A 57,671-nucleotide genomic window follows, 5' to 3' on the forward strand; every position below is an offset into this window, starting at 1 on the left:
TGGAGGGCAAGATCGAGATCGACCCGATGATCACCCACACCATGGGCCTTGAGGACATCAACAAGGGCTTCGATCTCATGCACGAAGGCAAATCAATCCGTTCCGTCGTGCTGTACTGAGGGGCGATACGACCCAGACCATTGACGGGGCGCGCAATCTGCGGGCCCCGTTTTCTTTGACAGGCTGGCAATTGCCCCGCCCCACGATCCGCAGTTGAGGGGCACCCCCGCCTGCGTTAGGCAGGGATATGAGCACTCAGTCCGATACCCCGCTTCTTGCCGTGTTGATTGACGCGGACAACACGTCACCCAAATACACCAAGGCCCTGTTTGATGAGATCGCCTCGCTTGGCGAGGCGTCGGTGCGGCGCTGTTACGGCGATTTTTCCAGCCAGCAAATGGCGGGATGGTCCAAGGTCCAGGCCGAATTCGGACTGGTGCCGCATCACCAACCGGCCAACACCGTCGGCAAGAACGCAAGCGATATCGCGCTGGTGATCGATGCGATGGACCTGATGCATTCGGGACGTTTCGATGGGTTTGTCCTGGTTTCGTCAGACAGCGATTTCACGCGACTGGCCAGCCGCATTCGCGAACAGGGGCTGGACGTGTTCGGCATGGGCATGCGCAAAACACCAAGCGCCTTCGTGAAGGCCTGCAAAAGGTTCATCTATCTTGAGAACCTTGAAAGCGAACCGTCGCAGGGCACCCCTGACGCCAAGACGAAACCGGCCGGGAAATCCCTGAACGACGCCCGCGATCTGATCCTGAAAGCGATGGATGCCATCGATCAGGAGGACGACTGGTACATGCTGGGCCTGATCGGACAATTCATCACAACGGCGAACCCTGATTTCGACACACGCAGTTTCGGGTACAAAAAGCTGAGCGAACTGGTCCAGGCCATTCCCGCGCTTTCGACCAAGCGCGAGGGAAATCACGTGTTGGTACAGGCCAAAAAGAAGACCGGCGGCAAAGGTTAAGCCCCGTACCGGGCCAGGAAAGTGTCCACCGCGTTTTCGATGACTTCGTCCATTTCGGCCTGGGTGAATTCGTTCTGGATGCCAAATGCGGCGCGGGTCCAGAGCTTGGCCTTGCAGAGTTCCGAGAACTGCTCGGCCGCCATATCGAGATCGTCGATCTTCAATTCGCCCCGCTCGGTCGCCTTGGCCATGTATTCGGCCAGCCGGGCGCGGCCGGTTTCCGGGCCGCTGGCATAAAACGCCTGACCCAGTTCGGGAAACCGGTCACGCTCGGCCATGCAGATGCGGAAACAGCCCTGCGCGAAATCCGACAGGACGAACGGGACGATCTGGCTGGCCGCGATGGTCAGAACCTCGCGCGGGGAGGCCGATTCATCGATCAGCTCCAGCGCACGGTCGGCCATGCGGGTGCATTCGTTGGTCACAACCTCCATGAACAACAGCCGCTTGTCCGGGAAATAGCTGTAGAGCGTGGCCTTGGACACGCCGGCGGCGCGGGCAATGTCATCGACACTGGCGCCTTCGAACCCGTCCGCAAGAAATACCTCGCGCGCGCCCGCAAGCACCTGATCGAATTTGCGCCCGGTCCGGACGATAGTGGACGTGTCGTTCATTGATGCTCCAATTTGCCGTCTTGCCAGCATAAACTGATTGGTTCAGTTTCAACAACTCCCGCATGGTCGCGGTTGTCATGGCCGGGAACACATATATGTTTAGAAAGATTCTAAAGAAGGGGTGCACATGCGGTTCTTGACGCAACGCAAGCGGTTCAGCGATCTGAGCGAACAGGAAATCATCGCGCTGGCGATTTCGTCCGAAGAGGACGATGCGCGGATTTATCGAGGCTATGCCGAAACCCTGCGCGCCGATTTCCCGGCCAGCGCCAAAGTTTTCGAAGGCATGGCCGCCGAAGAGGACCAGCACCGCGCCCGCCTGATCGAATTGCATGAGGCCCGGTTTGGCCGGACCATCCCGCTGATCCGGCGCGAACACGTGGCCGGGTATTACAACCGCCGCCCCGTCTGGCTGGTCGAAAACCTCGGGATCGAACGCATCCGCGAAGAGGCCGAGGCGATGGAGCGCGAGGCCGAGCATTTCTATACCACGGCCGCCGCGCGCACGACGGATGCGGCGACACGCAAGTTGCTGGGCGATCTGGCCGCCGCCGAGGCCGGGCACCAGGCGACCGCCATCGACCTGACCCAGGAACATCTGGGCGAGGAGGCCCGCGAGAGCGAAGACGCGACCGCGCGCCGCCAGTTCATTCTGACCTGGGTGCAGCCGGGTCTGGCCGGGTTGATGGACGGGTCGGTTTCGACACTGGCGCCAATCTTTGCCACTGCCTTTGCGACGCAGGACACATGGACCACCTTCCTTGTCGGTGTGGCCGCGTCGGTGGGCGCGGGCATCTCCATGGGCTTTACCGAGGCGGCCTCGGACGATGGCGAACTTTCGGGGCGCGGCTCGCCGATGAAACGCGGCATCGCATCGGGCGTGATGACCACGCTGGGCGGTCTGGGCCATGCGCTGCCCTATCTGATCCCGGAGTTCTGGACGGCGACGCTGATTGCCTTTGCAATCGTGTTCTTCGAACTTTGGGCGATCGCGTGGATTCAGAACAAATACATGGACACGCCGTTTTTCCGGGCCGCGTTCCAGGTGGTTCTGGGGGGCGCATTGGTTCTGGGGGCCGGTATTCTGATCGGCAGCGGATAACGTGACATGACAGGTGTTGCGCCTGGACAAGGTGCGCGGTAACCGTTTGCGCAAATGATAGAAGTCTTTCTGCGCACACTGCCCTTTTTCGCGATTATCGCCCTTGGATATTGGGCAGGACGCACGCGGTTCTTTACCGACGAGGCGACCGCCTATCTGACCAAATTCGTGTTCTTCTTCGCCCTGTCAGCGATGATTTTCCGGTTTGCCGCGAACCTGCCGCTGGCCGAGGTTTTCAATGGCCGCCTGATTGCCGGGTATCTTTGGGGCACGGCCTTTGTCTACGGGATCGCCACGGCGGTTGCGTTTTTCCGCAAGCTGGACGTCCCGACCGCGGCGGTCGAGGCCCAATGCGCCGTGATCGGCAACGTGGGCTTTCTGGGCCTGCCGATGTTCGTTTTGCTGTTTGGCGAGAAATCGATCGGGCCGATGATGTTGATGCTGGCCACCGATCTGATCGTCTTTTCCAGCCTGATCGTCATCCTGATCAACGGGTCGCGCGAGGGGCGCATGACATGGTCGATCCTGCGCAACACCGGGATGGGGTTGCTGCGCAATCCGATGATCGTGTCGATCACACTGGGCCTGGCATGGTCGGCCTTTTCCATCCCCATTCCCGAACCGATGAACGATTTCCTGAACATCCTCGGTGGCGCGGCAACGCCGGGGGCGCTGTTTGCCATTGGCGCATCCCTGGCCAGCAAATCCGCCGAGCGGATCGAGGTGGCCGGATGGCTGACCTTTTGCAAACTGGTGCTGCACCCGATCTTCGTTGCCTTTGGCGTCCTGGTCCTGTTCCCGCTCGATGCGTTTTCGGCGACCATTGCCGTGGCGGCAGCCTCCATGCCGGTGGCGGGCAACGTGTTCATGCTGGCACAGCATTACGGCGTGGCGCCACAGCGGGTTTCGGCCGCCATTCTGGTGTCGACCGCAATCAGCATCCTGACCGTGCCGATCTTCATCGCGTGGATCTCGGGATGAGTCAGCCATTTGCAGCACTGGACGCCTGCACCCAAGGCAGGTAGCCAAGTAGAAACACCAGACCGGAGGACCCGATGGAAATCATTGCGGAAAACAAATGCTTTGGCGGCGTACAGGGGGTTTACACCCATGCGTCGCAATCCTGTCAGTGCGACATGACCTTTGGGCTGTTCCTGCCCGAAGAGGCACAGGACGGTCCCGTGCCGGTATTGTGGTACCTGTCCGGGCTGACCTGTACCCATGAGAACGCGATGGTGAAGGCGGGCGCACAGGGCTGGGCCGCCGAACATGGGATTGCGCTGGTCTTTCCCGATACTTCGCCCCGGGGCGACGACGTGGCCGATGACGAAGCCTATGATCTGGGCAAGGGCGCCGGGTTTTATGTAAACGCGACGCAGAAACCCTGGGCGCCGCATTTCAAAATGTGGGATTACGTCGCCGAAGAGCTGCCCGCCCTGCTGACCGACAAATTCGCGATCGACCCTGATCGTCAGTCGATCACCGGTCATTCGATGGGGGGGCACGGTGCACTGACGCTGGCGATGAACCTGCCGGGCCGGTTCCGGTCGGTTTCGGCCTTTTCGCCGATCTGCAATCCGACCGCGTCCGATTGGGGCCGCAAACAGCTGAGCGCCTATCTGGGCGATGATGAAACCGCATGGGCGCGCCATGATGCGTCGATGATGATGGAAAAATTCGGGTTCGACGGCCCGATCCTGACCGACACCGGAACCGCCGATCAATTCCTCGACCTGCTGCGCCCCGAGGCGCTGGCCAGCGCGGTGATGACCCGCCGGCAACAGGCGACGCTGCGGCTTCAGCCCGGGTATGACCACAGCTATTTCTTCGTGTCCACGTTCATGGAGGATCACGTCGCCTTTCATGCGGATGCACTCTGGACATGAGCGCGGTCTACATCGATGCAGATGCCTGCCCGGTCAAGGCCGAGGCCGAGCGTGTGGCCACGCGCCATGGGCTGATGATGTATGTCGTGTCCAACGGCGGGCTGCGCCCGTCGCCCAGCCCGCTGGTGGAAAACGTGATCGTGGCCGAGGGCGCCGACGAGGCGGACATGTGGATCGCAGACCGCTGTGGCAAGGGCGATGTGGTGGTGACCGGGGACATTCCGCTGGCGGCCAAATGCGTCGCGGCGGGCGCGCGGGTGCTGCGCCACAACGGCGATGCGTTTACGCAGGCCAACATCGGACAGCAACTTGCGATGCGCGATCTCATGGCAGATGTGCGCGCGGCCAACCCATTGGGCGTTGGCGGTGGCGGCAAGGCCTTTACAAAAGCGGACCGCTCCCGTTTTCTGGACGCGCTGGAGCGTGAGATCAGGGCGGCGCAGCGCGGATAACGCGTTGTAATTTTTGAAAATCGCAGGGGCGCCTGAAATTGGTGATCCGGCGATGCGGAGTGACACAGGATGAAACCGCAGGCAGTAATTTTTGACATTGGCAACGTGCTGATCGAATGGCAGCCCGAGCGGTTCTATGACGCCGAAATCGGCGAGGCGCGCCGCCGCGCCATGTTTGCCGAGGTGGACCTGCACGGCATGAACGACCGGGTCGACATGGGCGGCCATTTCACCGAAACCATCTATGGCGCGGCGGAAACCTATCCCGACTGGCGCGATGAAATCCGCATGTGGCACGACCGCTGGATCGAACTGGCCACCCCGGCGATTGACCATTCGGTCCGGTTGATGCGGGCGTTGCGGGCCAAGGGCGTGCCGGTCTATTCGCTGACCAATTTCGGCATCCAGAGTTATGATCACGCGGCGACGTTCTATCCGTTTCTGCGCGAATTCGACCGCGATTACATTTCCGGGCACATGCAGGTGATCAAACCCGACCCGCGCATCTATGAAATGGTCGAGCACGATTGCGGCATCCCGCCCGAGGCGCTGATTTTCACCGATGACCGAACCGACAACATCGCCATGGCGGACAGCCGCGGCTGGCAGACGCATCTTTTCCAAGGGCCACAAGGCTGGGCCGACCGCCTGGTGGCCGAGGGCCTGCTGGACCGGAGCGAGGCCGAATGAGCATCCCGATCATCCCCTTTTCCGAAGGCGAGGCGCTGCTGGGCTGGCTGGGGCTATGCGATGCCCTGGCGCAGGGGCATGACCTGCCCCGGGCCGAAATTGCCGATACGTTTCTCTACCGCGACCCCGATACGCTGTTGTCGCGTGCGGCGTGGATCGACGGGATGGGGATGGCCGTGAAAACCGCTACGATTTTCCCCGAAAACCCGGACCGGAACGTGCCGATGGTGAATGGCGGCGTGAGCCTGTTTTCCGACGCCGACGGCACGCTTGAGGCGCTGGTCGATTTCCACCTGGTCACCAAATGGAAGACCGCCGGAGACAGCCTTCTGGCCGCCCTACGTCTGGCGCGGGCCGATAGTGAGGACATCCTGATCGTAGGGGCTGGGGCGGTGGGTCGATCCCTGTGCGAAGCGTTTGGCGCGGGCTTTCCCGGCTCCCGGATCGCAGTGTGGAACCGAACGGCGGACAAGGCGCGCGCGCTGGCCGATCAGCTGGGCAACGTGGATGTGGCCGGTGATCTGGAACAGGCCGTGCGCAAGGCCGACATCATCGTCTCGGCGACGATGTCGACCGATCCGGTCATTCAGGGCGCGTGGTTGCGCCCGGGGCAGCATGTGAACCTGATCGGGGCCTATCGCCCCGACATGCGCGAAGTGAACGACGCGGCCCTGCAAAAGTCCCGCGTTTACGTGGACAGTTTCGACACCACCCTTGACCATATCGGCGAGCTGAAGATCCCGCTGGCCAGTGGTGCGATCAGCCGGGCGGATGTCATTGCGGACTACTATGACCTGGACCGGTTCGAACGCGGTGGCGCGGATGATATCACCCTGTTCAAGAACGGCGGCGGCGCGCATCTGGACCTGATGACAAGCCGCTATATCCTGAACCGGTGGCGGCAGGCACAATGATCTGGGCCGTAGCAATTCTGCTGACCATCATTGCGGTCCCCGCCGCAATCGAAGTCACGCGCAAACCGATGAACCGCTGGACCCGGCGTGGCGCGACCGGGGATTTCGTGGCGCTTTCGGACGGGGTGACCCATTACGAGTGGCTTGGCCCGCTGCGCGGACCTGTGGCCGTGTGCGTGCACGGGCTGACCACGCCCAGCTTTGTCTGGCGCGGATTGGCGCGGGGAATGGCTGCGCTGGGGTATCGGGTGCTGATCTATGATCTTTACGGGCGGGGATTTTCCGACCGCCCTGGCGGGCCCCAGGACAAGGCGTTTTTTGTCCGTCAGCTGGACGAACTGTTGCGCGACCAGGAGGTTTGCGACGATTTCACCCTGATCGGGTATTCCATGGGCGGGGCCATCGCGACCTGTTTCACCGCCGCCCATCCCGTCCGAGTGCGGCAGCTGGTGCTGCTGGCGCCAGCGGGGTTGCGGATGAACCTCGACCAGATGACGCGGTTCCTGTGCAAATCGGGATGGTTGGGCGACTGGCTGATGCTGCTGCTGTTCCCGCGCCGTCACCGGCAGGGGATCGAGGCCGAGCGCGAGCAACCAAGCTCGGTCATGGGGATATACGATCTGCAACTGAAGGAGTTGCGCTACAAGGGCTTTGTGCCCGCGGCCTTGGCCAGCCTGCGGGGTATCCTGTCTGCCCCGCTTGAGGCGGAGCACCGCGCGATCCACGCAGCGGGGGTGCCGGTTCTGGCCGTCTGGGGACGCGAGGACACGGTCATCCCGCTGACGGCGTTGGGGCAGTTGACGGAATGGAGCCGTAACGCCCGCCAGGAGGTGGTCAACGGGGCCGGACACGGGTTGGTTTACACCCATACCGAACATGTGCTGGACGCGATGAAAGAAACCCTGCGCGACGGGTTGAACAACTGAGTGTCAGGCCGGGGCCGGGGTTCCCCAGGGCCGTTCGCGCACCGGCAGATGGACAATGGCACTGAAGGCGCCGACGCCAACGCCGATCCACCACACCAGCGTGTAGTCGCCATAGATGTCATACATCCGCCCCCCCAGCCACACGCCAAGGAAGCTGCCCAACTGGTGGCTGAGGAAGACAAAGCCATATAGCGTCCCCATGTAGCGAAGCCCGTAGATATGCGCGACAAGCCCCGAGGTCAGCGGCACCGTGGCCAGCCAGAGTGAGCCCATGGCAACCGAGAACACGATCACCGACATCGGCGTGATCGGCAGCAGGATGAACATCGCCGCAAAGATCGTCCGCCCGGTGTAAATACCGGCAAGCAGGTATTTCTTGGAATAGCGCTGACCGGCCCAGCCCGCCAGCAGCGTGCCGGCGATATTGGCCACCCCGATCAGCGACAGCGCCACGGCGCCCAGCGCCGAGGTGGTGGTGATGCCGATATTGTGAAGCACACCGCCCGGCAGGATCGGGCCGCACATTTCGGTAACGAAGGCGGGAAAATGTGCCGTGACAAAAGCCAGCTGATAGCCACAGGAGAAAAAACCGAGGAAGATCAGGATATAGGACGGATCGCGAAACGCGCGCAGCAGGATCGTGCCGAGGCTTTCTTCAAGCTCGGCCTTGGTCGCGGTGACGGGCGCGCGCATCAGCGGCAGGGTCAGGATCGTCGCCAGCATCATGCCCGCAAAGACAAGAAAGGTGGACTGCCAGGACAGGAACCCCAGCAACCATTCGGCCAAGGGGGCGCCGAATATCTGCCCGCCGCTGCCGGCGGCGGCAACGATGGCCAAAGACATCGACCGGTTTTCATCGGACGCGGCGCGCCCGACCACGGCAAGGATGACACCGAACCCGGTTCCGGCCACCCCAAACCCGACCAGCCAGGCGTACATCTGGTGTTCCAGCGGGGTCCCGGAATTGGCCGACAGAATCAGGCCCAGCGCATAGATCAGCGCCCCCATCAGGATGGCGCGACGGTCACCTATTTTTTCCGCAATGGCCCCGAAAATCGGCTGACCGATCCCCCAGGCAAGGTTCTGAATGGCGATGGCCAGCGAAAATTCGGATCTCAGCCAGCCAAACTCATCAGCAATCGGGATTTGGAACACGCCAAAAGACGACCGCACCGCAAAGCTGATCAGAACGATCAGGCCGCCGACGATCAGGACGGGTGTGAATAAAGGCGCACTGCGGGGCATCTGTTTCTCCGACACGGTGCGCGCGACTTTTAAGGTATATCCCAAGCACGTCAAATCATGTTTCTTGACGCGTCGGGTGAGAAATTTTGATGTGGCGGGGCTGCTTTCCCATACTTTCCATCGCCTGTCGCGCGCGGTATGCGTGCGGCCATGACCACGCTGACCGATTTATACGCCCGCAAGATCGCCGAGGGCGCCCTGCACCCCGACCCCGCGCAAGAGGCCGTTCTGGACGAGTTCGAACGTATTCGCGCCGGGCTGACCGCCGCACCGGCCAAGCGCAGCCTGTTCCGCAAGAAAACGCCCGACGCGCCCAAGGGGCTGTACCTGTGGGGCGGGGTCGGCAGGGGCAAGTCGATGCTGATGGATCTGTTCATCGAAAGCCTTGAGGGCATTCCCGCGCGGCGGGTGCATTTCCACGCGTTCATGCAGGAAATCCACGCCGCCATGCATGCGGCCCGCAAGGCCGAGGTCGAGGATGCGCTGGCCCCGGTGGCGGCGGAGGTGGCCAAATCCGTGCGGCTGCTGGCCTTTGACGAAATGCAAATCACCGACATCACCGATGCGATGATCGTCGGGCGGCTGTTCGAAGCGCTGTTCGCCGCCGGGACGGTGGTGGTGACCACGTCGAACCGGGTGCCGGATGATCTTTATAAACACGGGCTGAACCGGCAGTTGTTCCTGCCCTTCATCGACTTGATCAAGGAGCGCATGGCGGTGCGCGAACTGGTCAGCCCGACCGATTACCGGCAGAACAGATTGCAGGGCTCACAAGTCTATTTCAGCCCGATTGGCCGCGAAAGCCAGGAAGCGATCGATGCGGTCTGGTCCGATCTGACGGGCGGGGAGGCCGAACCCCTGACCCTGATCGTGCAAAAACGCGAAGTGGTGCTGCCGGCCTTTCGCAACGGCGTGGCACGGGCGACATTCTACGATCTCTGCGGCAAGCCGCTGGGCCCGGCCGATTTCCTTGCCCTGGCCGAGGCGGTGCGGGTTCTTGTGCTTGAAGACATCCCGCGACTGTCGCGCAGCAATTTCAACGAAGCCAAGCGGTTCGTGACCCTGATCGATGCGCTCTACGAGGCGCGTGTGCGGTTGGTCGCCTCGGCCGCCGCAGAGCCCGAGATGCTGTATGTCGAGGGGGAGGGCACATTCGAATTCGAACGCACCGCCAGCCGGTTGCGCGAGATGCAGGCCGAAGACTGGGGCGCGGACGTCTGATCCGCGATCAGCGGCGTTCCTCCGGAACATTTTTTCCAGTGCGCTTCGCGCGATTGGGGCGCTGCCCCAAACCCCGGAGTTTTTCCGCCAAGATGAAGGGTCAGCCGTTTTCGCGCAGGATATTGCCAGCGAGATAGAGCGAGCCGCAGATCAGCACCCGGGCCTGTGCATCGGTTGCCATGATGCTGGCCAGAGCGGACGCCACATCGGGCGCTGTTTTTGCGGTCATGCCGACGTTACGGGCTGCCTCGGCGGTGGTTTCGGCGGGCAGTGTGTTTGTCTCGCCCGGGATAGAGACCGCCGTAAGACTTGCCGTGTGGGGCGCCAGTGGGCGCAGGTATCCGGCGACATCCTTGGTGTTGAGCATGCCGCAGATCAGGTGCGTGGGGCGATCGGGCATATGGCCGAGAACATCCGCAAGCGCCAAACCGGCGGCGGCGTTATGCCCGCCGTCCAGCCAGAGTTCGCCGTCGGGGGCAGCATCGGTCAGCGGGCCAGTCTTGAGGCGCTGCATCCGGGCGGGCCACTGCGCGCGGGTGACAGCCGCCTCGTAAGCGGCGTCGCCCAGTCCGAGATGGCGCAGGGCGGCCAGTGTGGTGCCCGCGTTTTGGACCTGGTGGGCGCCGATCAGGTTGGGCAGCGGCAGATCGCGCAGCCCGGTTTCATCGCTGAACACGAGCCGGCCATGTTCGGTATGCACATGCCAGTGTTGGCCATGGGCGATCAGCGGCGCGCCAAGCCGGGCGGCTGTCTGTTCGATGACCTCCATCGCGGCGGGTGGCTGTGGCCCGACGACGCAGGGCACGCCGCGTTTCATGATTCCCGCCTTTTCCACCGCGATCTTTTCCAGCGTATCGCCGAGGAACTGTTCATGGTCGATGGAGATCGGGGTTATGATGGTCAGCGCCGGGTGGTCGATGACGTTGGTGGCGTCCACCCGCCCGCCGAGGCCCACCTCGAGCAATGTGAAATCGGCGTGGGTGCGGGCAAAAGCCAATAGCGCAGCACAGGTGGTAATTTCGAAAAAGGTGATCGTGCCGCCGTCGTTGGCGGCGTAGCATTCATCCAGAATCGCCGCCAGATCCGGTTCGGAAATCAGCTCACCCGCGACACGGATACGTTCGTGAAACCGCGCCAGGTGCGGCGAGGTATAGGCATGGACGGAGAGCCCCGCACCCTCGATCCCGGCGCGGATCATGGCCTGGGTCGAGCCCTTGCCATTGGTGCCCGCGATGTGGATCACCGGGGGCAGGTCGTTTTGCGGATTGCCCAGCGCGTCCAGCAGACGCCACACCCGATCAAGCGTGAGATCGATGACCTTGGGGTGCAACGCCATCATCCGATCGAGGATGACGTCGGAATGCGGCGCGGTCATTCCTTGGCCGCGTCCTGATCGGGCTTGGTCTCGGCCGGGGCGGTTTCTTCGGGTGTTGGGGCGGGCAGATCGCCGCGCACCGCGGGCGTCAGCCCCAAAAGCATGCGGGTGATCGTGATCAGCTCATCGCGCAGTTCGGTGCGCGGCGTCACGCGATCCAGCATGCCGTGATCCAGCAGGTATTCGGCGCGCTGGAACCCTTCGGGCAATTTCTCCCGGATGGTCTGTTCGATCACGCGCGGGCCGGCAAAGCAGATCAGCGCGTTGGGTTCGGCGATATGCACATCGCCCAGCATCGCGTAGGACGCCGTCACGCCCCCAGTCGTCGGGTGTGTCAGCACGACGATATAGGGCAGGTCCGCCTCTTTCAGGAGTTGCAGCGCCACCGTGGTGCGGGGCATCTGCATCAGGGACAGGATACCCTCTTGCATGCGCGCGCCACCGGCGGCCGAAAACAGGATCAGGGGACGTTTGAGTTTCACCGCCTCTTCTGCGGCGGCAATGATGGCATTGCCGACATACATGCCCATGGACCCTCCCATGAACGAGAAATCCTGCGCCGCCGCAACGATGGGGGTGCGACCGATTTCACCCGTGGCGACCAGCATCGCCTCTTTTTCGCCGGTGGCCTTTTGCGCGGCTTTCATGCGGTCTGGATATTTCTTCTGATCGCGGAAATGCAGCGGGTCTGCGGTTGGTTCGGGTACCTTCACCTCGGCAAAGATGCCGCCGTCGAACAGGGCGGAAAACCGTTCGCGTGGGGTGATGGCCATGTGGTGGCCGCAACTGGTGCAGACGTTCAGATTGTCGCTGAGTTCGCGGTGAAACAGCATGGTGCCGCATTCATCGCATTTCTGCCAAAGATTCTCGGGCGTCTCACGGCGCGAGAAGATCGAGTTGATCCGGGGCCGGACGTAATTGGTGATCCAGTTCATTTCGATGCCTCATATGGCGAAAGTTGGGGATGAGATAAGCCTAAGGGAGGGCAATTGCAATCAACGGCGGATGGCAACCCGCGCCGCAAGCCAGTTTACAATCATGAATGCGAAATCGATCATCAGCCAGCTGCGGATATTTTCGGCATCCGAGATCGAATAGGGCGTGGTGGCCAGCGACAGGCCGCTGAGACTGTCGGGGACGGACACGATCAGCACGGCGGTGACGTTATTGGCAAAGTGCAGCGCGATGGCCGGGCCCAGCGTGCCCGCGCGGGCGGTCAGGTCGGCCATGAGCAGGCCGAAGATGGTGGCCCAGGCCACGAGCAGGATGGCATTATCGCCCGCCTCGGCCGGGGCGTAATGCCCAAGCCCGAAGATGAGCGCGGGGACGAACAGCCAGATCAGCGAGTTTGAAAACCGCGCGGCCAGGGATTGCTGGAGATACCCGCGGAACAGGATTTCCTCGGCGCTGACCTGCACCAGGACGGCCGTAAGCGACAGGGGCAGCAAGATCAGCCAGGTCCCGAAATCGAGGTTGCGCACCAGTTCCTCGCCCATGTCATAGGGGGGCAGGACGGCCAGGAAAACGCCCAGCAACAGAAGGATACGCAACACCCGCCAGAACTGATAAATGGCCAATGGCAGGGGGCCGAACAGGTCGATCGGCTGGCGCAGATGCACCACGCGGGTGACGATGAACACTGCGATCGCGACCAGCCCGAAACTGAACAACAGGATGAGCAGCGAGGCCGGCGTGTTGCCCTGCCCGGTGGTGGCATCCATCTGGGAATAGACAAAATCCGGAACGATCAGCATCAGAAACGTGCGCAGGACCGAACCAAAGAAAAACGTCAATGTCGTAATCAGGACAAGTCCGAAGGCCAGCCGCCAGAGATCAGGGTGTGCACGCGCACTCGCAACCAGGCGTTCATGCGCGGAATATGGGCGGTCATGCATCCAGTGAGGTCCCCAGAGAGTGCAGCGGGACCGTCCCGGTTGCATCATCCGCCTCAGCCTTTTCACCTGTGCGCAGCTTGCGCAAGGAGTCTGCGGCACCGGACAGGTTGTCAGCCACGGCTTCGAGGAGTTGCACCGCAACGAAGACATCGTTCTCGATCACAGCGCGGAATTCCTCGGCGCCGATCCTTAGAAAGCTGCTGGGCTGGGTGGCGATCAGATCCATCTGGCGTTTCTGACTGGCGATGATCGACAGATCGCCGATCAGGCGGCCGGGATGGATGACGGTGACCGGGGCGACATCGGGCCCGGCTTCGGGCCAGCGCAGCTCGGCCTCGCCCTTGAGGCAGAGATAGGCGGCGTCGGCCTGTTGGTCATGTGAAAAGATGACCTGATCCTTTTCCGCCTCGTACCACTGAGCACTGAAGGCAAGCAGACGCTGATTTCGAATACTCATCCGCTGGAACAGCGGCGTGCCGGCGATGATCTTCATCTTGCGGTCCAGATCCGCGGAGCCGGTGGCCGGGTCGCCATCGTGGTCAGGCCGGGCAATGCCGTCGATGCGTCCGTCCTTGATTTCGACGAACAGATCATAGGCCTGCGGATTTTCGAACCGGTCCTCCATAAAGATCATCGTGGATTTGGGCAGCAGTTCGCGCAGTTTCTGACGGGTGCGCAGGCGGCTTTCGGAATCGTGGCTTGCCAGCGCCTTGTCGATGATCAGGATGTCAGGCCGTTTGATGCCCGCGCGGCTGAACGCGGCGCGTTCCTGGAACACGGTGGGCAGGTTGGCGCCGCCCAACCCGGTTTGCAGATCATAGATGATTGACGCAACCTGCTGGCGCAGCCCATGGGCGTTCAGCACCTCGGCGACGAGGTTTTCGATCTCGTCCACCTTAACGCCCGCCATCATCGATACCCGCCCGTAAAGCGCATTCTCAATCACGGTCAGGCGCGGCACGTATCTGTCAGGCGAAACCGGGATGAACATATCGCCCGCCACCTTGCGCAACTGGTCGGCGCGGGATTTGCGGATTTCGAGGATCTTTGCCTTGTATTCCTCGGGAAAACTGGGGCCGATCTGTTCGGCGGTCAGCAAGAACGGCACGGTCAGCATCAGCGCGCATTCGTCTTCGCTCAGAGCGGCGTTCTCTGACTGCTTGCGCTTTTCGGCTATGTCCGAGAGGCGCAGGTAAAGATCCTCTTCTATGCCCAGTTTGCGGAACAGGGGATGATGGGTACCATCGCGCCCGAAAGTGCGGCGCAGCGTGTCGATGACCGCCTGCGAGATCGTCAAAGCCTCATCCGCAAGGCCCTGTTCGTGCAGCATGCGGATAAAGCCGCGGTTTTCGGCCAGATTTTCTTGTGAAATGCTGCGTGTCGGCGACGCAAACAGCAGGTTGCCGCCCAGCGGAATCGCCGGGTTGAAGCTGTTTTCGTCAAAGCGATAGACCACTCCGTCTAACCCACTCTCCATCAGGCGATGATGAATTTCGGGGCGCAGATCGACAATGGCCTGGGCCAGCTTTGGATGAACCTCGGGATCAAAGCGCGAGCGCAGGGTGCGGCGGAACATCAGTTCGTCGATGCCCATCGCCTCGACCAGCTTGAACCACCAGTCGCGGATTTCGGCGCGATCATCCAGCCCGGCAACCGAAGGATCGACCCAGTTGACGTTAAGCCTGTCGGTACTGTTGCCCGAGCGGGCGGCCTCGTTCGCCCAGCGACCTTGGGCGACCGCGTCGGACGGATCCTCTTGTGGCTTTGTGCGCAGAGGCATCAGAAGGTTGTCGCCCAGCGTGCCGTCAAACAGGTAAGGGCGCGAATGGGCATATCCGATACGCGCCGCGATCACCGCCTGATGCAGGCCGGACAGATCGTGCCCCGAGATGGTTACCTTTCCCCTGTGCGGGATCACCTCGCGGGTCAGAAGCTGGGCAAAGGCGGCGCGTTCGCTGTCTTTCTTGCTCTGGATCGCAATGCGGGCGCCGGGGGGGATGGTCAGGTTGATGTCTTCCAGAACCACGTTCCCGTCCTGGTCGCGCACGGTCACATCGGACAGTTCGATATCGCCATCCAGATGCGGGATTTGGTCAGGTTCGCCTTCGAACAGGGTTTCGCCGATCATGCCCTTGGGGGCAAAGCGTTCGGTCACGATGGTCCAGCGCAGCGACATGTCCTGTACCTGATTGTAATAGAACAACAGCTCCTTCCACGGGGCGCTGAGATCCTTGTAGGCCGCCAGCGCCGCAACCAGCGCCCCCACGGTGATGTCGCCACGAATCGCCAGATATCCGCCCGCCGAGTAGAACAGGAACGGGGTCATATGCGTGATCATGTTGTTCAGAAACTTCATGAAGAATTTCTTCTGATAGATCTGAAAACGGATATCGAACAAACGGCCCAGTCGATTGGTGAACTGGGCCTTGCGATAGCGCCATCCGCCATTGGTGCGCAGGTCGCTGATGCCGGCCGCGCTTTCCCCGATTTCCGAGGACAGATGGCGGATTTCCTGAATACGGTCCTTGTTCAGCAGGTTGATCTGGCGTTGCAGCATGGGGATCAGCCAGGCCTGCAACGGGATCAGCGCGATCGAGGCCAGCCCGAACCACACGCTTTGCATGAACAGAAACACCAGGATGGTCATCATCTGGCCGAACTGGAACGCCGGCTGGGCCACCGCGTCGCCCATCAGCCCGCCCATGGGTTCGGCCTCGGATGTGATCATCGACACCAGTTCGCCCTGGCTGGTCGAGCGGAAATAAGGTGCCGGAAACCGCAACATGCGGCTGATCAGCGTGTACCGCAGCCGGCGCAGCAGGCGTTCGGACATCACGCCCTTCATCGTATTGATCCGCATTTTCATCAGACCGGCGATCAGCACGGTCGCCAGAAACGCAAAGCACAACACCATCAGGTACTGGACCTGGGTCACCGTGAACCCGAACACGTCGATGCGGTTGCCGGTTGCACCGATGGCATCGTTGATGATGCGTTTGGGCAATTCGAGCGAGGCATAGAGGAACGGAAATGACAGCAATGTGAAGGCGAACAGCAGCAATTGCTGCCGTTTCGAGTATTTCCAGATAAAGGAAAACAGTGTGGGTTCCATACCCGCCCTCGGTCTTGTCAGATGCCCTGTGCCATCGCGCCGAAAACCGCCGGGATCGCTCGTTAGCAGAGCGTAAGCATTGGTCGTTCGATTACAAGGCGCCAGACTGCAATACGCCCTTGGCTCTTGTGCCTGTTCGGGTGCACCGTTATTGCGGTGAATAGCCATATTTCAGGGAGTAACGCCATGCTCAAGCGCCATATCGACAAGTCCAAATTGCCCAGCCGCCATGTGACCGAGGGGCCGGAACGGGCGCCGCACCGTTCGTACCTTTACGCGATGGGCATCAATGACGTTGAAATTCACCAGCCGCTGGTTGGTGTTGCCACCTGCTGGAACGAGGCGGCACCATGTAACATCTCCCTGAACCGCCAGGCTCAGGCCGTGAAGATGGGCGTAAAAACAGCCGAGGGCACGCCCCGCGAATTCACCACCATCACAGTGACCGACGGCATCGCCATGGGCCACGAAGGCATGCGCAGTTCGCTGGCCAGCCGCGAGGCGATTGCCGATACCGTCGAACTCACGATGCGTGGCCACTGCTATGACGCCCTGGTGGGTCTCGCAGGCTGTGACAAGTCGCTGCCAGGCATGATGATGGCCATGGTGCGTCTGAACGTCCCTTCGGTGTTCATCTACGGCGGGTCGATCCTGCCGGGTCGCCTGAACGGCAAGGATGTCGTGGTGCAGGACGTGTTTGAGGCCGTTGGCGAACACCAGGCCGGCAACATGACCGATGCCGAACTTGATATTCTCGAACGCGTGGCCTGCCCGACCTCGGGCGCCTGCGGCGGCCAGTACACGGCCAACACCATGGCCTGTGTGTCCGAGGCGATTGGCCTTGCGCTGATGAACTCCTCCGGCATGCCCGCCCCCTACGAAAGCCGCGACCAGTATGGCGAGGCGTCGGGCGTCGCCGTGATGAATCTGCTGGAAAAGAACATCCGCGCCCGCGACATCGTCACCCGCAAATCGCTGGAGAACGCCGCGCGTATCGTGGCATGCACCGGCGGGTCGACCAATGGCGGCCTGCACCTGCCCGCCATCGCGCATGAGGCAGGCATCGATTTCGACCTTATGGATGTGTGCGAGATTTTCCGCGACACGCCCTATTTCGTGAACCTCAAGCCGGGTGGCGAATACGTGGCCAAGGACCTTTTCGAGGCGGGAGGCGTTCCGGTTGTTCTGCGCGAACTGCGCAAGGCCGGCCTGATCCACGAGGATTGTGTCACCGCCAGCGGCAATTCCATTGGCGAAGAGCTCGACAAGATCACCCGCGAAGTGGATGGCAAGGTCATCCATTCGGTTGAAACACCGCTGTCCAAAACCGGTGGTGTCGTCGGCCTGAAAGGCAACGTTGCGCCGGAAGGCGCGATTGTGAAAGTTGCAGGCATCGCCCCCGAAAACCAGGTGTTCACCGGTCCGGCCCGGGTGTTCGAATGCGAAGAAGACGCCTTTGCCGCCGTTCAAAAGCGGGACTACAAGGAAGGCGAAGTGATCGTCATCCGCAACGAAGGTCCCGCAGGCGGCCCCGGCATGCGCGAAATGCTGGCCACTACGGCGGCCCTGTCCGGTCAGGGCATGGGCAAGAAGATCGCCCTGATCACCGATGGCCGGTTCTCGGGTGCAACGCGCGGCTTCTGTGTGGGCCACGTCGGCCCCGAGGCTGCGCATGGCGGCCCGATTGCCCTGCTGAAAAACGGCGACATGATCACCATTGACGCGATCAAGGGCGATATTTCGGTCGATCTGAGCGATGAGGAACTGGCCGAGCGCAAGAAGGACTGGAAAGGTCCGCGCGATACCATCTACGCCTCGGGTGCGCTGTGGAAATACGCGCAGCTGGTTGGCGCCACGAACAAGGGGGCGGTCACGCACCCCGGCGGCAAGTCGGAAAAACATGTCTACATGGACCTCTAAATCCGTTTTCGCCGGTCTGGCGGCGTTTGCGCTGGCGGGCTGTGCGACGACCGAAGGCTTTGCCTTTGCTGCCCCCGATCTGGGGGCAGTGCGGGCATCGCGGGTCAAGGAACGCGTCGCGCAGGTGACACTGGCCGATGGCGCGGTGACCCTGAACGCCCCGCCCGGCTATTGCATCGACCCACGGTCCATGCGCAACGCCGGGACAACCGGGTTTATCCTGATGGCGCGGTGCGACACGCTGGGCGTCAAAGGGTTTTTCGCCGGGTATGATTTGGCGATCATCACCGTGACGACCGCCCCCAAGACACCGGGCAGCAGCGATCCGACACCTGCGGACGTGGCCCGGATCGCCGGGGCCGTCCGGGTCTTGGACGAAAGCAGCAAGGACGGCCTGTCGCTGGTCCGGCTGGAATCGGAATCACAGCCCGTCACCGGCGTCAGCGAGGAACACTGGCGCGGCGTATTCGCGGTGAACGGAACCCTGGTTGGTATCGGGCTTTATGCGCCCGAAGGCAGCCCGGCCCTGCGCGACGGGGGCGCTGCGACGCTGCGCACGCTGGCCGAAGACACGAAACGGGCCAGCCATTAACGCCAGGTCGGGCCCAGCGAGTTGAGCCCATTTGGCCCCAGAGCCAGAAGAAATTTATCCTGCGTTCACATTGCCGGTTTATTTCATCACCTCCGTTTCGTTAGATAGTCGGCAAAGCAAAACAGGCACCGCCGCGCAATTCGCGATGGGGACACGTATGGGCAGGATTCTCGATCGGTATTTTCACGCACAAACGCTGCGCCGCTGGCGTCGTGCGGCGCGTCATGCTGAAACGACCCCGCTTTCCGCTCTGCGGTTTCAGCGCAATCAGGCGCGGTCGTTGCGCACCCATCTGGACCGATTGATCCATGTGGCGGACGGGCGGCTGGCCCTACCATCGATCGGATCATCGTTTTTTCCCAAACCGCACGGCACCGACTGGTCCTGGCGGCCCGAGCTGTGGCGCGGCCCCTTGCCGGTGCCGGGCCTGTCCTCGGTGCCTACGAAATCAACACTTGGGGACGAGGTCACGCTGTTTCACGACTGCGAGTTTTCGGAACTGACGCTGCGCCAGCTGCGCAATACCCGTGAAAAGGACCTGGCGCCCTATGGCTTGCGCATGGACGTTTTCAAATTCGATGGATCGTTCCTGTCCCTTGTCATCGACCTGCCGCCCGGCGCCGCCGAAGGGTTGACCCGGTCCCATCTGATCCGCGTCGATACGATCATCGAGACGGAAAAACCGCTGGAAATCTTTGCGCGGCTTAACATCAAGCACGGGCCAAACACCGAACAGCTGGTCCGCGAATTGCCGCTGCACGAACAGGATGTTCTGGTCGAATTCGATCTCGCTTATTCCAAGCTTAACGAAAAGCGGATTGAGCGGGTCTGGCTGGACCTGATCTTTGAGGCGCCCGACATGAATCAGGTCATCCTGCGCGACCTGACCTTTGCCCGCCACCGGCGCGCGTCGATTTAGGAGAACCCGAGATGAGTGCGTTGACCCTGACCAAGATCCGCCTGCGCAACGGGGTGTGGGAAGGCCGTATTTCCAATGCGGGGACAACCGGGGCGCGTCCTGACATCAAGGTCACGCATCTGGATCAGCCGGTTGAGGATGTGCGGCTGCTGGAAAGGGACGAGGCCGGAACCTGGGATCTGCACATCCCGATCCCGACCCATGCGGTGGCCGATGGGGTACAGACATTCGTCATCTTTGACGGCGCCAATGACGGCAAGCTGGGTGATTTCTCGCTGATCGCGGGTGAGGCGGTGGCCGATGACCTGCGCGCCGAGGTGGAACTGCTGCGCGCCGAACTGGACATGCTGAAACGCGCCTTCCGGCGTCATTGCCTGGAAACCATGTAAACCCGACCCAAAACGACCGTGGGTTTCGACCCTCGGCAAAGAGAAAGGGCGGCGCCGGATCGGCACCGCCCTTTTTGTTTCAAATCCGACCCGATGATCAGTTTTTGGGTCCAAGTGCGTTCAGACCTTTCAGAATATCGATGGCATAGGCCAGCTGATAATCATCTTCGCGCAGCTGTGCGGCGGCTTCGGCCTTGGCGCGGTCCTCTTCGATCTGTCGGACTTCATCCTCGGACAGGCTGTCGTTGTTCAGACGTCCGCGCAGGTCCGCCTCCGAGCGGATGCGGGCGGCGGCGCTCTTGGCCTCGTCCTCTTCGGTTTCCGGCTTGCGGCGGGGCTGGGCCACGACGATATCGGGCGAAACGCCCAACGCCTGGATCGAGCGGCCCGACGGGGTGTAATAGCGCGCGGTGGTCAGGCGCATGGCCCCATCCCCGCGCAGCGGCATGACCGTCTGGACCGACCCCTTACCGAAGGATTTTGTGCCCACCACGATGGCGCGGCGGTGATCCTGCAACGCGCCCGCAACAATTTCCGAAGCCGAGGCCGACCCGCCGTTGATCAGCACGACCATCGGCTTGCCCTGGGAAAGGTCACCGGGCGTTGCGTTGAACCGTTCGCCATCCTCGGGGTTGCGGCCCCGGGTGCTGACGATTTCACCGGTTTCCAGGAAAGTATCCGACACGCGAATGGCCTGGGTCAGCAGGCCACCTGGGTTATTGCGCAAATCCAGCACGATACCATTGACGTTGTCGATGCCACCCGCAGCTTCGATCTGTTCCTTCAGACCAGCCTCGAGGTTGGGGGTAGTCTGATCGTTGAACGTGGTCACCCGCAGGACGACGGTGTCGCCCTCGGTACGCGACCGTACGGCGGTCAGCTTGATCGTGTCGCGGATGATGGACACGTCAAAGGGTTCGTCTTCGCCTTCGCGCACGACGGTGATGATGATTTCCGATCCGACAGGGCCGCGCATCAGTTCAACGGCCTTGTCCAGGGTCAGGCCCAGAACGCTTTCGCCGTCGACATGGGTTATGAAATCGCCCGCCTCGATTCCGGCTTCGTCCGCCGGGGTGCCGTCGATGGGCGACACGACCTTCACGAAACCTTCTTCCTGGGTGACTTCGATGCCCAGACCGCCGAATTCACCGCGGGTCTGCACGCGCATTGCGGCGGCATCCTCGGGCGACAGGTAGCTGGAGTGCGGGTCAAGCGAGGTCAGCATGCCGTCAATGGCCGCCTCGATCAGTTCCGAAGCTTCGACCTCTTCGACATATTGCGCACGGATGCGTTCGAAAATATCGCCGAACAGATCAAGCTGTTCATAGACGTTCGGCTTGCGCGTGTTTTCCTGCGCTACAAGCGGCCCTGCGATCTGTGTGGTGGCAAGAATGCCCGCCAGTGTACCGCCCAGTGCGGCCATCACGAATTTCTTCATGTTCGTCTATCCATCCTTGTCGGTTCGGAACCATGTCTCGGGGTCCACAGGGCTGCCACCCTCTCTGACTTCTATATAGAGCGTTTCTGAACGATCAGTACCAGAGCCATCACTGCTTATTGAAAGAATTGTGCCTATTTCGGGAACTTTACCGCCCATTAGCCCCACCGGCGTGCCCGCCGGGATCACTTGGCCGGTATCCCCGTACACCTTGTCGAGTCCGGAGAATACAAACATCGTATCCGCCTGAGGTTCAAGGATGACGACATTCCCAAGGTCCAGCAAGGGCCCGCGATAGCGAATTGTCGCCGCCGTCGGCGAGGTGACAAGCGCGCGCGGCCGGGTGGCCAGGATGATCCCCGCACGTGAAATCCCGGCAGCATCCTTTTCCCCTGCGCGGTGCAGCAGCACCCCCTGCGCTGGCAAATCGACCTCACCTTTCAGACCGCTGATGTCGGCATTTGTCTCACCGATAGTATCACCCGTGATCTGCGACAGGCCGCTGGCGAACCCATCCAGCGTTTCGGTCGACGAGATCAGGATCGCGGTGCGCACCGGATCCTCGGTAAAGCGGCGCGGCAGGTCGGTGCGGTCGGCGATGGCCCGGCTGAGGTCTGCGCGGGCCTTCTGCACCCCGGCAAGCCCGTCTTCCAGAGTCTGGGCGGCGTTCTGCTGAAGCAGGCGCAGGGTTTTGACCTCTTCCAGATCGCGGTGGATCTCGGCAGCGCGGGCATTGAGTGCGGGCGTCACATCTGCCAGCATCATGCCGGACCGCGCGCTTCCCAGTGGTCCCAGCGGGTGCACCATCAGCACCGGGGGCGGTGCGATCTCGATGGTTTGAAGCACGCCCAGCAGATCGGCGATTTCGCGATTTCGCGATTGCAGGCGGCGGCTGAGCATTGCCTCGCGCGTGGCGGCGCGGCGCAGCCCCTCGCGCATCGCGCCAAGGCCAGATTCATAGGCGCGCACCGTTTCAGTCAGTGCGCGCACCCTGTCGCGCGCGGATTCGGCGCCATCCAGGGCAATCGCCGCTTTTTCCAGTTGCTGAACCGCGGCACGCGCGGCGCTGGCGGGTTCCTCCTGCGCTGCGGCCGGAGCGGCCAGAAGACAGACAATCACAAGGGCGCGAGCAAGCGTCATGAAATAAGGCTCTCACCGGTCATTTCAGGCGGTTTGGGCAGGTTCATCAACGCAAGGAGCGTCGGCGCCAGATCGGCCAGGCGGCCGCTGTGCAACTGTGCCCCCTCAGGGCCACCCACCAGCGCCACGGGCACCAGATTGGTGGTGTGGGCCGTGTGGGGACCGCCGGTTTCCGGATCGATCATGGTTTCGCAATTGCCGTGGTCGGCGGTGACGATCATCGCGCCGCCCGCGTTTTCCAGCGCTGCGACCACGCGGGTCAGACCGCGATCAACAGCCTCGCAGGCGGCGATGGCGGCGTTCAGATCGCCGGTGTGGCCGACCATGTCGGGATTTGCATAGTTGGTCACGATCAGATCATAGCCGTCTTCGATGGCCTTCACGAACTGGTCGGTGACTTCCTCGGCGGACATTTCCGGTTGCAGGTCATAAGTCGCAACCTTTGGGCTGGGCGCCATATAGCGGTCTTCGCCCGGCTCGGGGGTTTCCTTGCCGCCGTTCAGGAAGAAGGTGACATGCGGGTATTTCTCGGTCTCGGCTAGATGGAACTGGCGCAGCCCGTGTTTTGAAACCCATTCGGCCAGCGTGTTCTTGATATCCCGTTTGGGGAACATCGGGGTCATGTAAGCGTTATGCGCATCCGAATATTCGACCATCCCCAGCAGCGCCGCCAGTTTCGGACGCGGGCCTGTGTCGAACTCGGCAAACTCCGGCTCGCCGATGGCGCGCAGAATCTCGCGGGCACGGTCGGCCCGGAAATTGACAAAGAACAGACCGTCGCCATCCTGCATGCCAGTGTAGTCGCCGATTACGGAGGCGGGCAGGAATTCATCGGTGACATCCTGGGCGTGATAATCACGCACGACATCGACAGGGCCGCGCTCCTGGTGACGTTCCCCTTCGCCTAGGACAACCGAGCGAAATGCCTTTTCCACCCGATCCCACCGGTTGTCGCGGTCCATCGCGAAATAGCGCCCCGTAACGGTGACGATCTTTGCGCCCTCGGGCAGGGCCTGTTCCAATTCGGCCAACTGTTCATCTGCCGATTTCGGGGCCACGTCGCGCCCGTCGGTAAAGGCGTGAACCGCCACCGGCACCCCGGCCGCGGCAATCACGCGGGCGGCTTCGACCATATGGTCCTGATGCGCATGCACGCCGCCGGGCGATGCGAGTCCCGCCAGATGCGCGGTGCCGCCGGTTTTCTTCAACGCGTCGATAAAGTCGATCAGCGCCGGCGTCTGCGCAAAGGACCCATCCTCGATCGCCAGATCGATTTGGCCAAGGTCCATGGCAACCACGCGCCCGGCGCCGATATTCGTGTGCCCGACCTCGGAATTGCCCATTTGCCCGGTGGGCAGGCCCACGTCCGGCCCGTGGGTGATCAGCGTGGCGTGCGGCCCCTGCATGATTTTGTCGAACGTGGGGGTCTTAGCCAGATAAGGCGCGTTGGCCGTGGTGTCATCGGACAGGCCCCAACCGTCGAGAATGCACAGGACAACAGGCTTGGGGGTGGTCATGAAACTGCTCCGGGTCTTTGTTGATCGGCCTTTTACCCGCTGAGATAGTCAGAGTGAACCGATATTGTTAGGGTGTCGCGCCGGGATTGACTTTGATGCTGGAATATCAGATATTTCTGTCATGACAGAAATTGTAGACATAGAATCACCTTCGGCCAAACGCCAGTTCATCCTCTATTGGGGCGACATGGGCGGCCAATGGGGCGTCAACCGATCGGTTGCGCAGATCCACGCGCTTTTGTTTCTGAGCGAACGTCCGATGAACGCCGAACAGATTTCCGAGGAACTGGGCATCGCCCGGTCCAACGTGTCCAATTCGCTCAAGGAACTGGTCAGCTGGAAATTGATCCGCCGCGTGCCCCTGGCGGGCGACCGACGCGAACATTTCGTGGCCGAGGCGGATGTCTGGGAAATGGCCCGCCGCATCGCACAGGGCCGCAAGGAACGCGAAATCGACCCGGCCATCGCGGCCCTGTCGGAATGCGTTCAACAGGCCGAAAGCGAAAAGGGCATCAGCCCCGTTGTGAAAGAGCGGCTGAAGGAAATGCAGGCGTTTCTGAACACCGCCGACCGCTGGTACGGCCAGATGCTGAACGTGCCGACCAGCAAGCTGAACATGTTGATGAAGATGGGGGACAAGGTGTTTTCCCTGCTGAAACTGACGGGCCGAAAATCGGAATAGGGACAGCTTTCCCCTTTTTTGGCCCATAATTTCTGTCTGTACAGAAATAAATGATGCTACGGAATGAGTTGACACGATGAAAACCAATGTTCTTGCCCACCCCGCCCTTGCCCACAGCGACCGCCGATTTCGCGATCTACTGGGCGATCAGGAATGGATGCGCCTGCCCGCCGCCGTGCGTCGCCGGTTTGGCAAACGTCTGAAGGGCGGCGCGAGCATTGCCTATCAGGGCAAGGTCACCAGCATGCGCATGCACACCGTCGGGTGGATATTGGCCCAGGCCGCGCGGTTGGTCGGCGCGCCGCTGCCCTATGACATGAGTTCGGTGAACCAGCCCGCCGTGGTGGTGGTGACCGAGGATACCGCCAGCAGTGGCCAGTTCTGGATCCGCCAATACGGACGGCAACGCGGGTTTCCGCAGGTCGTGCACAGTTCAAAACGGTTTGCCGGGCCAACCGGGCTTGAGGAATATCTGGGCTATGGCATCGGCATGGCCCTGCGGGTCGAGGCGCGCGAAGACGCGCTGCTGTTCAAGAGCGACCACTATTTCGTCGCACTGGCAGGGCGCCGGATAAGCCTGCCCCGCGTTCTGTCCCCCGGCAGCCTGGTCATCGGGCACCACGACATGGGCGGCGGATGGTTCCGGTTTTCCCTGCGGCTGCGCCACCGGCTGTTCGGCGCGTTGATCGAACAGGACGCCATTTTCCAGGATGCAAAGGAGTAGGTCATGAACGACCCGGTTTTATGGAGCCTGATCTCGGTCCAGATTTTCATGGGCGCGTTTGACACGCTGGTTCACCACGAAGGGACCGAGCGGCTGGCCTGGCGCCCCTCGCAAAAACAGGAACTGCGCCTGCACGGGGTGCGCAACCTGTTTTACGCGCTGATCTTTCTCAGTTTCGGCTGGTTCGAACCGAATGGGGTTTTCACCATGGTCCTGGCCGCCATTCTCACGCTTGAGGTGCTGATCACCCTGTGGGATTTCGTGGAAGAGGACATGACCCGCAAACTGCCCGGCACCGAGCGGATCAACCACACCCTTTTGGCGCTGAACTATGGCGCGATCCTTGCGCTCACCGCGCCTTACCTGTGGGACTGGGCGTTCCTGCCCAGCGCGGTGATCCCGGTCAGCTATGGCTGGTGGAGCGTCATGGCGACCCTGTCTGCCCTGGCCGTGGCCCTGTTCGGCGCCCGCGATCTGTTGGCGGCTGCGCGCAGTGACCGGCTGGACCGGGGCGATCCGGCTGGCTTGGTGGCCGGAATGAAACCGCGCCAGCGCGTGCTGATCACCGGCGGCACCGGGTTCATCGGGTCCCGTCTGGTGCAGGCGCTGGTGGGGGCGGGCCACGATGTGACCGTCCTGACCCGCAATACCGCCAAGGCGGCGGATGTGCTGCGCCACCCGGTGCGGATCATCCCGAATCTGAACACCATACCGGATACCGCGCGTTTCGATGTCATCGTGAACCTTGCAGGCGAAGGCGTGGCCAGCGGGCTGTGGACGGCCCGCAAGCGCCGTAGGATCATCGGCTCGCGCGTGGACATGACCCGGGCGCTGGTCGCGCTGATCGGCCGGTTGGAGCACAAGCCCGATTGCCTGATCAACGGTTCTGCAGTGGGCTGGTACGGGCTGCATCCTGATGACGGTGAGCTGGACGAAACCGCCCGACCCAACCCGGCATTCGTGCATGAGGTTTGCGCGGCATGGGAACAGGCCACCGCGCCGGTCGCCGACATGGGCGTGCGTTTGGTCGTGCTGCGCATCGGGCTGGTTTTGGGCGTCGATGGCGGGATGCTGGCCAAATTGCTCACCCCATTCGAATTTGGCGGCGGCGGCGTGATGGGCGACGGGCAACAGTGGATGCCCTGGATCGAACAGGACGACCTGATCCGCGTGATCGCTTTTGCCATCGCGACCCCGGACCTGAGAGGCCCGGTCAACGCTGTGGCCCCGACCCCTGTGCGCAACGCACAGTTCACCGCCGATCTGGCCGCCGCCCTGCATCGCCCTGCGATCCTGCGGTTTCCGTCATGGCTGCTTTCTGCCGGATTGGGCGACATGGGTCGCGAAACCATGCTGGGCGGGCAACGCGTCGTTCCAAAGGTGTTGAGTGAACGGGGGTTCACATTCCGTCATCCGGATTTGGCGCCCACGTTGCGCCGGATCACGGGCGCGCGGGACGCAGTTGACCGGCCCCTTTCCGCCCCTGCCGAACCCACACCCGCGCGCCAGTCCTAGGCGCGCGGTCCAGACGTCATGGCGTCAGCAATCAGGTTTTCGTCTCTGCCCAGCACGAACCGCCCCGAGGCGATCAGTCATCCGGCACCGGATTGGGGTTCAATTCCTGCTGCCAGTTTTCGATCGCCTCAATTGGATAGAAAACCATCAGTGTCGTCAGCGTCAGGCAATCGCGCGCCACGATGGCGGCTGTGATCTCCATGACAACGATTGCCGCAAAGACCCACACGGTCCGCGCCACATGCGCAAGAAAAAACCCGCCCAGCATCCACAGATAATCGGCCACCGCATTCAGCACGCTGTCGCCGCGATAGCCCTGATAGAGCGTTGCAGCCCGGAACTGGTTCAGGACCCAGTCGGTATGTTCCAGGATTTCCCATGCCGCGCCGGTGACGATGGCGACGATCAGAAGCACCTGAAAATTCAGCGACGGCAGGAACAGCCGCCCGATCAGGATGACCAGCATTCCGTGAACGATGTGGGACAGGGTATACCAGTCAGCGATGTGCTGAGAATTGCCGCTGGAAAAGACCGACCCGACCCAAAATTTCACGTACCCGCAGGTACAGATGAGCGGCTGGCCCCATGCATAAAGCGTAACGCCGATAACCCCGGCTGCGAGAAGTGCCGCCACGTATAGGATTTTGATTTGCTTTTCCGCCGAAATCATCGGCTCAATATTCAGGCTAACGCATACAAAGGAAAATGAAAAACCACTTTGGCGCTCAAAAAACAAGGCAAGTGTGCGCATTGGGCATTGATCGGTCGAAGGTCCACTATTTTCGGGAATGCGGACATGACTGTTTACGCCCACCAGATCAGGCCACAGCGGTCAATCCGCGGCGGCGCGCCGGCCCTTGTTCTGGCTTCGCCCCTCCTCTCACGGAGTCAGGATATGGCGCAGTAAGGCCACGGGATGGGCGCGCAGGCTGAGGCGCATGGCGACATAGTCTTCGACCACCTCTTCGCCCAGGGTCATTTTGGGCAGATGCGCGGCGGGTTCATCGATGGATTCCCCTTCGAAATCCTGCGCGAACAGGGGCAGCGGACGGTCGGCGGCAATGGCCTTGGCCTGCCAGAGCGCCTCGCGCCGGGTCAGCCCGACCGAGGCAAACACATCGGCCTCGGCCAGACGTTCCAGCACCGCGGGCCCCAGACCCGCACGCCGCCAGACATCGCGCAGTTCGGTGTATCCATTGCCGCGGGCCGCCGTCAGCCAGGCGGCGTCCTCCTCGGACAGGCCCTTGATCTGGCGGAACCCCAGGCGCAGGGCCAGACCGCCGCGCCCGTCGGGTTCCATCACGTTGTCCCAATAGCTGGCGTTGATGTCGATCGGGCGCACGGTGACCCCGTGTTCGCGCGCATCGCGCACGATCTGGGCCGGCGCGTAAAACCCCATCGGCTGGGAATTCAGCAAGGCACAGGCAAAGATGCCCGGATGGTGGCACTTGATCCACGCGCTGGCATAGACCAGCAAGGCAAAGCTGGCCGCGTGGCTTTCAGGAAACCCGTAAGACCCGAACCCCTCGATCTGTGAAAAACAACGTTCGGCGAAATCGGCATCATACCCGTTGCGCGCCATGCCGCGCAGGAACAGGGACCGGAATTCGCTGACGTTGCCGTGTTTCTTGAACGTCGCCAGCGAGCGGCGCAGCCGGTCGGCCTGTTCCGGGGTGAACCCGGCCCCGACGATGGCGATCTGCATCGCCTGTTCCTGAAACAGCGGCACGCCCAGCGTTTTGCCCAGCACCTGACCCAATGCATCCGAGGGGAAACTTACCTCCTCCTCGCCATTGCGGCGGCGGATATAGGGGTGAACCATATCCCCCTGAATGGGGCCGGGGCGGATGATCGCGACCTCGATCACCAGATCATAGAAATTGCGCGGGCGCATACGCGGCAGGAAATTCATCTGTGCGCGGCTTTCGACCTGGAACACCCCGATGCTGTCGGCGCGGCACAGCATATCGTAAACCACCGGATCCTCGGGCGGGAGCGTGGCCAGCGTGTGGGTTGTCTGGTGATGCTGGGTGATCAGGTCAAACGCCTTGCGGATGCAGGTCAGCATGCCAAGGCTGAGAACATCAACCTTGAGAATGCCCAGTGTGTCGATGTCATCCTTGTCCCAACAGATGACCGTGCGCCCCTCCATCGTGGCGTTTTCGATGGGCACCAGTTCATCCAGCCGCCCCTCGGTAATGATGAACCCGCCGACATGCTGGGACAGATGCCGCGGAAAGCCGACGATTTCATAGACCAGTTCCATCGTCTGCATCAGGCGGCGATCGGTCGGGTCCAGCCCGATTTCGCGCAACCGCTCAGCCTTGAGCCCCCTGGCCGAGAAGAACCCCCACAGCTGTGAGGACATCCCCGCGATGGTATCTTCGCTCAGGCCCATGGCGCGGCCCACCTCGCGGATGGCGCGTTTGCCGCGATAATGAACCACCGTGGCGCACAGGCCCGCCCGGTGGCGACCATAGCGTTCATAGATGTGCTGGATCACCTCTTCGCGGCGTTCATGTTCGAAATCGACGTCGATATCAGGCGGTTCGTCCCGCGCCTCGGACACGAAACGCTCAAACACCATGGTGCCGATTTCGGGGCTGACGCTGGTGATGCCAAGGCAATAACAGACGACCGAATTGGCCGCCGATCCGCGCCCCTGACACAGGATGTCACGCGACCGGGCAAAGGCGACGATGTCGCGCACGGTCAGGAAATAGGGTTCGTATTTCAGCTTGGCGATCAGGGTCAGTTCATGGTCCATCATGGCGCGCACCCGGTCGGGCGCCCCGTCGGGATAGCGCCATTTCAGCCCCTCCTGCGCCAGCCGGGCCAGCCGCTGGGCGGGGGTTTCGTGATCCTCCGCCTCGCTGGGGTATTCATAGCGCAACTCGTCCAGCGAAAAGGTCAGCCGCCGGGCCAGGGCGCCGGCGCGGTCGATGGCGCCCTGGTGATCCGTGAACAGGCGGCGCATTTCAGGTTCCGAGCGCAGCCGGTTTTCGGCATTGGCCAGCGCCTCCCGGCCCAGATCGTCGACCCGGCGGTGCAGGCGGATCGCGGTCAGCACATCGGCCAGACGGCGGCGCGGGCCGCAATGCATGTGCGGTGCCGCGCTGGCCAGGGTGGGCAGGCCCATTGTCTGCGCCGCTGCCGCGAGGGCCGCGAACCTTTCCCGGTCGCGCCCGTCGTATCGCGGCGCCATAAGCAGGTGCATCTTTCCGGCAAAGCGGCGCGTCAGCCGTTCCGCATGTGGCACCCATCCACCCGCGCCGCACTGCACCCCCTGCGCCGGTGGCCACAGGAGCAGCTGCAATCCTTCGCCCCTGTCCAGAAGGTCGGCCAGTTGCAGATCACATGCCCCCTTGGTCGCGCGCAGGCGCCCGGTGGACAGGATACGGCACAGGCTGGCCCATCCCGTACGGGTTTCGGGCAACACAGTAATCGGCGGCGCATCGGTGAACATCAGCCGCGCCGCCGGGATCAGGCGGGGCACATGGGTCACCGGGAACGACGGCGGGCGCGGCAGGCGGTCGGGGCACGGCGGGCCAATGGGCGCGTTTGCCGCGTCCCAGTCCACCCGTTCGCGCACCTGCCGCGCGATGCTGCGCGCCTGGGTATGAGCGCGCACGATCCCGGCGACCGAATTATCATCGGCAATCGCGATGGCCGGCAGGCCCAGCGCACAGGCACGGGTCATGAACTCCTCGGGGTGAGAGGCCCCGGTGAGAAAGGTGAAATTCGACGTGATCGACAGCTCGGCAAACATGGCAGGCATCCATGATATTCACGTTATGTTCTTTATTCGAGTCCCTTTTCGCAATGCGCAGGAAACGGGTCGTCCGGCCCGCACCCGCGGGGCAAAATCGGCGTAAAAGGAGACCCTGACATGATAAAATTTTCTGCACTGCCCACAGATGAGGTTCGCGCCCTGCAGGCCGGAGCACCGGATGCCTATGGAAATGCGCCAGAACGCACCATTTCAACGGGCACGGGCAACCCCTGCCGTCATTGCCTGGAACACGTTCCCGAAGGGGCGGGAATGCTGATTCTGGCGCATCGACCGTTCCCGGCGTTACAGCCATATGCTGAAACCGGGCCGATTTTCCTGTGTGCCGACGCTTGCGAGCGGGGCGGAGGGGCGGACATTCCCGGTGCGCTGGACTCGCCTGAATACCTGATCAAGGGATACTCGGACGATGACCGGATCGTTTATGGCACTGGGGCGATTGTGCCGACTGGCTCCATCTCGGCCGAGGCCGCGCGTATTCTGGAAGATCCCAAGGTGTCCTATGTGCATGTGCGGTCCGCACGGAACAATTGCTATCAGGCGCGGTTGGACGAAACCGCGTGATTCAAGGCATTTGACGCGTCTGCAGGCGCATAGCGGGCCTTGCAGACGCATGTATCATGGCACATAACGGGCACAGGCCCCGACAGGGGAAACCGAGCACGAGGACCACCCGACATGACCATCGAAGCGCCTGAAACCAAGATCGTCGAAAGCTATCGCATTTCCTGCGACGGGGGCGAGGGCGCGTTGGGGCATCCGCGGGTCTGGTTGCAGATCCCGCATGACACGGGCTGGGTCGAATGCCCCTATTGCGACTGCAAATACGTCCACAGCGATTTCGCCGACAAGGTGAAGTGATCCGGTGCGGGTCGTCCGGTTTGTACTGGGCGGGCTGGTCGCATTTTCAACTTTGTACATCTTGGCGGCCGGGCTGGGCGGGCTGGTTCCGCATCGTCTGAGTGGCGCAAAAGCGCCCGACGCCGGGGCACGGGTTTACCTGCTGCAAGGGCCGATCCATTACGATTTTCTGTTGCCGTTGAACGCGGACACCCGGGCGCGATTTTCCTTTCTGGAACATGCGGGGTTTGCGCTGGGCCATCCGGCAGCGGAATGGCTGGTCATCGGTTGGGGCGCCGAGGCGTTTTACACCTCCACGGGCAGTTACAGCGACGTGTCGCTGGCGGCGATTGGGCGGGGTGTGTTCGGGGACAGATCGGTGATGCGCGTGGAACTGGCCGGGGCGGTCCAGCCGGAATGGCCCGTGCGCGCGGTCGATCTAGGCGCAGGTCAATATGCCCGGCTGACGGACGCGATCAGGGGAAGTTTTGGCCCCTCAACCAAGCCGTTGGACCTGGCGGGGTTCAGCCCCACCGACATGTTTTTTCCCGCGCGGGGGCGGTTCAACCTTTTTCGGACCTGCAATGTCTGGATCGGAGACATGATGCGCGCCGCCGGGGTGAATTTTGGCATCTGGACGCCAACCCCTTATGCCGTGACGCTGGCGCATTCCCTGCATGTGTCGCAGTGAACCGGGCAAGATCGCGAAACTGGTTTTGCCCCGGCGAATTGTCTAACACTGTCTGGAACAGGTTCAGGGGCGGCGGATGCGGATAGATAACCTTCAGTATGCAAACTGGTCAGAGAAGATTTTCCGCCAGATGCGCGAGGGTGGCTTGGATGCAGTGCATGTGACCATCGCGTATCACGAGAATTTTCGCGAAACGGTTTTGAACTTTGAACAGTGGAACCGCTGGTTTGAACAGTTTCCCGATCTGATCATGCCGGGCCGGTGGGCCAGCGATGTGGATGCGGCCCGCGCCAGCAACCGCACGGCGATCTTCTTCGGGTTTCAGAACCCCAGCCCGATCGAAGATGACATCGGGCTGGTCGAAATCCTGCACAGATTGGGTGCGCGGTTCATGCAGTTGAGCTACAACAACCAGTCGCTACTGGCGACAGGCTGTTACGAGGCCGAAGATCCCGGCATCACCCGCATGGGCAAGCAGGTCATCAAGGAAATGAACCGGGTGGGTCTGGTCGTGGACATGAGCCATTCGGCGGATCGTTCGACCATCGAAGCGGCGGATTTGTCGGAACGGCCCATCGCGATCACTCATGCCAACCTGAAAACCTGGGCCCCGGCCCTGCGCAACAAGAGCGATGATGTGATCCGCGCGGTGACGGAAAACGGCGGGATGATCGGGTTCTCGCTCTATCCCCATCACCTGAAGGACAAATCCGACTGCACGGTTCAGTCCTTTTGCACGATGATCGCGCAGGCGGCAGAGCGGTTCGGGGTCGAACATCTGGGGATCGGGTCGGACCTGTGTCAGGATCAGCCTGACAGCGTGGTGGAATGGATGCGCGTGGGGCGCTGGACCAAGGAAATCGATTATGGAGAAGGGTCGGCAGCAGCGCCCGGATTTCCACCCATGCCCGATTGGTTCCGCGACAACCGCGATTTCGGGAATATCGAATCCGGTCTGGCGCAGATCGGGTTTTCACCGGATGAGGTGACGGCGATCATGGGCGGCAACTGGTACCGGTTCTACGCCGAAAATTTCACGCCGGCGGGCAAATGACCGTCCCGCCCCAGATGGGTGATTGCAGCGCAAGCCGGGATACGGGATAAACCCCAAGACCAGCGCAACGGGGGCACGGCATGGGCAAGACGCAATTCGGAAAAGGCTGTCATCTGCATCTGATCGATGGCTCGGCCTTTATCTTTCGGGCCTATCATGCACTGCCGCCGCTGACGCGCAAATCAGACGGGTTGCCGATTGGTGCGGTGTCTGGCTTCTGCAACATGTTGCAGCGTTACGTCGAAGACGCGACAGGGCCGGACGCCCCGACCCATGTGGCGGTGATTTTCGACAAGGGCAGCCATACGTTCCGCAATGACATGTACGATCAGTACAAGGCCAACCGCGAGGCGATGCCCGAGGATCTGCGCCCGCAGATTCCGCTGACCCGCAGGGCGACCGAGGCATTCAACATCGCCTGCAAGGAGTTGGAGGGGTACGAGGCCGATGACATCATCGCCACGCTGGCCTGTCAGGCCCGCGAGGCCGGGGGCCGGGTGACCATCATCAGTTCCGACAAGGACCTGATGCAGCTGGTTGGCGGCGGTGTCGAAATGCTAGACGCGATGAAAAACCGCCGGATCGACAGTGACGGTGTGGCCGAGAAATTCGGCGTTGGTCCGGACCGGGTGGTCGATGTGCAGGCCCTGGCCGGGGACAGTGTCGATAACGTGCCCGGCGCGCCGGGGATCGGGATCAAGACCGCCGCCCTTCTGATCAACGAATATGGCGATCTGGAATCGCTTCTGGACCGGGCCGAAGAGATCAAGCAGCCCAAGCGCCGCCAGACCCTGATCGAGCATCGCGAACAGATCGAACTGTCGAAAAAGCTGGTCCAGCTGGATTGCGAAACGCCGTTGGATTTCACTCTGGACGATCTGGAGGTACAGGACCCCGACCCCGAAAAGCTGATGCCGTTCCTGGCGGAAATGGAGTTCCGCACGCTGACCAAGCGGATCGCCGAAAAGCTGGGCGTGGAACCGCCGGTGATCGAGGACGCCCCGGCCAAACCCGAGGGCGACTCGACCGCGCCCGAAGCACCCGCGTTTGGCAAGGCCAAATATGACTGTGTGCGCGACGGCGAGGCATTGCAGGGCTGGATCGATCAGATCCGCGAACGTGGCTGGGTGGCGGTGGATACCGAAACCACAGGGTTGGACGAGATGATCGTCGATCTGGTCGGTATCTCCCTATGTGTCGAGGCCGGGCATGCCTGTTACATCCCGCTGCTGCACAAGAACGGGGCGAGCGACGATCTGTTCGGATCCGACGCGCTGCTGGAGGGCCAGATGGCGCAGGATGAGGCGCTGACGATTCTGAAACCGGTGCTTGAGGATCCCGCAATCCTCAAGATCGGGCAGAACATGAAATACGACGCCAAGATTTTTGCGCGTCACGGTATCGATGTTGCGCCGATCGACGACACGATGCTGATGTCCTATGCGATGCACGCGGGTGAGCATGGGCACGGGATGGATACGCTGAGCGAGCGGTATCTGGGCCACACACCGATCCCGATCAAGCCGCTGCTGGGCAGTGGGAAATCGGCGATCACCTTTGACCGGGTGCCGATTGACGAGGCGACGACATATGCCGCCGAGGATGCGGATATCACCCTCCGCCTGTGGCAGGTGTTCAAGCCACAGCTGCACCGCGTTCAGGTGACGACCGTCTATGAAACCATGGAACGTCCGCTGGTGCCGGTGCTGGCGCAGATGGAGATGCATGGCATCAAGGTGGACCGCGATACGCTCAGCCGGATGTCGAATGCGTTCGCGCAAAAGATGGCCGGGCTGGAGGCGGAAATTCACGAACTGGCGGGCGAGACATTCAACGTGGGCAGTCCCAAGCAGCTGGGCGAAATCCTGTTCGACAAGATGGGGATCGAGGGCGGCAAGCGGGGCAAGACCGGCGCCTATGCCACCGGGGCGGACGTGTTGGAGGATTTGGCGACCGAACACGAACTGCCCGCCCGCGTGTTGGATTGGCGGCAGCTGAGCAAGCTGAAATCGACCTACACGGATGCGCTGCAGACCCATATCAACCCCGATACGGGCCGGGTGCACACATCCTATGCCATCACGGGCGCGAACACGGGGCGGCTGGCGTCAACCGATCCGAACCTGCAGAACATCCCCGTCCGCACCGAGGAAGGCCGGCGCATCCGCGAAGCCTTTGTCGCCGAAGAGGGCAACGTTCTGGTCTCGCTCGACTACAGCCAGATCGAGTTGCGCATTCTGGCGCATATCGCGGATATTTCGGCGCTGAAACAAGCCTTTGACGATGGGTTGGACATTCACGCCATGACGGCCAGCGAAATGTTCGATGTTCCGATAGATGAGATGACCCCGGATGTCCGTCGCCGGGCCAAGGCGATCAACTTTGGTGTGATCTACGGGATTTCCGGGTTCGGCCTGGCCCGCAACTTGCGCATTCCGCGGGCCGAGGCGCAGGGGTTCATCGACCGCTATTTCGAACGCTTCCCCGGCATTCGCACATACATGGATGACACCAAGGCATTCGCCAAGGCACACGGGTACGTTCAGACGCTGTTCGGGCGCAAGATTCACACGCCCGAAATTGGCGCCAAGGGTCCGCGAGCCGGGTTTGCCCAACGCGCCGCGATCAATGCGCCGATCCAGGGCACGGCGGCGGATGTGATCCGGCGCGCGATGGTGCGCATGCCCGATGCCATAGCCGACCTGCCCGCAAAGATGCTGTTGCAGGTGCATGACGAACTGCTGTTCGAAGTGTCCGAGGATGCGGTGGATAAAACCATCGACGTGGCGCGCGACGTGATGGAAAACGCGGCCGATCCGGCGGTAAAGCTGGATGTGACCCTAACGGTGGATGCCGGACGCGGAGCGAACTGGGCCGAGGCGCATTAAGCGCCCTGGCCGGGCTTTTTCACCATCCGCTCCACCAGCTTTCGTGTCAGCGGCGCAACAAAGAAGATCACCGGAAAGGCGACGGCCCAACTGAAGGTCCATGAGCTCATCCAGGCGCCGAAAAACCCTTCGGACAGTCCCAGTACCCGCAGGGTCGAGATGCCGGACACGACGCAGGACATGAACCCCGACACGAACAGGGAAAACAGAACAGGCGCAAAGCGGGCAGGCAACATCAGGCAGGCTCCTTAGACTGGCTCCTGCGATTTGCACCTTTTGCGCGCCGGTTTCCAGAGGGGTGTGACCGAATATCGCCGCTCAGGCCGGTTTCAACCGGCTGGCCTCGCGGGCGAGGGTTTCGATCTTGTCCCAGTCGCCAGCCTCGGCCAGGGCGGTCGGGGCGACCCAGCTGCCGCCGGCACACAGCACGTTATCAAGCGCCAGATAGGTCGGGGCGTTTTGCGGCGTCACGCCGCCGGTGGGACAAAAGGTGATCTGGGGCAATGGGGCGCCAATGGCCTTGAGCGCGGGCGCGCCGCCCGATGCCTCGGCCGGGAAGAACTTCATCATGTCATAGCCGCGCGCCAGCAATTGCATCGCCTCGGTCGCTGTGGCGGCCCCGGGGAGGAGCGGCAGGCGTTCGGCCTCGCAAGCGGCGAGCAGTTCATCGGTTGCACCCGGCGAGACACCGAATTTCGCACCTGCCTGTTTCGCGGCGCGCACGTCGTCTGGCGTAACCAGTGTCCCGGCCCCGACAACGCCGCCCGGCACCTCGGCCATTGCGCGGATCACGTCGAGCGCCACAGGCGTGCGCAGGGTCACCTCAAGCGCGGGCAGACCGCCGGCGACCAGCGCCTCGGCCATCGGGCGGGCGTGGGACAGGTCCTTGATCACAAGGACCGGCACGATGGGCGCCATGGCGCAGATATCGCGGGTCTGGCGGCTGGCGTCGCGGGCGGAAAGGGTCATGGCATCAGCCTCCGAAAATGGTTGCGCCGGAATCGGCCGAGCCGACCGCACGGCGGAAAACAGCAAACAGTTCGCGCCCGACACCGGTTTCATTGGCCGACAGGTCCGGCCGGACCGCTGTGCGTTTTTCCACATCCGGCGTCAGAATGTCGAGCGTCCCGGCAACCGCATCAACCCGCAGCAGGTCACCGTCCTGAAGACGGGCGATGGGACCGCCATCCAGAGCCTCGGGGCACACGTGGATTGCGGCAGGCACCTTGCCGGACGCGCCGGACATGCGCCCGTCGGTCACCAGCGCCACGTTCAGGCCGCGCCCCTGCAGGACGGCCAGAACCGGCGTCAGGCTGTGCAGTTCGGGCATTCCGTTGGCCTTGGGCCCCTGAAAGCGGACCACGACGATCACGTCCTCGGTGAACTCACCGGCGCGAAACGCCTCTTTCACAGCGTCCTGATCGTGGAACACACGCACGGGCGCCTCGACCACCTGATGATCGGGCGCGACGGCAGACACCTTCATGACCCCGGTGCCCAGCGTACCGGTCAACCGCTTCAACCCGCCGGTGGACTGGAACGGGTCGCTGGCGGGGCGCAGGATCCTGTCGTTCAGACTGGTGCCCGCACCGGGGTGCCAGCTCAGCTTGCCCCCCGTAATTTTCGGTTCGGAAGTGTAATGCGACAGCCCCTTGCCTGCGACGGTGTTGGTGTCGTCATGCAGTAGGCCCGCGCCCAGCAGATCGCCGATCAGATACCCAAGGCCGCCAGCGGCGTGGAAATGGTTCACGTCCGCAAGACCGTTGGGATAGACCCGCGCCATCAGCGGCGTGACATCCGAAATTTCAGAGAAATCATGCCAGTCCAGCAGGATGCCCCCGGCACGGGCCATGGCGACAAGGTGGATCAGCAGGTTGGTCGACCCGCCCGTGGCGTTCAGCCCGACAATGCCATTCACAAAGGCGCGTTCATCGAGGATGTCGCAAACCGGGGTATAGGCATTGCCCAACGCGCTGAGCGACAGGGCACGCCGCGCGCCTTCCTTGGTCAGTTCGTCGCGCAGGTCGGTGTTCGGGGTGACAAAGCTGGACCCCGGCAGGTGCAGGCCCATGAACTCCATCAGCATCTGGTTGGTGTTGGCGGTGCCGTAAAAGGTACAGGTGCCAGGGCCGTGATAAGCGGCCATTTCGGCGGCCATCAGTTCGTCCCGGCCAATTTCACCGGCGGCGAATTTCTGGCGCACCTTGGCCTTTTCATCGTTGCTGATGCCGCTGGTCATCGGACCGGCAGGCAGGAACACAATGGGCAGATGACCAAAGGTTTGCGCCGCGATGACAAGACCCGGAACGATCTTGTCACAAACGCCCAGGAACACGGCCGCGTCAAAGGTGTTGTGCGACAGGGCAATGCCGGCGGCCAGGGCGATGGTGTCGCGGGAAAACAGGCTCAGCTCCATTCCGGCCTCGCCCTGGGTGACGCCATCGCACATGGCCGGAACGCCGCCCGCCACCTGCGCGGTGCCGCCCACGTCGCGGACGGCGTGACGGATCAGATCGGGAAAGCGTTCGAACGGCTGATGCGCCGACAGCATATCATTATAGCTGGTCACGATGCCAAGGTTGCCCGCGGTGCCCCGGGCCAGGCGGTCCTGATCGGGCCCGGCGGCGGCAAAGGCGTGGGCCTGTCCGCTGCAGGACAGATGCGCGCGCGCCGGACCGTCGCCATGGGCCGCCTTCATGCGGGCCAGATAGTCCTGCCGCGTACTCTGGCTCCGTTCGATGATGCGGTCGGTGACGCGGGCAATTGTGCTGTTCAAGGTCATATCGGGCCCTCGGGCTGGTGAGCATGCGAACTGTTAGCGCTAACAATCATAATCCGCTCGCGAAATCAACACCTGATCCCGAACAGTGGCAAAATGCTCAGGCGTCGGCCAGGTCCTCGGATGGGATCATCGGAAAGAACCGGCCTGACGACCAGAGGCCGAACCATCCATCGTGATGGGTGCCGATATCCACCAACCGGTAAAAGCTTTTGCGATCGATCAGCGCCTCAAGGTCGGCGCGAATGTGCACATAGGGCGACGGTTCGCCAGTGTCGGGGTCACGCTCGACCCGGATCGGGTGGTCGGGGCCGGCAACAGCCGTGTCGCCCACGTTGGTGGTAAAGGTCAGAACCTGATCCGCCCCCTCGCCAGAGATTTCAAAGTCGATGGCCACGAACGGTGCGTCATCAACCGTGATCCCGACCTTTTCGACCGGCGTGACCAGAAAATATTTGTCGCCTTCCTTTTTCAGGATGGTCGAAAACAGGCGGACAAGTTCGGGCCGCCCGATGGGGGTGCCAAGATAGAACCACGTCCCGTCACGGGCGATACGCATATCCAGATCACCGCAGAAGGGCGGGTTCCACAGGTGGACCGGCGGCAATCCGCGCGATTTGGCTGCTTTAATTGACGCCGCAATGCCGTCGGCAGATGGGATAACAGCTTTTTGTCCGCTCATTGCTTTTGCCATTTCCTCTCGGCGCGATACACTCTTAGACAATGAATATACGTCCGCTGAAAGGAATGTCATGTCGGATCCCGCAGATTTGGTCCTGGAAATCGAAGCGCTGGAGGCCAAACTTGCCCAGGCGAAACAGTCGATCACCCGTCGGTTCATCGGTCAGGAACGGGTGGTCGACCTGACGCTGACCGCCCTTTTGTGTGGCGGTCACGCATTGTTGATCGGCCTTCCGGGTCTGGGCAAGACACGCCTGGTGGAAACCCTGTCGACGGTGATGGGCCTGCAGGGCAACCGCATCCAGTTCACGCCTGACCTGATGCCCGCCGATATTCTGGGGTCCGAGGTTCTGGACACCGCCGCCGACGGCACGCGCAATTTCCGGTTCGTGCCGGGGCCGATCTTTTGCGAATTGCTGATGGCGGATGAAATCAACCGCGCCAGCCCGCGGACCCAATCGGCCTTGCTGCAAGCGATGCAGGAACGCGAGGTCACCGTTGCGGGCGAAACCCGCCAACTGGGCGCGGCATTTCATGTGCTGGCGACGCAAAACCCCATCGAACAGGAGGGCACCTATCCCCTGCCCGAGGCGCAGTTGGACCGGTTCCTTGTTCAGATCGACGTAAATTACCCGGACCGCGACACCGAGCGGGACATCCTGCTGGCCACAACCGGGGTGAGCGAGGAAACCTCGAACCAGGTGTTCACGCGCGATGAATTGCTCACGGCGCAGACCCTGTTGCGACGCATGCCGGTTGGGGAGTCGGTTGTCGAGATGATCCTGGATCTCGTGCGCGCCTTCCGCCCCGAAGACCCCGAAGCATCCGAGCGGGTCCGCGAAACAGTGGCCTGGGGTCCCGGACCGCGGGCGGCGCAGGCGCTGATGTTGACGGTGCGCGCGCGTGCTTTGCTGCAGGGGCGTCTGGCCCCGAATGTCGAGGATGTGATCGATATGGCCCGCCCGGTTCTGAGCCACCGGATGGCGCTGAACTTTGCCGCGCGGGCACGGGGCGATGATCTGGCCGAGCTGATCGAATCGACCGCAACCGCGCTGACCCGGACCGAGGCCGCCGCGTGACCCCATCCTTCGCCCTCCGGGAACGGTCCGAAACCGAGGCCAGCCGGCTGCCGCCCCTTTTGGCGCGGGCCGAGCATCTGGCCGGCACCGTTCTGTTGGGCGAACACGGGCGAAGGCGCGCGGGGCTGGGGGATGACTTCTGGCAATACCGCCCGGCTCAGCCGGGCGACAGCCGCCGCATGATAGACTATCGCCGGTCGGCGCGAGGCGATCAGCAATTCGTGCGGGAGCGGGAATGGCAGATCGCGCAATCGGTCATGCTTTGGGTCGATCAGGGCGCGTCGATGCGGTTTTCTTCGGATCCGAACCTGCCCAGCAAAGTCGACCGCGCCCGTGTTCTGGCGCTGGCCGTTGCCATCCTTCTGGTGCGCGGCGGCGAACGGGTCGGCCTGACCGGAACCACGCTCCCCCCCCGGCGCGGCAATGCGCAGATCATGCGGTTGGCCGAAAATTTCACCGTAGACGACACGCAGGATTACGCGCCGCCCGAACACCGGGCGATGATTCCGCATGCGCGGGCCGTGTTCATCTCAGATTTCCTGGGGGACATGGAAGAGGTCCGTCTTGCGCTGACCAAGGCGGCCGACCGCGGCGTGCGCGGTGTCGTGTTGCAGATTCTGGATCCCAGCGAGGAACAGTTCCCGTTCTCCGGGCGCACCATCTTCGAAAGCATCGGCGGCACGCTGAGCCATGAAACCCTGAAAGCCGGCGATCTGCGCCAGCGCTACCTGGACCGGCTGGCCGCGCGGCGCGACGAATTGCGACAGCTGTGCAGCGTCACAGGCTGGCGGTTTGGTCTGCATCACACCGGTGAAAGCGCGCAATCGGCCCTGTTGTGGCTCTATCGCGCGCTGGATGGGGGCACGTCATGACTGTTCTCGGGGGTCTTGGGTTTGCCTCGCCCTGGCTGCTGCTGGGGCTGATCGCCCTGCCCATTCTGTGGATCATCCTGCGGGCCGTGCCGCCCGCGCCGATCCGCCGCCGGTTTCCCGGCGTGGCGCTGTTGCTGGGGCTGAAAGACGACGAAAGCGTATCGGACCGCACGCCCTGGTGGTTGCTGCTGCTGAGGATGCTGGCGGTCGCGGCGATGATCATTGGCTTGGCCGGTCCGGTTCTGAACCCCAATCAGCAACGCACGGGCAACGGGCCTCTGCTGATCCTCCTCGACGCAAGCTGGGCTGGGGCGGCGCAATGGGGCGCAAAGATCGACCTGATCGACGCGCAACTGGCCGACGCCGGACGCGCCGGGCGCCCGGTTGCGATTGTCCGGCTAAGCGCGCCCGAAGCGCCCGTGTTCCAGTCCGCCGACGTCTGGCGCAACCGTCTTGCCGGACTGCTGCCGGCGCCCTGGTCGCCAACCGGCGCACAGATCGACGTCGCCCGCATCGCTTTGGCCGAAGTGGAGATCGGGTTTGACACCCATTGGTTCAGCGACGGCCTGACCTTTCCCGAACATGCCGCCCTGACCGCCGATTTGCAGGATGCGGGCGCATTGCGCGTCTATCGAAGCAGCGGCACGGTTCTGGGTCTGACGCCCGCCCATTTCGAAGATGGGGCCATTCAGCTAACCGCGCAGCAATCGACCCCCGGCCCCGAGCGGGAAATCGCGATCCTGGCGCAGGGGCGCGACCCCGCAGGCACGCCGCGCACGCTGGCGCGCGTCACTGCGACCTTTGGTGAGGACGACACAAACGCCACCACCGCCTTGTCGGTTCCCGCGGAACTGCGCGCGCGGATCACCCGGTTCGAAATTGCGGGCCAAAAATCAGCCGGGGCGCTCAGCCTGACCGACGATGCCCTGCGCCGCCGCGAGGTTGCGTTGATCGCGGGCCGTGAGGACCGCGAGGGGCTGGAGCTGTTGTCACCGCTGCATTACCTGCATCAGGCGCTGATCCCATCTGCGGATCTCTTGGATGGGTCCCTGCTGGACCTGTTGCCCGCGAACCCGGATGTGGTGGTTCTGGCCGATGTGGCGACCCTGTCACAGGCCGAAGAGGCCGCGCTGACCGAATGGATCGAAAAGGGCGGCATGCTGTTGCGCTTTGCCGGGCCGCGTCTGGCCGCCAGCGACGTCAGCCGCACGGATGAACATCCGCTGATGCCCGTACGCCTGCGCGCGGGCGGGCGCAGCGTGGGCGGCGCGATGAGCTGGGGAGAGCCCAAGGCCCTGGCGCCCTTCACCGAAGAGTCGCCCTTTTTCGGGCTGCGCCTTGCGCCGGACGTGACCGTATCGGCCCAGGTGATGGCCCAGCCCGATCCGACCCTGGCCGACCGCGTGATTGCATCGCTGAACGATGGCACGCCTCTGGTGACCCGCAAGCCGCTGGGACAGGGGCAGGTCGTTCTGTTCCACGTCACCGCCAATGCGGAGTGGTCATCGCTGCCGCTGTCAGGCCTTTTTGTCGAGATGCTTGAACGGCTGGCGGTCTCAACCTCGTCCAAGGCGCCTGCGGCGGCCGATCTGGAAGGCACCACATGGACCCCTGTTCAGGTAATGGACGGGTTCGGCACCCTAAGCGATGCCAGCACCCTGCCCGGTGTTGACGGCCCCGATCTGGCCGAGGCCCCGGCCGGGCCCGATCTGCGCCCCGGGTTGTACCGGAGCGGCGACCGGCGGTTGGCCCGCAACGTTCTGACCGCCGAGTCCGAACTGACCCCGGCCAGCTGGCCCGCTGGCGTCCCGATCGAGGGGCTGAGCGTGACCGCGGAAACGCCACTGGGGGGCTGGTTGCTGAGCCTTGCGCTGGTGTTGCTGGTGCTGGATGTGATCGCCTCGCTGGCGCTATCGGGCCGGTTGCTGCGGTCCGCAAGCCGGGCGGCGGCGGTTCTGGCGGCGCTGATGGTGCTGACGCCTTCGCCCCGGGCCGAGGCACAGGACACCTCGGTCACCGAGGACCGCGCCCTTGCCGCCACATCCGAACTGGTGCTGGCCCATGTCCTGACCGGGAATGCCCGCGTCGATGACACCGCCTTCGCGGGGCTGCGCGGCTTGTCGGATACGTTGTTCTTTCGAACCTCCGTCGAACCGGCCACGCCCATGGGTATTGATCTTGAGCGGGACGAACTGGCGTTTTTCCCGATGCTCTACTGGCCTGTGACCCCGGATCAGCCGCAGCCCTCGGCCGAGGCCTATGCCCGGCTGAACGCCTATCTGCGCTCGGGCGGGATGATCCTGTTTGATACGCGCGATGCCGACATTGCCCAGTTCGGCGCTGCAAGTCCGAATGGCCGCAAGCTGCGCCAGTTGGCGGCACCGCTGGACATCCCGCCGCTGGAACCGCTGCCCAAGGACCATGTTCTGACACGCACATTTTACCTGCTTCAGGATTTCCCGGGCCGTCACACCGCGCGCGATGTCTGGGTCGAGGCCGCACCCCCGGATGCCGAGCAGATCGAGGGCATGCCGTTCCGCAACCTGAATGACGGGGTGACGCCGGTGGTGATCGGCGGCAACGACTGGGCATCAGCCTGGGCCGTGGACAATGACGGTTTGCCGCTGTTGCCGGTGGGGCGCGGGTATTCCGGCGAACGCCAGCGCGAGCTGGCCTATCGCTTTGGCGTCAATCTGGTCATGCATGTGCTGACCGGCAATTACAAATCCGATCAGGTCCATGTGCCTGCTCTGCTGGACAGGTTGGGCCAATGACCGGAACCGTCATATTCGATCCGCTGATCGCATGGCCGCTGTTGATCGCCCTGGCCGCAATATCGCTGGCGGCCGTGATCCTTGCTGTGTGGCGCGGGCTGTCGGGCTGGGCATTGCGGGGGCTGGCCGCCCTTGTGGTTCTGGCTGCGCTGGCCGGGCCGGTCTACCAGACCGAGGATCGCAAACCGCTGACGGATATCGTCGTTCTGCTTGAGGACGAAAGCGCCAGCCAGGGCCTGAGCGACCGCCCGACCCAGATGAGCGAGGCGCTCGATGCGCTGACCCGCGACCTGGCGGGCCGTGACAATACCGAGGTCCGCAGCGTCACCGTGCCCGATGGCGAGGGTGATGCGGGAACCCAGATGATGGTCGCCCTGAACGAGGTTCTAGCCGAAGAACCCAGCGCCCGGATCGCCGGGATCATCGCGCTGAGCGACGGGCGGGTGCATGACATGGACCGTGCGCCGGACCTGCCTGCACCGATGCACCTGCTGATGACCGGGCGCGAGACCGATTGGGACCGCCGGCTGATCGTGCGCAACGCCCCGGCGTTTGCCATTATCGACGAACCCATCACCCTGACCCTGCGGATCGAAGACAGCGGCGCGGTGCCCGGCAACGTGGCCGAGGCGACCCTGCAGATCTCGATCGACGGCGGCGAACCACAGGAATACCAGGTGCCGATCGGACAGGACATCGAATTGCCGGTGACGCTGCCTCACGGCGGGCGCAATGTGCTCCAGTTCACCGTGCCCGAGGCCGAGGGCGAAATCACCGAACGCAACAATACCGCGCTGATCCAGATGAACGGCGTGCGCGACCGTCTGCGGGTTCTGCTGGTGTCGGGGGAACCGCATCCGGGCGGGCGGACATGGCGCAACCTGTTGAAATCCGACAGTTCGGTTGACCTTGTGCATTTCACCATTCTGCGCCCGCCTGAAAAACAGGACGGTGTGCCGGTTGGCGAACTTTCCCTGATCGCCTTTCCCACGCGCGAACTGTTTCTGGAAAAGATCGAAGATTTCGATCTGATCATTTTCGACCGATACAAGCGCCGCGGCATCCTTCCGGCGATCTACCTGGACAATGTTGCGAAATACGTCGCCGAAGGCGGGGCGGTTCTGGTTGCTGCGGGGCCGGATTTTGCCAGTGCCGACAGTATCTATCGCTCGCCCCTTGCGCCGATCCTTCCGGCCCAGCCCACCGCGCGGGTGATCGAGGAACGGTATCGCCCGCAGGTGACCGATCTGGGCGCGCGCCACCCGGTCACGGCCGACCTGCAGGAGGCCGACACTTGGGGGTCATGGCTGCGCCAGATCGAGGTTGCCCCGCAATCCGGGTCGGTTGTCATGACCGGGGTCGAGGACAGCCCGCTGCTGGTTCTGGATCGCGTGGGCGAGGGCCGCGTTGCCCTGTTGGCATCGGATCACGCCTGGCTGTGGAACCGGGGATATGAAGGCGGCGGACCGCAGCTGGAGCTGCTGCGCCGCTTGGCCCACTGGATGATGAAGGAACCCGAGCTTGAGGAAGAGGCGCTTTGGGCCGAGGTGACCGCCGGGCAGACCATGCGCATCATCCGCCGTACGCTTGAGGACGACATCGGTGCGGTGACCATCACACGCCCTGATGGCAGCACGGAAAACATCGATCTGGACGAGGTCACCCCCGGCCGGTTCGAGGCGCTGTACGAGGGCGCGGACATTGGCCTCTATCGCCTGAAGGAAGGCGATCACGAGACGGTCGTCGGCCTTGGCCCCGCCGCCCCGCGCGAATTCGAACAGACCATCGCAACCGGAGATCTGGTCGCGCCCGTGATTGCGCCCCTGCGCGGCGGCGTGTTCCGTCTGGAAAACGGGGTGCCCGACATTCGCACCGTGCGCGCCGGGCGACCGGCCTCGGGGCGCGGCTGGATCGGCCTGACCCCGCGTGACGCTTATGAGACGCGCGACGTGACGCAAACGGCGCTGTTGCCGCCGTGGCTTGTCCTGTTGCTGGCGGCGATGCTGATCGTCGGCGGGTGGCTGCGCGAAGGGCGGCGTTAATCCAGCCGCACCGTGGCGCGGGCCGATTGCCCGTTGCGATCCAGAACCACAAACGTCGAGAACCCGGTGCCCGGGCGCGGGATGTCAAACTCGCGCCGGTGCTGCCCCGTGGTCAGGGGCCTGCCATTTGCCAGAACCGAAAACGGCGCCTGCCCGCCACGCAGTTTCAGCGTGACGGCCCCGTCGCCCGCCGACAGGCGCGCGCCATCGGGCGGAAAGGTCAGTTCGATCCCGGGGGAACCCGTTGCCGCCGCCCCACGCGGGCGGAACCGCCGCAGCGGTTGTGGCAGCTCGGCGGCGCTGACGATAAGGGTCTCCGGCGGTGGCGGCGGCAGGCGATCAAACGCGGGTTTAAGCAGGCCGAACGCCTGAAACAGGACCGGTGCTGCCAGATCGCCGCCAAAGGCACCGGGCACAGGCGTACCATCGGCGCGCCCCATCCAGACACCGATCACGTTCCGCCCGTCAAAGCCAATGGCCCAGGCATCGCGGTGCCCATAGGACGTGCCGGTTTTATAGGCAAGCGCGTCGCGCGGTGCACCGGGCGGCGGGGCGAGGCCGGACAGGATATTGCCAACCTGCCAGGCGGCGCTGGGGGCCATCAGGCGGGCCCGATCCATGGGGGTGTCAGAGACGCGCGCACGCAGAACAGGCCCCTGCCCGCCCTGCGCCAGACCAGCATAGACCTGCACCAGATCGGTCAGGGTCAGGCCCAGGCCGCCCAGGGAAATCGCCAGACCCGGCTTGCCCCCTGGCAGGGACACCTGCGCCCCGGAGCGGCGCAGCGCGTCCAGAACCCGCGCAGGCCCCAGCGCCTCGGTCAGTTTGACGACGGGAATGTTCAGCGATTGTTGAAGGGCGTCACGCAGCCGGATATCGCCGCGAAACCGGCCGTCGAAGTTCTGCGGCGCATAGCGGCCGAAACTGGTCGGGCCATCATGGATCCGCGTTTCGGGATGGGCGAGACCCTGATCGAAAGCCAGCCCATAGATCACCGGTTTCAGCAGCGAACCGGGCGATCGGACGGCGTGTGTCATGTCGACAAACCCCTGCCGGTCCTGCGCGCCGGAATACCCGGGCGAGCCCACGGAGGCGAGAATTTCGCCGGTCCGGTGATCGGCCACAACCAGTGCCGTGGACAGCTGCGGCCCGGCGGCGCGGGCGGCCTGGCTGGCCAGCCGCTCCATGCGGGTCTGGATATCGGCGTCCAGCGTCAGATCATGACGCGGTTCGCCCGGGCCTTGGGCGCGGACGCGGTCGGCCAGATGCGCGGCCAGTTGCGGAAAGGCGCGCAGTCGGGAGGGCACGGTGGCACGCATCGCCGCCACGGCGGTCGCACGGTCCAGCATTTCGTGGGTCATCAACCGCCCCAGCACCCGGTCGCGCGCGGCGCGGGCCGCATCCGGATGCCGGTCGGGGCGCCGGGTTTCGGGTGACTGGGGCAGCGCCACCAACAGCGCGGCCTGCGCGGCGGTCAGCCGGGCAGGTTCCTTGCCGAACCATGCAAAGGTTGCCGCGCGCACCCCTTCGAGGTTCGCACCGAACGGCGCATGGGTCAGGTAGAGTTGCAGAATTTGCGATTTGTCCAAGCGCCGCTCAAGCGCCAGCGCCACACGCATCTGGCGCAGCTTTCCCGCCCAGCGCCCTGTTGTGCCATCCTCAAGCAATCGGGCCACCTGCATGGTCAGGGTCGACCCGCCCGACACATGCCCGCCATGCCAGAGCGCCTGTGACCCGGCCCGCAACAGCGCAAGCGGATCGACACCACCATGACCCCAGAAGCGCTTATCCTCATACCGGATCAGCATGGCGACATAATCGGGATCGACCTGATCGGGGCGGACCGGCAGACGCCAGATGCCGTCACCCACAGGATAGGCCCTGAGCAGGGCGCCATGCCGGTCGCGCACCTCGACCGAGGTTTCCGCCAGGGTCAGCGGCAGATCGGTGGTTTCAACCCATCTGTCAAAGGCGCGGTGCCCAGCCAATGCGAAGCCAACCACAAGAAGACCCAAAAAGACGCGCCGCAGGTCACGCATCGACCCACCCCTTCCACAGGTCGGGATAGTTGGTGACAAACCCCGTTTCATGAACAGTCAGGCGAGCGGAAAAATTATCAGACGCATAGTCGACATGGCTCGCGTCGCACCGGGAATAGGTCTGGTTCATAGGGTGCAGGGCCGACAGGTCCGGCACCAGCCACGCGGCGCTGAGCGTGATCGGCCGATCCACCGGACACCGCCGCAAAGGCAGCAGGTTTGTTGCAGGGGTAAAGCTGAGGTCGAGGTCGACACAAGGCCCGGTGCCGGGTTGCAGCCTGTCGTTCATTTCCCATCCCTGCGGGGTGTGGATCAGCCGCAGGCCAATATCATTGCCCGCGCAGGTGCCGGCCACATCGGCAGAGAGCGCCGCCCAGGTTTCATCGCACCGTATCGCATAGCTGAGGTTTGCACCGCCCGCCTGCTGCCAGGCGGCCTGACCGCTGAGCAGCCAGCCGTGATCGGCATGGCTGAGCGTGCAGCGGTCCGTGCCGTCGTGGTCCAGTCGCCGCCAATGGGCGGTGGCGATGATCGCGCCCTTGGTCATGGGGTCACGACCATGCGCCCGGTCGCGGTACGCGCACGGTACCGGGGGCGATACATATCCTCGACCGAGGCGGCCGGGTGATGAAAATTGCCCGGCGTCACGGCCCGCGCGATATAGGCAAGCGTCACCTGTTTTGTCCCGCGCAGATCAACCGCCGCAAGAAACCGGTCACTGCGGAATTCGGCATGGGTCGCCTCGGACGGGGACAGCCAGTCAAGCGCGCCGATGTCACCAGAGCGCAGCAGATTGGGATTGTCGATTTCGACCCCGGCGGGCAGCGGATCGTCGATCATCAACCGCGCCTCGGCCCGTTCGAACGGGCGCACCCGCAGGACGGTGACAAAGCGTTCACCGGTCTTGAAACTGCGCCGATCAATCGGTTGCCCATCCATCGCGTAATAGGCCCGCTCAATCGCGTATCCGGTCCCGCCCGCCTCGGGCGCCACCTCGGGCACGCCCATGGTGGTGAGGGTAATATCGGTGGATTGCCCGTCTGCGGCGGCAATGGTCAGCCCTGTTGTCGGTGTCGCGTTGTCCAGCACTTGGACGAAGGGACCCGCCACCGGCGCGCCATTGACTATCAGCCCCGATTGTTCGGGGGTCCTGATCAGCGCCCGCGCCGCCAACAGGGACCATGCGGCCTCTTGCGTGGACAAGCGGCCGGTTGCGCGGGTGATCCGCTCGCTCAGATGATCGGCGTTGATGGCCGTGCTGCCCGCCTCGGTCGCCAGGGCCAGAACGGCGGCCGCGTCGCGCTGATTGGTGCCGTAATCGGCGCGCCAGAGGGCCGGCTCGCCATTATGGGCCGCAATCATCCGGGCCGCGCGGGCAAACATCGCATCGGCGCGCGTCTGGTCGCCATAGGAGGCCAGCGCCGCGCCCAATTGGGCCGCCGCCAGCGGCGTGGCAAAAGCATCGCCTTTGACGTCGACGTAGTAGCGCAGGTCCCCCATGGCCGCCGCCCCTTCGCGAGCAAGCACCATGAGGGCATAGGCGATATCCTCGCCCCCCTTGTCAAAGTCGGTGGCATAGTTGATGCGGTTGCGCAGGTTATCCATCGCCAACCGGAACGGCAGGTCCGGGACATCGAACCCCTCGGCGCGGGCGCGGCTGAGGAAGTCGCTGACATAGGCATCAAGCCAGAAGTCGCCCGATTCCGCCCGCCACAGGCCAAAGGCCCCGTTCGGCGCCTGCCGCGTCAGCACCCGCGCAACGGAGTCGTCGATCCGCTGTTGCACGTCGGGCCCGTCGCCAAGGCCCGACGCTTGCGCCACCGAAGACAGGTAGAGCAGCGGCAGCGCCTGGGACGTCACCTGCTCGGTACAGCCATAAGGGTAACGATCCAGCATACTGAGCAGCCCCGGCGCATCGAACCGCGCCAGCGGACCGGCGGACAGAACCGCCTTGGCCGTGCCGGGGCGCAGATCAGCGAACACGTCGTCGGACAGGGTGAATGTGTTCCCGCCCTCCAGCGAAAACCGGCGCGTTTGGGCGATCACCGGATCATTCGCGCGCACCGGCAGGATCAGCGTTTGGGTCAGGGTCCGCCCGTCGGGTGTGGTCAGTTCCACGTCAAAGGACGGATCGCCGACAAGATCGGCCATCACGGGCACCTCGAACGACGCCTTCCCACCCTTGGTCAGAACGAACTGCGCCGGGGCCTGACCCAGTGCCAGTTCGCTGCCGACATTGGTCAGAGCCAGCGCCATTTCACCCGCAGGCCCATCGGCATGCACGATGTCGAGCCTGATGCGGCTGGTGTCCCCCGACGCGAGGAAACGGGGAACCGTCGCCGTGACGACAACCGGATCGCGCACCAGCATGTCCTGTGCGCCCTGCCCCACGCCCGTTTCGGACCACGCCACCGCCATCAGCCTGACGGTGCCGTTAAAGGCGGGCAGGTCCACATCGACCGTGACCTTGCCGTTTTCGCCCAGTTTCACCGGGCCGCTGAAAACGGCCATCAGGTCCTGTGTGGGGGGCGGCGATTGCATGCGCATGCCGGCGTCATTGTCCCCGCCCGACCGCACCGTGCCCAGCGCGCCGTTCATCCCGTCGATCAGGCGGCCATAGACATCGCGCAGTTCGACGCCCAGCTGACGCTGACCGAAATAATGGCCGGTTGGATCGGGGCTGTCGAAACCGGTGAGGTTCAGAATACCCACATCAACGGCGGCGAGGGTCAGCCAGACATCCTCGCCCGTCGTACCGCCGGTGACGGTCAGCTCGACGGGCTGGGCCTGGCGCGGTTCGGCCACGTCGGGGGCGTCGATTGACACGGTCAGAACCTTGTCGCCGGGATCAACGGCGGCGTGGGCCACCCCGAGGCTGCGCGCCGGGTTCTGGCCCGCGGCCTCGTCCATAGGGCGGAGTACCGTGGCGGTGACATAGGCGCCGGTGCCCCAATCGGCGGTGACGGGAATGGGGATCAGCGTTTCGCCCGGTTGAACCTCGACCTCTTGGCGCGACAGGACACGGTCGGACATGACCGAGATCAGCGCCGTCCCCGCCCCGCGCGGAACGATACGCAGGGTGGCGGTTTCCCCGACACGATAGGCGGGTTTGTCCATCGACATCTCCAGCCGGTCAGGCGTCGCCGACGCATCGGCAGGGGCATACCAGCCAGCATAGAAATCGACCGCCGCAGCGGCATAGGGTCCGTCGAGCCGTTCAACCACCAGTTCATAGCGCCCCCACTCAACCGGCTGCACCAGGGACAAGGGCGCAGTGCCCAGATCGCCCTCGCCCGTGGCGATGCGGGTGCGGCGGGTCGTCGGTTCCCAGTTCCAGTTGCCGTAAAGCCGATACCATTGGTAGCGCGTGACGACACGGTTCAGCGTCCAGCGCACGCGCATGGGTTGGGGGGTCAGATCAGGGGACAGGCCGATGATGTCAAATGCCGCGTCGCTGCCCTCGCTGACGACCTCGTCAAACAGGGGCTTGATACCGATCACATCGGTTGCCGGACGGACGGGCGCGGTGATGCGGCGTTCGACCGGCCGCGCGGCACCGTCGGCGACACGCGCGGTGACCGTGAGTTCCAGCGGCTGACCGGTGGTCGCAGGCGTGGGCAGGGTCAGGGGGATATCCGCCTGTCCCGTTGCATCGGTCCGGGTGCCGCCGAAATTCTGGCCCCGCGGCGCGGCAGGTTCGTCATACCGGCCAAAGCGATAACCGGGCCAATCGGCCAGGGCGGACGCGGCGGCAAGGGTCGCCTCACCCTCGACCGACAGGTCAGCCCCCGGCGCCCCAAAGAGATACCGCGCATCGATGTGCAGGGTCGGGGATTGGCCGATCACGATGGGCGCGTCCGGCAGGGACAGATCGAAATCGATGCGTTCGGGCAGGAAGTCCTCGACCAGAACCGTGGTGCTGGCCAGCGCGGGGGCGTCCGGATCGGTTCTGACCGAGAGGCGCCATGTACCGCGCGGGGCGCTGTTCCCGACGGGGAAGGCAAACACATGCCCCCCCGCATTCCCGCGGCCCGAGACCTTGCGGCTGTATTCCACGCCATCGGGGCGGACCAGCGTTGCAATCAATGGCAGGCCGTCGATGGCGCGGGCCTGTCCGTCGCGCGAAAGGGCGGTGACAAGGATGGTTTCCCCGGCGCGATAGGCCCCGCGATCGGTGGTCATGAACACGTCGACCGGCCCGGCGGCGGGGCGGCCCGCAACACCACGGTCGGACAGATCAAAGGCCGGATCAGTCAGCGACAGAAAGGCGATGTCGCTGTCGCCCTGTTCGGCCAGCACAAGGGCCGGAGCCGCAGCCCCGTTGCCGCGCGTCAACCCCGGTGCGAACAGGGCATGGCCTGTGTCATCCGTCGTGGCGCGCCCCAGCACCGCGTTTGCGCGCGACACCAGCGTGACGTCGATCCCGCCGCGGGGGCGGGCATCGGACAGGCCGCGCACCAGAACATGCAGACCATCGTTGCCCGACATGGTGCTGAGCCCCAGATCGGACAGCACGAACCATTGGGTGGCGCCCGGATCGTCATAGGGATCAGCCCCCGGCACACGGGCGCTGAGCGCATAGATGCCGGCGGGCTGATCGGCTAACGCCTCGCCCAATGGCAGGCGGGTGGTCATGTCGCGGTTCAGTTCGTTCTGCACCTCGGCAGTGCCGGTCCAGACCTCTTGCGCAATGTCACTGGCGAAATTCTGATCCTGCCAGTGCGACAGGGGACGGCCGAAATACCCGTCCTGCACCGCACGCAGCAGGTTGCGGTCGCTGATTCGGCGCAGGCGCAGATCAAGGGTGGTCAGGTTGACCGTTTCCACCGGCAGCGCCGCGTCGGCGGATTTGGGCAGTACGTAAGAGCGGCCCGGAAAGCGGACACTCGGGCTGCGGTCGCGAACGTATTGGGTGATTTCGACGTCCTTGTGCAGGGTCTCGCCATTGGCGGCGGGCAACCCCTTGCGAAAGGTCAGCCGATACCGCCCGCCATGCGCGACCCCGTCGATGCAGAGCTGTTTGCCGTCCGCCTGCACGACCAGCCCCGGATCGGCCATGCGCACGAACGGTTCGTAATCCACCCCCGCCTTGACCAGCGGTTCGGAAAATTGCGCGCAGATGCGTGGCGCGGCCGAGTCACTTTCGACCGTGTTTTCGGTGATGCGGAATCCGTATTTGCCGATTGCCGTTTCCAGCGCGGTTTCGATGTCGACCCGGGGCTGGTTGTCCTGGGCCAGCCGCAGCGCCGGGATCATGTCGCGCCCGCGCCCGGTTTCTTCCAGGGCCTGCGCCAGAACCTCCAGTGCCGTGGCCCGCCCGCCGCCGGATGGCGCGCGCAGATAGCCGTTGATCGCCGCGCTGACCGCACGCCCGCGATAGGCGCGCTGGTCGCTGGACTTGCCGGTCTGGACCCGCAACAGCAACCGGGCATATTCGGTCCAAAGATCGGCCTGGTCGCTCAGCGAGATTGCCGCGCCGATCCAGCGAATCGCGCGCGCCGGGTCCTGTGCCGAGGCACGGGCAGACTCGAGCAGCCATTCAATCTCGAACCCGCCCGCCGGATGACGCAATCCGATATCGCGGCCCAGTGTATGGGCGCGGCGCAGATCACCGTCCTGCAGAAACCCCAGCTGCGCATGCAGGGTCTCTCCCTGCTTCACGATTGCCAGATCAGTGGCGACTTTTTCCGCGGAGAAAGCCCCCTCGTAAGCGGTCCGTTCGGTCACGCCGCGTTTGGGAAAACACGCATTCGAGCGCGTGTTGAAGGTAAAGGCGCTGCATTGCGGGTTCGCCGTACAGGCGCGAACGCAACTGTCCAGATCAGTGTCAAACAGCGCATCGAGATCGGCGCCGTAGAAATCGACATCGCGGGTCACCACGAACCGGAAATCCGGAACAGCGTTTTGTGCAATCGAGAGTGATGGCAGGAGCGCCAGAAAAAGCCCCGTTAGAAACGCCAGTTTGCCAGATCGTGCCATGGTGCCCTCCTGCGGTTTACACACAGGGTGACATGTCGGCCCGGCGCATGGCAACGATTCCCCGGCCCGTTTTTCCTTAAACACTTATTCACCGTGATGGCCGATTGTTGCCCTGAAAGAATGCCCATCCGGGGCCAGATGCGGAGCCGCAGGCATGAGCCTTGCCAACAAACTTGCCGAGGAACGGCGCGCGCGTCTTGCCGCCGAACGCCTGTTGGAACTCAAACAGGCGGAACTGTCGGCGGCGAACCGGAAACTGGGGCGCCATGCGCTGGCCCTGACCAGGCAAATCGGCGAAACCCAGGCCGAGGTCGCCACCGTTCGGGACGAGAATGAAAAGGTCAAATCCGATCTGACGGTCGCCAATGAAAAGATCGAAATCGCCGAACGGCGGTTGTGGCATTCGATCCAGACCATTCAGGACGGGTTCGCGTTTTTCGATGCCGACGGCAAGCTGATCGGCGCGAATACCGCCTATTTCAATGCCTTTGAAGGGCTGGAGGAGATGACACCCGGCGTGTCCTATATGCGCATTCTGCAGATCCTGACGGACGAGGGGCTTATCAACACCGAGGACCTGTCACCCGACGAATGGCGCGCGAAAATGACCAGACGCTGGGTGTCGCCCACCCCTGAACCCACCGTCATCAGGTGGTGGAATGATCAATACATCAAGGTGATCGATCAACGCGGGCATGGCGGTGATGTGGTGTCGCTGGCGCTGAACATCACCGCCACCGTGCGCTATGAGGAAAAGCTGAAGGCCGCGCGCAAGAAGGCCGAAATCGCCAGCCGGGCAAAATCGGCCTTTCTGGCGAACATGAGCCATGAGATCCGCACACCCATGAATGGTGTCGTGGGCATGGCCGAACTGCTCGCCGATACCGAATTGACCGAGGAACAGCGCCTTTACGCCAATACGATCAGGAATTCGGGCGAGGCGCTGTTGGTCATCATCAATGACGTGCTGGATTATTCCAAGATCGAGGCGGAAAAGCTGGTTCTGCATCCCGAGGAGTTCGATCTGGAACGCTGCGTGCATGAAGTTGTCATGCTGCTTCAGCCTGCCGCGCGGGACAAAGGGCTGTCGATCCTTGTCGATTATGATCTGTTTTTGCCTACCCGGTTCGTCGGTGACCCGGGGCGGTTTCGGCAGGTGCTGACCAACCTTGCCGGCAACGCCGTGAAATTCACCATGGAAGGCCACGTTCTGATCCGCGTGACCGGCGTGCCAGACCCCAAGGACGGCAGTTGCGCATTGCATGTGACGGTCGAGGATACCGGGATCGGCATTCCGGCGGACAAGATCGAGCACATCTTTGGTGAGTTCAATCAGGTCGATGATGAACAGAACCGCGAATTCGAAGGCACCGGTCTGGGCCTTGCCATCACCAAGCGGCTGGTCGAGATGATGAAGGGATCGGTCTGGATCGAAAGCGAGGAAGGCAAGGGATCGTGTTTCGGATTCCGCGTGCAACTGTCCCAGGCCGAAGGGGTGCAAACGGATGTGCCCGCTCTGCCTGCGCACCTGCATAGTGTGATGGTGGTCGACGATCTGGCCATCAACCGCGAAGTGTTGCGCAAACAACTTTCTCAACTGGGATTGCAGGTGACCAGTTGCCGGTCGGGCGAACAGGCGCTTGCCACGCTGGACGGGTCGGTCGATCTGGTCATCAGCGATCACAACATGCCGGATATGGACGGTCTGGAACTGGTCGAGGCGATCCGGAGCAACGGCTGGGACACTGTGCCGTTCCTGTTGCTCAGTTCGAACCCGTCCTTTGCCCAGAGTGATCCGTCCGTTCGTCATGTGCAGGGCATATTACAGAAACCTTATCCGCGCCGCGAACTGTTCGCGCGCCTGTCCGAAATCGGCGCGAAAATGGTGCCGGACGGTGAAACCGCCGTAAATCAGAGCAACGACGAGCAGGAGACACGGGACGATGACGCGCAAGCCTTGAGCGAACCGCATGATCTGGCGCTGGAAGATACGCCGCGCCTGATGCGGGTCCTGGCGGCCGAGGACAACAGGACCAACCAGCTTGTGTTCAGCAAGATGGTCAAGGATTTGCAGATCGAACTGCAATTCGCCGGCAACGGGATCGAGGCGGTCGACGCGTTTCAGACGTTTCAGCCCGACATGATTTTCATGGACATTTCCATGCCCAGGATGGACGGCAAGGAAGCCACCCGTGAAATCCGCAATCTTGAGGCCGGAACCGACCGCCACGTGCCCATCATTGCGCTGACGGCCCACGCGATGGCGGGCGATTCAGACGATATTCTGGCCGCGGGTCTGGATCATTTCATGACCAAGCCACTGCGCAAGGCGGCGATCCATGAACAGATCGCCAGCCATTGCCCGGATGCGGTCCTGCCGGTGTTCAGAGAACAGGCTCAGGCCTCGTAGGGGCGCAGGAACACAGGTTTGTCCTCTTCGGACAGGTCGGGGCGGTATGTGTATCCGCCCAGGTCGAAATCGCGCAGCGACACCGGGTCGGTCAGGCGGTTCTGGACGATGAACCGGGCCATTGCGCCGCGTGCCTTTTTGGCGAAAAAGCTGACGATCTTGGGCTGGCCTGCCTTGTCCTCCATGAACACGGGCGTGATGACGCGCAGTTTCAGCGCCTTGGGATCGACTGCGCCGAAATATTCCTGGCTGGCGCAATTGACCAGAACATCGGTGCCGACCTGTTCGGCCTGATCGTTCAACGCCTTGGCGGGCAGGTCGCGCCAGTAGTCATAGAGCGATTTGCCGCGCCGTGTTTTCAGGCGGCTGCCCATTTCCAGGCGATAGGGTTGGATCGAATCAAGCGGGCGCAGGATCCCGTAAAGACCCGACAGGATGCGCAGGTGATCCTGCGCCCAGTCCATTTCCTCCGGGTCCAGCGACCCGGCCTCGAGCCCCATGTA

Annotated in this window: 45 protein-coding genes and 1 pseudogene (1 of these 46 running past the window's edge); 27 read left to right on the top strand and 19 right to left on the bottom strand. The window is 63.2% G+C overall.

What is annotated here, in order from left to right:
• Nucleotides 1–119: pseudogene (locus ACXYMO_RS12735) on the top strand (S-(hydroxymethyl)glutathione dehydrogenase); the annotation flags it as partial.
• A gap of 128 nt (nt 120–247) precedes the next feature.
• The gene (locus ACXYMO_RS12740; RefSeq protein WP_458879093.1) at nt 248–982 is read left to right on the top strand and encodes an NYN domain-containing protein; all 735 of its coding nucleotides are present in this window, start codon (nt 248–250) and stop codon (nt 980–982) included.
• On the opposite strand, the gene ACXYMO_RS12745 is transcribed toward ACXYMO_RS12740, so the two are convergent.
• Nucleotides 979–1,596 (bottom strand): TetR/AcrR family transcriptional regulator, encoded by a 618-nt coding sequence (locus ACXYMO_RS12745; RefSeq protein ID WP_458879094.1) that lies wholly within the window; start codon nt 1,594–1,596, stop codon nt 979–981. The genes ACXYMO_RS12740 and ACXYMO_RS12745 overlap by 4 nt on opposite strands.
• A gap of 127 nt (nt 1,597–1,723) precedes the next feature.
• Between ACXYMO_RS12745 and mbfA the strand changes: the two genes are divergently transcribed.
• The 7 genes from mbfA (at nt 1,724) to ACXYMO_RS12780 (ending at nt 7,566) form a co-directional block, all read left to right on the top strand.
• Nucleotides 1,724–2,698 (top strand): iron exporter MbfA, encoded by a 975-nt coding sequence (gene mbfA / locus ACXYMO_RS12750; RefSeq protein ID WP_458879095.1) that lies wholly within the window; start codon nt 1,724–1,726, stop codon nt 2,696–2,698.
• Nucleotides 2,699–2,752: 54 nt separating this feature from the next.
• The gene (locus ACXYMO_RS12755) at nt 2,753–3,679 is read left to right on the top strand and encodes an AEC family transporter (RefSeq protein ID WP_458879096.1); all 927 of its coding nucleotides are present in this window, start codon (nt 2,753–2,755) and stop codon (nt 3,677–3,679) included.
• Between the two features lie 74 nt (nt 3,680–3,753).
• Nucleotides 3,754–4,584, top strand: a complete 831-nt coding sequence (fghA, locus tag ACXYMO_RS12760; RefSeq protein ID WP_458879097.1) for an S-formylglutathione hydrolase — start codon at nt 3,754–3,756, stop codon at nt 4,582–4,584.
• Entirely contained in the window at nt 4,581–5,036 is a 456-nt protein-coding gene (locus tag ACXYMO_RS12765; RefSeq protein ID WP_458879098.1) for a YaiI/YqxD family protein, read from the top strand. The genes fghA and ACXYMO_RS12765 overlap by 4 nt, the downstream gene beginning before the upstream one ends.
• Nucleotides 5,037–5,105: 69 nt before the next feature.
• On the top strand, nt 5,106–5,726 hold the full coding sequence (locus tag ACXYMO_RS12770) for an HAD family hydrolase (protein WP_458879099.1): 621 nt from the start codon (nt 5,106–5,108) through the stop codon (nt 5,724–5,726).
• Nucleotides 5,723–6,640, top strand: a complete 918-nt coding sequence (locus ACXYMO_RS12775) for an ornithine cyclodeaminase family protein (protein ID WP_458879100.1) — start codon at nt 5,723–5,725, stop codon at nt 6,638–6,640. The genes ACXYMO_RS12770 and ACXYMO_RS12775 overlap by 4 nt, the downstream gene beginning before the upstream one ends.
• Nucleotides 6,637–7,566, top strand: coding sequence for an alpha/beta fold hydrolase (locus ACXYMO_RS12780; protein WP_458879101.1), 930 nt, complete (start codon nt 6,637–6,639; stop codon nt 7,564–7,566). The genes ACXYMO_RS12775 and ACXYMO_RS12780 overlap by 4 nt, the downstream gene beginning before the upstream one ends.
• A gap of 3 nt (nt 7,567–7,569) precedes the next feature.
• Here ACXYMO_RS12780 and ACXYMO_RS12785 read toward each other — a convergent pair whose 3' ends face one another.
• Nucleotides 7,570–8,811: an MFS transporter gene (locus ACXYMO_RS12785; protein ID WP_458879102.1), complete on the bottom strand. Its 1,242-nt coding sequence runs from the start codon at nt 8,809–8,811 to the stop codon at nt 7,570–7,572.
• 150 nt (nt 8,812–8,961) lie between these two features.
• Here ACXYMO_RS12785 and zapE point away from each other — a divergent pair, with 150 nt between their 5' ends.
• Nucleotides 8,962–10,032 carry a cell division protein ZapE gene (zapE, locus tag ACXYMO_RS12790; protein WP_458879103.1) on the top strand — a complete coding sequence of 357 codons (1,071 nt, stop codon included), beginning with the start codon at nt 8,962–8,964 and terminating at the stop codon, nt 10,030–10,032.
• 100 nt (nt 10,033–10,132) lie between these two features.
• Here the strand turns inward: zapE and ACXYMO_RS12795 are convergent, their stop codons facing one another.
• The 4 genes from ACXYMO_RS12795 to ACXYMO_RS12810 are packed head-to-tail and all read right to left on the bottom strand — an operon-like array spanning nt 10,133 to nt 16,414.
• Nucleotides 10,133–11,407 carry a bifunctional folylpolyglutamate synthase/dihydrofolate synthase gene (locus tag ACXYMO_RS12795; protein WP_458879104.1) on the bottom strand — a complete coding sequence of 425 codons (1,275 nt, stop codon included), beginning with the start codon at nt 11,405–11,407 and terminating at the stop codon, nt 10,133–10,135.
• Nucleotides 11,404–12,342: an acetyl-CoA carboxylase, carboxyltransferase subunit beta gene (gene accD, locus ACXYMO_RS12800; protein WP_458879105.1), complete on the bottom strand. Its 939-nt coding sequence runs from the start codon at nt 12,340–12,342 to the stop codon at nt 11,404–11,406. The genes ACXYMO_RS12795 and accD overlap by 4 nt, the downstream gene beginning before the upstream one ends.
• Nucleotides 12,343–12,402: 60 nt before the next feature.
• Nucleotides 12,403–13,302 (bottom strand): CPBP family intramembrane glutamic endopeptidase, encoded by a 900-nt coding sequence (locus tag ACXYMO_RS12805; RefSeq protein WP_458879106.1) that lies wholly within the window; start codon nt 13,300–13,302, stop codon nt 12,403–12,405.
• Nucleotides 13,295–16,414 (bottom strand): ABC transporter transmembrane domain-containing protein, encoded by a 3,120-nt coding sequence (locus tag ACXYMO_RS12810; RefSeq protein WP_458879107.1) that lies wholly within the window; start codon nt 16,412–16,414, stop codon nt 13,295–13,297. The genes ACXYMO_RS12805 and ACXYMO_RS12810 overlap by 8 nt, the downstream gene beginning before the upstream one ends.
• Nucleotides 16,415–16,600: 186 nt before the next feature.
• Between ACXYMO_RS12810 and ilvD the strand changes: the two genes are divergently transcribed.
• From ilvD to ACXYMO_RS12830, 4 genes are all read left to right on the top strand, one after another.
• Nucleotides 16,601–18,334 carry a dihydroxy-acid dehydratase gene (gene ilvD / locus ACXYMO_RS12815; protein ID WP_458879108.1) on the top strand — a complete coding sequence of 578 codons (1,734 nt, stop codon included), beginning with the start codon at nt 16,601–16,603 and terminating at the stop codon, nt 18,332–18,334.
• Nucleotides 18,315–18,926: a hypothetical protein gene (locus tag ACXYMO_RS12820; protein ID WP_458879109.1), complete on the top strand. Its 612-nt coding sequence runs from the start codon at nt 18,315–18,317 to the stop codon at nt 18,924–18,926. Before ilvD ends, ACXYMO_RS12820 begins: the two co-directional genes overlap by 20 nt.
• Before the next feature lie 157 nt (nt 18,927–19,083).
• Entirely contained in the window at nt 19,084–19,845 is a 762-nt protein-coding gene (locus ACXYMO_RS12825; protein WP_458879110.1) for a DUF6478 family protein, read from the top strand.
• An 11-nt stretch (nt 19,846–19,856) separates the two neighbouring features.
• A complete protein-coding gene (locus tag ACXYMO_RS12830; RefSeq protein ID WP_458879111.1) occupies nt 19,857–20,234 on the top strand; it encodes a hypothetical protein in 378 nt (125 codons plus the stop codon).
• A 97-nt stretch (nt 20,235–20,331) separates the two neighbouring features.
• On the opposite strand, the gene ACXYMO_RS12835 is transcribed toward ACXYMO_RS12830, so the two are convergent.
• From ACXYMO_RS12835 to gpmI, 3 genes are read right to left on the bottom strand one after another with little or no spacing between them, the layout of a single operon-like run.
• Nucleotides 20,332–21,672 carry a S41 family peptidase gene (locus ACXYMO_RS12835; protein ID WP_458879112.1) on the bottom strand — a complete coding sequence of 447 codons (1,341 nt, stop codon included), beginning with the start codon at nt 21,670–21,672 and terminating at the stop codon, nt 20,332–20,334.
• A gap of 6 nt (nt 21,673–21,678) precedes the next feature.
• On the bottom strand, nt 21,679–22,812 hold the full coding sequence (locus tag ACXYMO_RS12840; protein WP_458879113.1) for a murein hydrolase activator EnvC family protein: 1,134 nt from the start codon (nt 22,810–22,812) through the stop codon (nt 21,679–21,681).
• Nucleotides 22,809–24,329 carry a 2,3-bisphosphoglycerate-independent phosphoglycerate mutase gene (gene gpmI / locus ACXYMO_RS12845; protein ID WP_458879114.1) on the bottom strand — a complete coding sequence of 507 codons (1,521 nt, stop codon included), beginning with the start codon at nt 24,327–24,329 and terminating at the stop codon, nt 22,809–22,811. The genes ACXYMO_RS12840 and gpmI overlap by 4 nt, the downstream gene beginning before the upstream one ends.
• A 121-nt stretch (nt 24,330–24,450) precedes the next feature.
• Here gpmI and ACXYMO_RS12850 point away from each other — a divergent pair, with 121 nt between their 5' ends.
• From ACXYMO_RS12850 to ACXYMO_RS12860, 3 genes are all read left to right on the top strand, one after another.
• A complete protein-coding gene (locus ACXYMO_RS12850; RefSeq protein WP_458879115.1) occupies nt 24,451–25,011 on the top strand; it encodes a GbsR/MarR family transcriptional regulator in 561 nt (186 codons plus the stop codon).
• 76 nt (nt 25,012–25,087) lie between these two features.
• Nucleotides 25,088–25,735 (top strand): DUF4166 domain-containing protein, encoded by a 648-nt coding sequence (locus ACXYMO_RS12855; RefSeq protein ID WP_458879116.1) that lies wholly within the window; start codon nt 25,088–25,090, stop codon nt 25,733–25,735.
• 3 nt (nt 25,736–25,738) lie between these two features.
• Nucleotides 25,739–27,250, top strand: a complete 1,512-nt coding sequence (locus tag ACXYMO_RS12860) for a TIGR01777 family oxidoreductase (RefSeq protein ID WP_458879117.1) — start codon at nt 25,739–25,741, stop codon at nt 27,248–27,250.
• A gap of 73 nt (nt 27,251–27,323) precedes the next feature.
• Here the strand turns inward: ACXYMO_RS12860 and ACXYMO_RS12865 are convergent, their stop codons facing one another.
• Both ACXYMO_RS12865 and ACXYMO_RS12870 read right to left on the bottom strand, forming a co-directional pair.
• On the bottom strand, nt 27,324–27,884 hold the full coding sequence (locus tag ACXYMO_RS12865; RefSeq protein WP_458879118.1) for a DUF2585 family protein: 561 nt from the start codon (nt 27,882–27,884) through the stop codon (nt 27,324–27,326).
• A gap of 246 nt (nt 27,885–28,130) precedes the next feature.
• Nucleotides 28,131–31,019 carry an error-prone DNA polymerase gene (locus ACXYMO_RS12870; RefSeq protein ID WP_458879119.1) on the bottom strand — a complete coding sequence of 963 codons (2,889 nt, stop codon included), beginning with the start codon at nt 31,017–31,019 and terminating at the stop codon, nt 28,131–28,133.
• 120 nt (nt 31,020–31,139) lie between these two features.
• On the opposite strand from ACXYMO_RS12870, the gene ACXYMO_RS12875 reads away from it, so the two are divergent.
• The 5 genes from ACXYMO_RS12875 (at nt 31,140) to polA (ending at nt 36,513) form a co-directional block, all read left to right on the top strand.
• Nucleotides 31,140–31,604, top strand: a complete 465-nt coding sequence (locus ACXYMO_RS12875) for a DUF1203 domain-containing protein (RefSeq protein WP_458879120.1) — start codon at nt 31,140–31,142, stop codon at nt 31,602–31,604.
• Nucleotides 31,605–31,718: 114 nt separating this feature from the next.
• Nucleotides 31,719–31,901 (top strand): zinc-finger domain-containing protein, encoded by a 183-nt coding sequence (locus ACXYMO_RS12880; RefSeq protein WP_458879121.1) that lies wholly within the window; start codon nt 31,719–31,721, stop codon nt 31,899–31,901.
• Between the two features lie 52 nt (nt 31,902–31,953).
• A complete protein-coding gene (locus ACXYMO_RS12885) occupies nt 31,954–32,571 on the top strand; it encodes a TIGR02117 family protein (protein WP_458879122.1) in 618 nt (205 codons plus the stop codon).
• A 76-nt stretch (nt 32,572–32,647) separates the two neighbouring features.
• The gene (locus tag ACXYMO_RS12890; RefSeq protein WP_458879123.1) at nt 32,648–33,625 is read left to right on the top strand and encodes a membrane dipeptidase; all 978 of its coding nucleotides are present in this window, start codon (nt 32,648–32,650) and stop codon (nt 33,623–33,625) included.
• An 80-nt stretch (nt 33,626–33,705) separates the two neighbouring features.
• Nucleotides 33,706–36,513, top strand: coding sequence for a DNA polymerase I (polA, locus tag ACXYMO_RS12895; protein WP_458879124.1), 2,808 nt, complete (start codon nt 33,706–33,708; stop codon nt 36,511–36,513).
• On the opposite strand, the gene ACXYMO_RS12900 is transcribed toward polA, so the two are convergent.
• The 4 genes from ACXYMO_RS12900 to ACXYMO_RS12915 all read right to left on the bottom strand — a co-directional run bounded on the left by ACXYMO_RS12900 (nt 36,510) and on the right by ACXYMO_RS12915 (nt 39,974).
• A complete protein-coding gene (locus tag ACXYMO_RS12900) occupies nt 36,510–36,749 on the bottom strand; it encodes a DUF2798 domain-containing protein (RefSeq protein WP_458879125.1) in 240 nt (79 codons plus the stop codon). The genes polA and ACXYMO_RS12900 overlap by 4 nt on opposite strands.
• Nucleotides 36,750–36,831: 82 nt before the next feature.
• Nucleotides 36,832–37,482 carry a bifunctional 4-hydroxy-2-oxoglutarate aldolase/2-dehydro-3-deoxy-phosphogluconate aldolase gene (gene eda, locus ACXYMO_RS12905; RefSeq protein ID WP_458879126.1) on the bottom strand — a complete coding sequence of 217 codons (651 nt, stop codon included), beginning with the start codon at nt 37,480–37,482 and terminating at the stop codon, nt 36,832–36,834.
• Between the two features lie 4 nt (nt 37,483–37,486).
• Nucleotides 37,487–39,295 (bottom strand): phosphogluconate dehydratase, encoded by a 1,809-nt coding sequence (gene edd / locus ACXYMO_RS12910; RefSeq protein WP_458879127.1) that lies wholly within the window; start codon nt 39,293–39,295, stop codon nt 37,487–37,489.
• Between the two features lie 97 nt (nt 39,296–39,392).
• The gene (locus tag ACXYMO_RS12915; protein ID WP_458879128.1) at nt 39,393–39,974 is read right to left on the bottom strand and encodes a DUF1285 domain-containing protein; all 582 of its coding nucleotides are present in this window, start codon (nt 39,972–39,974) and stop codon (nt 39,393–39,395) included.
• A gap of 70 nt (nt 39,975–40,044) precedes the next feature.
• Here ACXYMO_RS12915 and ACXYMO_RS12920 point away from each other — a divergent pair, with 70 nt between their 5' ends.
• Genes ACXYMO_RS12920 through ACXYMO_RS12935 form a run of 4 tightly spaced genes read left to right on the top strand, consistent with a single transcriptional unit; the run spans nt 40,045 to nt 46,740 of the window.
• Complete coding sequence (locus ACXYMO_RS12920) at nt 40,045–41,052, top strand: AAA family ATPase (protein ID WP_458879130.1); 1,008 nt, start codon at nt 40,045–40,047, stop codon at nt 41,050–41,052.
• Complete coding sequence (locus ACXYMO_RS12925) at nt 41,049–41,924, top strand: DUF58 domain-containing protein (protein WP_458879131.1); 876 nt, start codon at nt 41,049–41,051, stop codon at nt 41,922–41,924. The genes ACXYMO_RS12920 and ACXYMO_RS12925 overlap by 4 nt, the downstream gene beginning before the upstream one ends.
• The gene (locus ACXYMO_RS12930) at nt 41,921–44,698 is read left to right on the top strand and encodes a DUF4159 domain-containing protein (protein WP_458879132.1); all 2,778 of its coding nucleotides are present in this window, start codon (nt 41,921–41,923) and stop codon (nt 44,696–44,698) included. The genes ACXYMO_RS12925 and ACXYMO_RS12930 overlap by 4 nt, the downstream gene beginning before the upstream one ends.
• Nucleotides 44,695–46,740, top strand: a complete 2,046-nt coding sequence (locus ACXYMO_RS12935) for a hypothetical protein (protein ID WP_458879133.1) — start codon at nt 44,695–44,697, stop codon at nt 46,738–46,740. The genes ACXYMO_RS12930 and ACXYMO_RS12935 overlap by 4 nt, the downstream gene beginning before the upstream one ends.
• Here ACXYMO_RS12935 and pbpC read toward each other — a convergent pair.
• The 3 genes from pbpC to ACXYMO_RS12950 are packed head-to-tail and all read right to left on the bottom strand — an operon-like array spanning nt 46,737 to nt 54,758.
• Nucleotides 46,737–48,779: a penicillin-binding protein 1C gene (pbpC, locus tag ACXYMO_RS12940; RefSeq protein ID WP_458879134.1), complete on the bottom strand. Its 2,043-nt coding sequence runs from the start codon at nt 48,777–48,779 to the stop codon at nt 46,737–46,739. The genes ACXYMO_RS12935 and pbpC overlap by 4 nt on opposite strands.
• Entirely contained in the window at nt 48,772–49,326 is a 555-nt protein-coding gene (locus tag ACXYMO_RS12945) for a putative glycolipid-binding domain-containing protein (RefSeq protein ID WP_458879135.1), read from the bottom strand. The genes pbpC and ACXYMO_RS12945 overlap by 8 nt, the downstream gene beginning before the upstream one ends.
• Nucleotides 49,323–54,758: an alpha-2-macroglobulin family protein gene (locus tag ACXYMO_RS12950; protein WP_458879136.1), complete on the bottom strand. Its 5,436-nt coding sequence runs from the start codon at nt 54,756–54,758 to the stop codon at nt 49,323–49,325. Before ACXYMO_RS12950 ends, ACXYMO_RS12945 begins: the two co-directional genes overlap by 4 nt.
• 154 nt (nt 54,759–54,912) lie before the next feature.
• On the opposite strand from ACXYMO_RS12950, the gene ACXYMO_RS12955 reads away from it, so the two are divergent.
• Entirely contained in the window at nt 54,913–57,168 is a 2,256-nt protein-coding gene (locus ACXYMO_RS12955) for a response regulator (RefSeq protein ID WP_458879137.1), read from the top strand.
• Here ACXYMO_RS12955 and yaaA read toward each other — a convergent pair.
• A protein-coding gene (gene yaaA, locus ACXYMO_RS12960; RefSeq protein ID WP_458879138.1) for a peroxide stress protein YaaA crosses the window boundary here: on the bottom strand, nt 57,156–57,671 show its 3' portion. Its footprint extends 255 nt past the window's final position; only the last 516 of its 771 coding nucleotides appear in the window; its start codon lies beyond the right edge, outside the window; it ends in the stop codon at nt 57,156–57,158. The genes ACXYMO_RS12955 and yaaA overlap by 13 nt on opposite strands.

This window comes from Arenibacterium sp. CAU 1754 (assembly GCF_054482635.1).

Coding starts and splice junctions, on each gene's coding strand:
- ACXYMO_RS12740 (WP_458879093.1), top strand. CDS start 248: ATGAGCACTCAGTCCGATACCCCGCTTCTTGCCGTGTTGATTGACGCG.
- ACXYMO_RS12745 (WP_458879094.1), bottom strand. CDS start 1,596: ATGAACGACACGTCCACTATCGTCCGGACCGGGCGCAAATTCGATCAG.
- mbfA (WP_458879095.1), top strand. CDS start 1,724: ATGCGGTTCTTGACGCAACGCAAGCGGTTCAGCGATCTGAGCGAACAG.
- ACXYMO_RS12755 (WP_458879096.1), top strand. CDS start 2,753: ATGATAGAAGTCTTTCTGCGCACACTGCCCTTTTTCGCGATTATCGCC.
- fghA (WP_458879097.1), top strand. CDS start 3,754: ATGGAAATCATTGCGGAAAACAAATGCTTTGGCGGCGTACAGGGGGTT.
- ACXYMO_RS12765 (WP_458879098.1), top strand. CDS start 4,581: ATGAGCGCGGTCTACATCGATGCAGATGCCTGCCCGGTCAAGGCCGAG.
- ACXYMO_RS12770 (WP_458879099.1), top strand. CDS start 5,106: ATGAAACCGCAGGCAGTAATTTTTGACATTGGCAACGTGCTGATCGAA.
- ACXYMO_RS12775 (WP_458879100.1), top strand. CDS start 5,723: ATGAGCATCCCGATCATCCCCTTTTCCGAAGGCGAGGCGCTGCTGGGC.
- ACXYMO_RS12780 (WP_458879101.1), top strand. CDS start 6,637: ATGATCTGGGCCGTAGCAATTCTGCTGACCATCATTGCGGTCCCCGCC.
- ACXYMO_RS12785 (WP_458879102.1), bottom strand. CDS start 8,811: ATGCCCCGCAGTGCGCCTTTATTCACACCCGTCCTGATCGTCGGCGGC.
- zapE (WP_458879103.1), top strand. CDS start 8,962: ATGACCACGCTGACCGATTTATACGCCCGCAAGATCGCCGAGGGCGCC.
- ACXYMO_RS12795 (WP_458879104.1), bottom strand. CDS start 11,407: ATGACCGCGCCGCATTCCGACGTCATCCTCGATCGGATGATGGCGTTG.
- accD (WP_458879105.1), bottom strand. CDS start 12,342: ATGAACTGGATCACCAATTACGTCCGGCCCCGGATCAACTCGATCTTC.
- ACXYMO_RS12805 (WP_458879106.1), bottom strand. CDS start 13,302: ATGCATGACCGCCCATATTCCGCGCATGAACGCCTGGTTGCGAGTGCG.
- ACXYMO_RS12810 (WP_458879107.1), bottom strand. CDS start 16,414: ATGGAACCCACACTGTTTTCCTTTATCTGGAAATACTCGAAACGGCAG.
- ilvD (WP_458879108.1), top strand. CDS start 16,601: ATGCTCAAGCGCCATATCGACAAGTCCAAATTGCCCAGCCGCCATGTG.
- ACXYMO_RS12820 (WP_458879109.1), top strand. CDS start 18,315: ATGTCTACATGGACCTCTAAATCCGTTTTCGCCGGTCTGGCGGCGTTT.
- ACXYMO_RS12825 (WP_458879110.1), top strand. CDS start 19,084: ATGGGCAGGATTCTCGATCGGTATTTTCACGCACAAACGCTGCGCCGC.
- ACXYMO_RS12830 (WP_458879111.1), top strand. CDS start 19,857: ATGAGTGCGTTGACCCTGACCAAGATCCGCCTGCGCAACGGGGTGTGG.
- ACXYMO_RS12835 (WP_458879112.1), bottom strand. CDS start 21,672: ATGAAGAAATTCGTGATGGCCGCACTGGGCGGTACACTGGCGGGCATT.
- ACXYMO_RS12840 (WP_458879113.1), bottom strand. CDS start 22,812: ATGACGCTTGCTCGCGCCCTTGTGATTGTCTGTCTTCTGGCCGCTCCG.
- gpmI (WP_458879114.1), bottom strand. CDS start 24,329: ATGACCACCCCCAAGCCTGTTGTCCTGTGCATTCTCGACGGTTGGGGC.
- ACXYMO_RS12850 (WP_458879115.1), top strand. CDS start 24,451: ATGACAGAAATTGTAGACATAGAATCACCTTCGGCCAAACGCCAGTTC.
- ACXYMO_RS12855 (WP_458879116.1), top strand. CDS start 25,088: ATGAAAACCAATGTTCTTGCCCACCCCGCCCTTGCCCACAGCGACCGC.
- ACXYMO_RS12860 (WP_458879117.1), top strand. CDS start 25,739: ATGAACGACCCGGTTTTATGGAGCCTGATCTCGGTCCAGATTTTCATG.
- ACXYMO_RS12870 (WP_458879119.1), bottom strand. CDS start 31,019: ATGTTTGCCGAGCTGTCGATCACGTCGAATTTCACCTTTCTCACCGGG.
- ACXYMO_RS12875 (WP_458879120.1), top strand. CDS start 31,140: ATGATAAAATTTTCTGCACTGCCCACAGATGAGGTTCGCGCCCTGCAG.
- ACXYMO_RS12880 (WP_458879121.1), top strand. CDS start 31,719: ATGACCATCGAAGCGCCTGAAACCAAGATCGTCGAAAGCTATCGCATT.
- ACXYMO_RS12890 (WP_458879123.1), top strand. CDS start 32,648: ATGCGGATAGATAACCTTCAGTATGCAAACTGGTCAGAGAAGATTTTC.
- polA (WP_458879124.1), top strand. CDS start 33,706: ATGGGCAAGACGCAATTCGGAAAAGGCTGTCATCTGCATCTGATCGAT.
- ACXYMO_RS12900 (WP_458879125.1), bottom strand. CDS start 36,749: ATGTTGCCTGCCCGCTTTGCGCCTGTTCTGTTTTCCCTGTTCGTGTCG.
- eda (WP_458879126.1), bottom strand. CDS start 37,482: ATGACCCTTTCCGCCCGCGACGCCAGCCGCCAGACCCGCGATATCTGC.
- edd (WP_458879127.1), bottom strand. CDS start 39,295: ATGACCTTGAACAGCACAATTGCCCGCGTCACCGACCGCATCATCGAA.
- ACXYMO_RS12915 (WP_458879128.1), bottom strand. CDS start 39,974: ATGAGCGGACAAAAAGCTGTTATCCCATCTGCCGACGGCATTGCGGCG.
- ACXYMO_RS12920 (WP_458879130.1), top strand. CDS start 40,045: ATGTCGGATCCCGCAGATTTGGTCCTGGAAATCGAAGCGCTGGAGGCC.
- ACXYMO_RS12930 (WP_458879132.1), top strand. CDS start 41,921: ATGACTGTTCTCGGGGGTCTTGGGTTTGCCTCGCCCTGGCTGCTGCTG.
- ACXYMO_RS12935 (WP_458879133.1), top strand. CDS start 44,695: ATGACCGGAACCGTCATATTCGATCCGCTGATCGCATGGCCGCTGTTG.
- pbpC (WP_458879134.1), bottom strand. CDS start 48,779: ATGCGTGACCTGCGGCGCGTCTTTTTGGGTCTTCTTGTGGTTGGCTTC.
- ACXYMO_RS12945 (WP_458879135.1), bottom strand. CDS start 49,326: ATGACCAAGGGCGCGATCATCGCCACCGCCCATTGGCGGCGACTGGAC.
- ACXYMO_RS12950 (WP_458879136.1), bottom strand. CDS start 54,758: ATGGCACGATCTGGCAAACTGGCGTTTCTAACGGGGCTTTTTCTGGCG.
- ACXYMO_RS12955 (WP_458879137.1), top strand. CDS start 54,913: ATGAGCCTTGCCAACAAACTTGCCGAGGAACGGCGCGCGCGTCTTGCC.